Genomic DNA, 56094 nt, shown 5'->3' with positions numbered 1-56094 from the left:
GGGAGCCGACGAGGACGGGCGAGGGCATGCCGCGGCCGCGGCCCTTGGCCTGCAGGAGATCGCCGACGGCCTCGCGGCTGAAGGCGTCCGCACCGATGCCGTACACGGTGTCGGTGGGCAGCACGACCAGCTCACCGCGGCGCACCGCGGCGACGGCCTCGCGCAGGCCGGTCTTGCGGTCGGTCGCGTCGCTGCAGTCGTATCGCCGTGCCATCACATCTCCTTCGCGAAGCGCTTGCTGTGCGTGCTGTCAGTGCTGCTGTACGTCGTGGGTGCCGGTGCGCCGGTCACGCGGTCGCCCTGCGGGCCGTCGCGAACCGGGGGCGCTTGTTGAGGTCGGGGTGGTCGGCCGCGTCGGCCCAGCCCTTCTCCTCGGTGAAGATCCACGGGACCTGGCCGCCCTGGGTGTCGGCGTGCTCGATGACGACGACGCCGCCCGGGCGCAGCAGCCGGTGGGCGGTGCGCTCGATGCCGCGGATGGCGTCGAGGCCGTCCTCGCCGGAGAAGAGGGCGAGCTGCGGGTCGTGGTCGCGGGCCTCGGGGGCGACGTACTCCCACTCGGTGAGCGGGATGTACGGGGGGTTGCTGATGACGAGGTCGACCTGGCCGTCGAGCTCGGGCAGCGCGGTGAGGGCGTCGCCGTGGTGCAGGGTGACGCGGGAGCCCTCGGTGTTCTTGGCGGCCCAGCCGTGCGCCGTCTCGTCGAGCTCGACGGCGTGCACGCGCGAGCGCGGCACCTCCTGGGCGAGGGCGAGGGCGATGGCGCCGGAGCCGGTGCACAGGTCGACGATCAGGGGCTCGACGACGTCCATGGCGCGGACGGCGTCTATGGCCCAGCCGACGACCGATTCGGTCTCGGGGCGGGGGACGAAGACGCCGGGGCCGACCTGGAGCTCCAGGTAGCGGAAGAAGGCGCGGCCGGTGATGTGCTGGAGGGGCTCCCGGGCCTCGCGGCGGGCGACGGCCTCCCAGTAGCGGGCGTCGAAGTCGGCGTCGGCGACCTGGTGCAGTTCACCCCGCTTGACGCCGTGCACGAAGGCGGCGAGCTCCTCCGCGTCGAAGCGCGGAGAAGGTACGCCGGCGTCGGCCAGCCGCTGAGTGGCTTGCGCCACTTCGGCGAGCAGCAGATTCACAGTGGTCCTCTCGCGTCTTCGTTCGTCGTCCCCGGCCGCCGGCCCGGCCCTGCGTCAGGGCCGTTCCGGCGGTCGCGGACGTGCTTCTCGGTCTGCGGTCAGCCCGCGGCGGCGAGCTTGGCGGCGGAGTCGGCGTCGACGCACGCCTGGATCACCGGGTCCAGCTCGCCGTCGAGCACCTGGTCCAAGTTGTACGCCTTGAAGCCGACCCGGTGGTCCGAGATGCGGTTTTCCGGGAAGTTGTACGTACGGATCTTCTCGGAGCGGTCGACCGTGCGGACCTGGCTGCGGCGCGCGTCGGCGGCCTCGGCCTCGGCCTTCTCCTGGGCCGCGGCGAGCAGCCGCGAGCGCAGGATGCGCAGGGCCTGCTCCTTGTTCTGGAGCTGGCTCTTCTCGTTCTGGCAGGAGGCGACGACGCCGGTCGGCAGGTGGGTGATGCGGACCGCGGAGTCCGTGGTGTTCACGGACTGGCCGCCGGGGCCGGAGGAGCGGTAGACGTCGATGCGCAGGTCGTTCATGTTGATCTCGACGTCGACCTCCTCGGCCTCGGGCGTGACGAGCACGCCGGCGGCGGAGGTGTGGATGCGGCCCTGCGACTCGGTGGCCGGCACGCGCTGGACGCGGTGCACGCCGCCCTCGTACTTCAGCCGGGCCCACACGCCCTGGCCGGGCTCGGTGGCGCCCTGGCCGCCCTTGGTCTTCACCGCGACCTGGACGTCCTTGTAGCCGCCGAGCTCGGACTCGGTGGTGTCGATGATCTCGGTCTTCCAGCCGACGCGCTCGGCGTAGCGCAGGTACATCCGCAGGAGGTCACCGGCGAACAGGGCGGACTCGTCGCCGCCCGCACCGGCCTTGATCTCCAGGATGACGTCCTTGTCGTCGCTCGGGTCGCGCGGGACGAGGAGCAGGCGGAGCTTCTCGGTGAGCTCCTCGCGCTGCTTCTCCAGGTCCTTGACCTCGGCGGCGAAGTCGGGGTCGTCGGCGGCGAACTCGCGAGCGGTCTCGATGTCGTCCCCGGCCTGCTTCCAGGAGCGGTAGGTCCCGACGATCGGCGTCAGCTCGGCGTAGCGCTTGTTGAGCTTGCGGGCGTTGGCCTGGTCCGCGTGCACGGCGGGGTCGGCGAGCCGCTTCTCGAGGTCGGCGTGCTCGCCGAGCAGTTCCTCGACTGCCTCGAACATGGGGTTTCCCTAGCTGCTGGAAGTGACGGGCCTGCTGGACGACAAAGCGCCGGTCCGGTCGCCCTCGCATACGTGAGGGCGACCGAGGACCGGCGCCTGCGGGTCGCTACTTCTTGGCAGCGGCGGCCTTGCCGAAGCGGGCCTCGAAGCGGGCCACGCGGCCACCGGTGTCGAGGATCTTCTGCTTGCCCGTGTAGAACGGGTGGCACTCGGAGCACACGTCGGCACGGATGGTGCCGTCGGCGACGGTGCTACGCGTGGTGAACGAGGCGCCACAGGTGCAGCTGACCTGGGTCTCGACGTACTCCGGGTGGATGTCGCGCTTCAAGGGGTTCTCCTAGGTTCGGGAGGGCTCCGGGTCGTAGAGGCGGGATTGCCTTACGTGAACCGGGGCCGACGGACCAGTCTGCCAGTACTGGCCGCATCCCCCAAAACGGGAGGTCGCGGCCGGTTATTCCCCGGGGTCTCCGGTCCTGGTCAGAGCCGGTCGTACGGGGCGGCCGGGATCATTTGACCACGTCGTCGGCGTCGGTCTTGGTGCCCGCACCGTCCTTGAGCGCATCCTCCGGGATGGGCTGGTCGGCGCGGAGCGCGTCCCAGATCTTGGTGCTCGCCTCGGTGATCGGGACGACCCGGTTGTGGTCGGCGGGGTCGTCGCCCACGGGCAGGGTCACCATGTGCATGTCGCCCGAGCCGATGCCCTTGAGGCCGTTGGCGAAGGAGTACAGCTTGTCGACGGAGGCCAGCTGGCGGTCGGTGGTGAGCGCCTTGGTGGCGGTGTCGGCGATCCCGTAGAGCTTGGTGGGGCTGGTGAACAGGCCGATCTGCTTGACCTGGTCCAGCAGGGCCTTGATGAAGGCCTGCTGGAGCTTGATCCGGCCGAGGTCGCTGCCGTCTCCGACGCCGTGCCGGGTGCGCACCAGGCCGAGGGACTGCTCGCCGTTGAGGGTGTGGGTGCCCGGCTCCAGGTTGAGGTGGCTCCACTTGTCCTTGATGGGCTTGGTCGTGGTGACCTCGACGCCGCCGAGCTTGTCGATCAGCTTCTGGAAGCCGGCGAAGTCGACCTCCAGGTAGTGATCCATCCGGATGTTGGTCATCGCCTCGACGGTCGCGACCGCGCAGGCCGCGCCGCCCACCGTGTACGCCTCGTTGAACTGGGCGCTCTTCACGGCCGGGCTGGTCTTGCCGCCGGAGGTGCGGCAGGCCGGGCGCGGGACGATGGTGTCCCGCGGGATGCTCACGACGCTGGCCTTCTTGTGACCCGCGTAGACGTGGACGATCATCGCGGTGTCGGAGCGGGAGCTGCCCTCGTCGCGGCCGTAGGCGCTGTTGGCGCCGGCCCGGGAGTCGGAGCCGAGGACGAGGATGTCCTGCGAGCCGTTGTCGATGTTCTCCGGCCGGTTCTTGCCCAGCGCGGCGTTGATGTCGACGCTGCTGAGGTTGCCGTTGAACTTGTAGTAGAGGATCCCTGCTCCGGCGCCGCCCGCGAGGACCACACCCGTGGCCGTCCAGGCGGCTATTCGCCAGCCCTTGCGGCGGGGAGCGGGCTTGCGGCGACGGCCGCGCTTCCCCCCGGCACGGCGGCGGTGCGAACCCGCTGACGCGCCCCTACTCTCCTCGGCCATGCGTTTCCTCAGTCCTTCGCTGTCACCCGGTGCTGACCCGGCTTGTCTCCCTGCGCTGATTGACGGGGAAGTCTGCGACAGGGTTGCACAGCGGTTTCTGAGGACTGTCTTAGAAACACTCCGGCCACGGGCTCGGCCGGCGATCTCTCCCACCCCTTGCCACCTGCGATTTCGGACGTTTGAGGGGCATTGATTCCGGCCATGCGGGAACCGTGCGGCTGTGGTACATGTCTCAGAATGTCACGAGAAGATCACGATGCGGGCGGCCGGGTCGGCCGCGGGCTCGGAGCGAGGCGGGGCGGGGCGGGGCGGGGCGGCGGAACGGCGGAGGCCCCCCGCCACCGAAGTGACGGGGGGCCTCCTGGAGCCACCGGGTGCGGATCAGTCGTTGCCGTTGCCCGCGGAGGGCGTGGTCTTCGCGATCTGCATCAGGAACTCGGCGTTCGACTTGGTCTGCTTCATCTTGTCGAGGAGCAGCTCGATCGCCTGCTGCGAGTCGAGGGCGTGCAGCACCCGGCGCAGCTTCCAGACGATCGCCAGCTCCTCGCCGCCCAGGAGGATCTCCTCCTTGCGCGTACCCGAGGGGTCCACGTCGACGGCCGGGAAGATGCGCTTGTCGGCGAGCTTCCGGTCGAGCTTGAGCTCCATGTTGCCGGTGCCCTTGAACTCCTCGAAGATCACCTCGTCCATGCGCGAGCCGGTCTCGACCAGCGCGGTGGCCAGGATGGTCAGCGAGCCGCCGTCCTCGATGTTGCGCGCGGCACCGAAGAACTTCTTCGGCGGGTAGAGCGCGGTCGAGTCGACACCACCGGACAGGATGCGGCCCGAGGCCGGGGCGGCCAGGTTGTAGGCGCGGCCCAGACGGGTGATCGAGTCCAGCAGGACGACCACGTCGTGACCCAGCTCCACCAGGCGCTTGGCGCGCTCGATGGCGAGCTCGGCGACGGTGGTGTGGTCCTCGGCCGGGCGGTCGAAGGTCGAGGAGATGACCTCGCCCTTGACCGACCGCTGCATGTCGGTGACCTCTTCCGGACGCTCGTCGACCAGGACGACCATCAGGTGGCACTCGGGGTTGTTGGTGGTGATCGCGTTGGCGATCGCCTGCATGATCATGGTCTTGCCGGTCTTCGGCGGGGCCACGATCAGACCGCGCTGGCCCTTGCCGATGGGGGCGACCAGATCGATGATCCGGGTCGTCAGCACGCCCGGGTCGGTCTCCAACCGCAGGCGGTCCTGCGGGTAGAGCGGGGTGAGCTTGTTGAACTCCGGGCGGCCGCGGCCGGATTCGGCCGACATGCCGTTGGCCGAGTCAAGGCGGACAAGGGCGTTGAACTTCTCGCGGCGCTCGCCGTCCTTCGGCTGCCGGACGGCGCCGGTGACGTGGTCGCCCTTGCGCAGGCCGTTCTTACGGACCTGGGCGAGGGAGACGTAAACGTCGTTCGGACCCGGGAGGTAGCCGGAGGTGCGGATGAACGCGTAGTTGTCGAGGATGTCCAGAATGCCCGCGACGGGGATCAGGACGTCGTCCTCGGAGACCTGCGGCTCGTTGCCGAAGCCCTCGTCGCGGCCACGGCGGCCACGGCGGTCGCGGTAGCGGCCGCGACGGCCGCGGCGGCCACCCGCCTCGTCGTCGTAGCCATCGTCCTGCGGGCCCGCCTGGGCGCCCTGAGGCGCGCCACGGCCGTCGCGCTGCTGGCGGTCGCCCTTCTGGGCGTCGTCGCGCTGGCCGCGCTCACGGCGGTCGCGCTGGCCGCGCTCGCCGCGGTCCCCACGCTCGCCGCGGTCGCCGCGCTCACGGCGGTCGCCCTTCTGGCCGCGCTCGGCGCGGTCCTGGCGGTCGCCCTTGGCCTTGCCCTCGGCGGAGTCCAGCGCGGCCTCGGCCTTGGCCTCGGTGCGCTCCTCGGCGCGGACGGCCTTCTCGGCCGGCTGGGCCTCGGCGGCGTCGGGGCTGCCGGCGGGCGCGGTGGCCCGGCGGCGGCGGCGCTCACCGGCCGGCTGCTCGTCGGCGGGGGCACCTCCCTGCTCGAGCGAAGCCGAGAGCTTGGGGGACGGCTGGCCCGGGATCTCGATCTGCTGCTGGGCAGCCTTCTCGGAGGGCTTGGCCTCGGCCTTCTCGGCCGCCTCACCCGTACGGGCCTTGGAGGTGGCGCGGCGCTTGGGCTTGGTCTCGGCGTCCGCGGTCTCGGCCTTGGCGGGCGCGGCGGAGCCGCCCGCCTGCCTCTCCTTGATGACCTCGATCAGCTGGCCTTTGCGCATGCGCGCGGTGCCCTTGATGCCGAGGCTCGAGGCGAGCTGCTGGAGCTCGGCCAGGACCATGGCGTCGAGGCCGGTGCCCGAACGGCGCCGCTTGGGGGCGGTGGCAGCACCGGTGGCAGGCGCGGCGGGAGCGTCCGTGGCGGGCGCGGAGGCATTGCCGGCGGCTCCGGCGTTCACGCCCATCAGATCGGTGGTGTCGCTCACGAAGGGGTCCTTCCCTGGAGCGGGCGTCGGCCTGTCTGGCTCGGCGACCGGTTGTGCTGTCCGGCTACGGTCTGGCGGTTTGCGGACCGGGCCGGGGCGGTGGTCCGCCGGTACGGCTGGTACGGCGGAAGAATCAGTTCATTGGTTCCGGCGTGAAGAATGAGGTGAAGACATGGAGTATCGGCTTCACTCATGTCACCCACGCCGATTCCGGAGCGTGCTCGAAGCTGCTCAGGCAGGCTGCTCAGGCAGTTTGGGAGGCTCCCGGAAGAAAAGCGGCCCCTGATCGGGACACAGAGCACCGAGCCGATGTGGCTTCGAGTGCAGACTTGAGGTTAACACTACCGGATCCCACAAACATTCCCCCTCTCCAAGACCGGCAACCGCTATTTTTCGCGGAGCCGGGTTTCGCCCGGATTTCCGCTGTCAGGCGAGCGGAAGCACGCTCGTCCCCCCGGCGTCGAGGGCCAGCCGGTTGGCCGCCCACCCCTCGCCCGCCAGTCGTGCGACCTTGTCGGCCGCACCGCTTTCGGCCAGCGCCAAGACCGTGGGTCCCGCGCCGGAGATGACCGCGGGGACGCCGTCCGCGCGCAGTCGGTTGACCAGGGCCACGCTCTCCGGCATCGCCGGGGCGCGGTACTCCTGGTGGAGCCGGTCCTCGGTGGCCGCCAGCAGCAGTCCGGGGCGCCTGGTGAGCGCCTCGACCAGCAGGGCGGCCCGGCCGGCGTTGGCCGCCGCGTCCACATGGGGGACGCTGCGCGGCAGGAGCCCGCGGGCGGTCTCGGTGAGCACCGGCCGGGACGGCACGAAGACCACCGGAACGATGGAATCCGCAGGGTCCATCCGAATGGCCCGCGCCACTCCGGCGTCCATCCACGCCAGGGTGAACCCGCCCATCAGGCACGCGGCGACGTTGTCGGGGTGTCCCTCGATCTCGGTGGCCAGCTCGAGCAGCGCCGCGTCGTCGAGCTTCTCGGCCCCGCCTATGGTCACGGCGCGGGCCGCGACTATCCCCGCGCAGATGGCCGCCGAGGAGGAGCCGAGGCCGCGCCCGTGCGGGATGCGGTTGGCACAGACGACCTCCAGGCCGCGCGGCTGGCCGCCGAGCAGGTCGAAGGCGGTGCGCAGGGCGCGGACGAGGAGATGGCTCTCGTCGCGCGGTAGGGTGTCGGCGCCCTCTCCGGCGATGTCGATGTGCAGCCCGGATTCGGCCACCCGGACCACGACGTCGTCGTAGAGCCCCAGCGCGAGGCCCAGGGCGTCGAAGCCGGGGCCGAGGTTTGCGCTGGTGGCAGGGGTGCGCACGCGGACAGCGGCGGCGCGGAACGCGGGACCGGCCATCGCTCGATGACTCTCCTTGGTCTGGCCTTGGTGGGGCGTGCAACGTCCGCAAGGGCCGCGACGGCGATGCCGTGGGTCACGGCAGCGGTCTGCGACGGGGCGGAGTGAGTACAGCCTATCGAAGGAAGGTTCTGCGGCGACATAGGGCGCACGGGAGGCGCACGATGCGTGTCGCCTGCGGCGGGCTCCGGGGAACTGCGCGCCGCCGGTTCGCCGCCGTACGGGCTGATTCAGCCTGTCCCGGCAAGAAATCAGCCCGTCCGGCGCTTGAGGACCGGGGTCCGGGGCGGAGCCCCGGGACGGTGCGGTCAGACGAGGCCCAGCCGCTGCGCGGCGACCCCGGCATCCACCGGAACGGTGATCGGCTGAGGCGCACCCGCAACCGCCCAGTCAGGGTCCTTGAGGCCGTTCCCGGTGACCGTGCAGACGATCCGCTGACCCGGGTCGACCAGGCCGAGCTCCGCCGCCTTCAGCAGCCCCGCCACGCTCGCGGCCGACGCCGGCTCGACGAAGACGCCCTCCTGCGAGGCCAACAGCCGGTAGGCGGCGAGGATCTGTCGGTCGGTCACCTCGTCGATGAGGCCGCCCGATTCGTCCCGCGCCTCCTCGGCGAACCGCCACGACGCGGGGTTGCCGATACGGATCGCGGTGGCGATGGTGTGCGGGTCCTTCACCGGCTCGCCGCGCACGATCGGCGCCGAACCGGAGGCCTGGAAGCCCCACATCCGGGGCGTGCGGGAGGCGATCCCGTCCGCGGCGTACTCCCGGTAACCGCGCCAGTAGGCGGTGATGTTGCCGGCGTTGCCGACGGGGAGGACGTGGATGTCGGGTGCGTCGCCGAGCGCGTCGACGATCTCGAACGCGGCGGTCTTCTGGCCTTCGATGCGCACCGGGTTGACCGAGTTGACCAGCGCCACCGGGTACTGCTCGGACAGGCCGCGGGCCAGCGTCAGGCAGTCGTCGAAGTTGCCGTCGACCTGGAGGATGCGGGCGCCGTGGACCAGGGCCTGGCCCATCTTGCCCAGCGCGATCTTGCCCTGCGGGACGAGGACGGCGCAGACCATGCCGGCCCGTACGGCGTAGGCAGCGGCCGAGGCGGAGGTGTTGCCGGTGGAGGCGCAGATGACGGCCTTCGCGCCCTCCTCCTTCGCCCGGGTGATGGCCATGGTCATGCCGCGGTCCTTGAAGGAACCGGTGGGGTTGGCGCCCTCGACCTTGAGGTGGACCTCACAGCCCGTGCGCTCGGAGAGCACCTGGGCGGGGACGAGCGGCGTGCCGCCCTCCCGGAGGGTCACCACCGGGGTCTCGGCGGTGACCGGCAGCCGGTCGCGGTACTCCTCGATGATGCCGCGCCACTGGTGGGTCTGGTTGCTCATTGCTTTCGTTACTCCCCTTCAACCCGCATGATGCTCGCGACACCGCGGACCGTGTCCAGCTTGCGCAGCGCTTCGACCGTCGCCGACAGGGCGGCGTCGGCGGCCCGGTGGGTGACCACGACGAGGGAGGCCTCGCCGTCCTTGCCCTGCTGGCGGACCGTGTCGATGGACACGCCGTGCTCGGCGAAGACGGTGGCCACCTGGGCCAGCACGCCGGGCTTGTCGGCCACGTCGAGGCTGATGTGGTAGCGCGTGACCACCTCGCCCATCGTGCTCACCGGCAACCGCGTGTAGGCGGACTCGCCGGGCCCGGTGGTGCCGGCGACCTTGTTCCGGCAGACGGCGACGAGGTCGCCGAGGACCGCGGAGGCGGTCGGCGAGCCGCCGGCGCCGGGGCCGTAGAACATCAGCTGCCCGGCCGCGTCGGCCTCGATGAAGACCGCGTTGTACGCCTCGCGCACGGAGGCCAGCGGATGGGTCAGCGGGATCATCGCCGGGTGGACGCGAGCGGTCACCGACCGGCCGTCGGCGGCCCGCTCGCAGATGGCCAGCAGCTTGATGGTGCAGCCCATCTGCTTTGCGGAAGCGAAGTCCGCGGCCGTGACCTCCGTCATGCCCTCGCGATAGACGTCGTCGAGCCGGACGCGGGTGTGGAAGGCGATCCCGGCGAGGATCGCGGCCTTCGCGGCGGCGTCGAAGCCCTCGACGTCGGCGGTCGGGTCCGCCTCCGCGTACCCCAGGGCGGTGGCCTCGTCCAGCGCCTCGGAGTAGCCCGCGCCGCTGGAGTCCATCTTGTCGAGGATGAAGTTGGTGGTGCCGTTGACGATGCCGAGCACCCGGTTGACCTTGTCGCCCGCGAGCGACTCGCGCAGCGGCCGGACCAGCGGAATGGCGCCGGCCACGGCGGCCTCGTAGTAGAGGTCCACGCCGTGCTGCTCGGCGGCGGCGTGCAGGGCGGCGCCGTCCTGGGCGAGCAGGGCCTTGTTCGCCGAGACGACGCTCGCGCCGTGCTCGAAGGCGGTGGTGATCAGCGTGCGGGCCGGCTCGATGCCGCCGATGACCTCGACGACCACGTCGATGTCGTCGCGTTTGACGAGCGCGGTGGCATCGGTGGTGACGAGCTCCTCGGGCACCCCGGCGCGGACGCGGCCGGGCCGGCGGACGGCGATGCCCGCGAGCTCGACGGGCGCGCCGATGCGCGCCGTGAGGTCGTCAGCGTGCGTCGTCATGATGCGCGCCACTTCAGAGCCGACCACTCCACAGCCCAGCAGCGCCACTTTCAGCGGACGCGTACGCATCATCCGACCCCTGCTTTTCATCGATACCGTCTCGTACATCTTGGGTTGTGCACCAGTCTCACTCACTGGACGGAGGTTTCCCTCCGCTGTCCAGTATCCGAGACCTTTGTTTCCGTCAGTGTTGCGTCGGTATTGCGCCACCGCGGTTTTGTGGTGCTTGGTTATTGCTTACTTCAGCCGACGTCGAGACGGAGAAGGTCTTCTTCCGTCTCGCGCCGGACGATCACACGGGCCGCGCCGTCGGCCACCGCCACGACCGGCGGCCGCAGCGCGTGGTTGTAGTTGCTGGCCATCGAGCGGCAGTAGGCGCCGGTGGCCGGCACCGCGAGCAGGTCGCCCGGGGCCAGGTCGGCGGGGAGGAAGGCGTCGCGGACGACGATGTCGCCGGATTCGCAGTGCTTGCCGACGACGCGCGAAAGCATCGGGGCCGCCGACGACGTCCGGGACACCAGCGCGACGCTGTACTCGGCGTCGTAGAGCGCGGTGCGGATGTTGTCCGACATGCCGCCGTCGACGCTGACGTACGTGCGCAGGCCCGGCAGCTCCTTGACCGTGCCCACCTCGTAGAGCGTGAGGGCCGTGGGGCCGACGATGGCGCGCCCCGGCTCGACCGAGATGCGCGGCACGGCGAGCCCGGCGGCCGCGCACTCGCGGGTGACGATCTCGCGCAGGGCCGTGGCGATCTCCCGCGGCTCGCGCGGGTCGTCGTCGGAGGTGTAGGCGATGCCGAGGCCGCCGCCGAGGTCGATCTCGGGGAGCTCGACGCCGTGCTCGTCGCGGATCTGGGCGAGCAGCCCGACGACCCGGTGGGCCGCGACCTCGAAGCCGGAGGTGTCGAAGATCTGCGAGCCGATGTGGGAGTGGATGCCGATGAGTTCGAGCCCGTCGAGCTTGAGCGCGCGCCGCACCCCCTCGGCGGCCTGGCCGCCGGCCAGCGCGAGCCCGAACTTCTGGTCCTCGTGGGCGGTGGCGATGAACTCGTGGGTGTGCGCCTCGACGCCGACCGTGATCCGGATCTGGACGCGCTGCCGCTTGCCGAGCCGCTCGGCGATGTGCGCGACGCGCACGATCTCCTGGAAGGAGTCGAGGACGATCCGCCCGACGCCGGCCTCGACGGCGCGGGTGATCTCCTCAGTGCTCTTGTTGTTGCCGTGGAGGGCGATGCGCTCGGCGGGCATGCCGGCGGCGAGGGCCGTGGCGAGCTCGCCGGCGGAGCAGACGTCGAGGTTGAGCCCCTCCTCGTGCAGCCAGCGCACGACGGCGCGCGACAGGAACGCCTTGCCCGCGTAGAAGACGTCCGCGTCGGGGCCGAAGGCGTCGCGCCAGGCGCGGCAGCGCTCGCGGAAGTCGGTCTCGTCGAGGAAGTAGGCGGGGGTGCCGAACTCCTCGGCGAGGCGGGTGACGGGGATGCCGCCGACGGTCACGACGCCGTGCTCGTCGCGCGCGACGGTGCGGGACCACACCTTCGGGTCGAGGGCGTTGAGGTCGGCGGGCGGCGGGGCGTAGTGCCCTTCGGGCAGCACGTCGGCGTAGCGGGGCCCGGCGGGGTGGGCGGAACGGCTCATGGTCTCTGATCCCCTCAGAGGTGTGCGGGTGCGGTGATGCCGAGCTGGTGGAGGCCGTCGGCCAGCACGTTGCCCGTGGCCTCGGCGAGGGCCAGGCGGGCGCGGTGGACGGCCGAGGGTTTCTCGTCACCGCGGGGCAGGACGGAGCACTCCGTCTGCCACGTCAGGAAGGCGCCGGCGGTGCGGTCGAGGTGCCGGGCCAGGCGCTCGGGGTCACGGGCGGCCGTGACGCGGGGGTGGTCGGCGAGGGCGGCGAGGAGCGGGGCCGCGCCCTCGTGCCCGCTGTCGGCCGGCTCGGAGCGGAAGCCCAGGTCACGGGCGTTGCGCACGAGCGCGCGGGCACGGGCGTGTGCGTAGCGCACCCGGAAGAGGGGGTTGCTGTCGCGCTGGACGAGGAGCCCGGCACGGCCTGCGCCGGCGGGCCACAGGAGGCTCCAGCGGGCGGCGTCGGAGCCGAGGCGGGCGAGGAGGGAGGGAAGCTCGTGGCCGGGATCGGGCAGGGGCAGCGGCTCGGCGGCGGGCGGAGGATTCAGCGCCTCCCGTACGAGCTGAACATACGAGACCCCGTCCAGGGTGATGTTGAGAAAGCCGGGCCCGGCGATCTCGACCCGGGCGATCCCCGGCTCCGCGGCCAGCCGCTTCCGCAGCACTTCGGCGACCTCGCGGGCGGGGCGGCCGGTCTCCTGGGCCACGCGCAGGGCGACGTTGGTGGCGAAGTCCCCGCAGCCGGGGCGGGGCGGGACCCGCACGGTGACCCGCGTGGGCGCGGCGGCGGGCAGCTCGTCGGCCTCGACGGCGCACTGCACGGTGTGCAGCACGGTGCGGGAGAGATCGGCCGGGGTCACGGGGCCAAGCCTAGGGGAGAGGGGTGGGGCCGGGGCGAATGGGTTTCGCCCACCGGGACGGCGCTACTCCCCCCGGCTGAGGGACTCCACCCCGCAGACGGGCTGCACGGACGGGATCCCTCCCGTGTCCCCGGGGGCCGAGGCCCCCGGCAACCCCTCGCTCCTCTCCCCCTTGTGGCGCCGCATGAGCCTGCGGACCAGCCGGACCATCTCGGCCGGCTCGAACGGCTTCGCCAGGAACGCGTCGACCCCGGCGGAACGGCCGCCCTCGACCTCCAGCTGGGTGCACGCGCTGATGATCGCGATCGGTATGTCGCACGTCCGGGCGTCGGAGCGCAGCCGGGCAGCGGTGTTCAGCCCGTCCAGCCGGGGCATGACGACATCCAGCGTCACCACATCAGGACGCACGCGGTGCACGATCTCCAGACATTCGGCACCATCGGCCGCGGTCACGACCTCGAAGCCTTCGAGCTCGAGGTTGACCCTGATCAGCTGCCGGATGACCTTGTTGTCGTCGACGACAAGGACCCGGCCGGACAAGCCAGGCACACCCCGAGAGTAAGCGCGCCCCCCACGCTGCGTCCGGGTTTTCCCCACTTCCACCCCGTGCGGGCGAGCACCCCCCGCCCACCCCGCCCCAGCCCCGCCGAACGACGTTGCGGATCACCCTCCGGAAGCTGGTAATGTTCTACCCGTCACCGCACGAGCGGCCGACACGCCCCCGTAGCTCAGGGGATAGAGCAACGGCCTCCGGAGCCGTGTGCGCAGGTTCGAATCCTGCCGGGGGCACTCGCCGACAGTCAGCAGAAATCATGCGCTGGCCAGGGCGGATGCCGACTTGAAAGAGCGGGAGTCAGTCTCACTGACTCCCGCTCTTTTTTGCTGCCGCTCAGCGTTCGAGACACACCTCCGACACACGCGTCAGGCTGTGTCGTCACCCTCCTCCTCCAGCGCTTTCGCAATCTTCGCGTTGGCCGCTTCCTCGTGGCCGTCGATGCAGCCGTGGTACCGGCGGTGGATCACCTCCGGGGAGTTGCCGACCCTGCGGGCCACTTCGGCGATCGGGACGCCGGCGTTCAGCCACCGCGTGATGCACGCGTGCCGCAGGTCGTACGGGCGCCCGGCCAACGGTGACTCGACGCGGTCCGGCGGCAGCGCGTACTCCCGCGCTTCCTCCCACACCCGCCAGTACGTGGACGAGCCGACCACTCCCCCGCGCTCGTTGCCGAAGACGCGCCCTTCTTTGGCGGTCCCGAACTGCTTCAGATGCACCTGGAGGATCGCGACCAGGACGGGCGGGATAGGGACCGGCCGGTCGGTAGACGCCTCACGAGCCTTGAGGCCGCGGCGGTCGTGCCGCTCCCCCGAATCGGTCCACTGCTTGCCGGAGACAGGGCGCGTCTCCCGCAGCGTGAGAGTGCCCCAGCCTGTTTCCGGTAAGTGGCAGTCCGGCAGTCGCAGTCCGACCGCTTCGGCGGGCCGCAGCCCGGCGTAGTACAGGACCGCGTAGAAAGCCACCAGGCGACGTCCGCGGCTGCGGTCCCATGACCCGACGTAGGAGACGGCGGTGAGCAATTGCCGCCCCTGTACGGCGTTCACGAGGACTCGCGGGTCCACCACGTCACTGGTGCCCATCTGCTTCCTGCGAGCCTTCTGTAGCGGGTTTTCCGGGAGTTCTTCCGTGACCACGGCATGTTCGAGAGCTACGTTCAGAGCGCGGCGCCGGCGCTTATGCGTCTCTCGTGCCGCCGGCTGACCGTCCAGCCGGTAGCCGAGGCGGTACAGCACGTCCTCGAATACTTCGGCGTCCATCAGGTCGGTGACGGGACGGTCCGCTGTCGTGAGCCAGTCGTACGCGGGCTTCAGCTCTTCCGGCGGATCCTGTCCCGCGTTCGCGGGCACGATGCCCCACTGAAACGCCCGCCGGAGGTACTTGTCCCCGGGGAGGCCATCTTCCCGGTTCACCATGGCCAGCGTTACGGCTGCGAGGCCGTCAGCCATGCCCTCACGGGTCTTGGCCGCGCTCGTACGCCACCGTCCGGCCATGTACTTCCGGCAGAACTCGAACCATCGCAACGACGGCTTGGATTCAATGCTCTCGGCCGCATCCACTGCCGCACGTACCTCGGACTCAGGCAGGCCGGATGTGATCTCGAACGCCTCTCCCCGGCGCATGGCCTGCCGCAGTTCTGCCCGACGGCTGTCGGCGAGTGCGGACGTGGTGAACGTGCCGCCGTGCACCTGGCCGCCGACCACCCAGCGCAAACGATAGGGGCGGGACTTCCGGCCGGTCTTGGTGACCTTCCACAGCTTGATGTCTAAGGAGTACCCCGGGCGGGCCGACCCCCGAGCGCCTCCGGCCGGAACGCCCTTCTCCTCGCTCACGCGGCGTCCTCCCGCTCCGCGAGCCAGCGGTCGTACTCGGACCGCCGAATCCGGACGTCCCCGTTCGGCAGCTTGATCGCCCGAGGGGCCTTTCCGAGCCGGCGCCATCGGTAGAAGGTCGACGGTGCGACCTTGAGGTCGCCGATGACCTCCTTCACGGTCAGCTTCTCGTCCCCTGCTCGGGGCCTCGTGCCGCCTTCCTCTCGCCCTTTGCAGGGTCCGGGCGACGGGGGGTTGTCGCTGTGGTGCATGCTGGTGGCACCTCCTGATTCCTGTGTGGATGGGAGGCCGGGGCAGCGGGCGTCCTTGCCGGGTAGACCGCTGCCCCGGGCGAAGTCAGAGGAGCCGGTCCTGGCTCCACTTGAGGTACTCCTGGCGCACGTACACGAGGCAGTCGTCGGCGGTCACGATCTCGGCGCCCCTGAGGCACAGACCGTTGTGCGTGGCGTCGTAGTCGAGCAGCCGTCGCGCAGCCGCGACGGCGGCTTCGGCGGTCGGCGCGGCGACATCAGGGGCGAACCTGACCGCCTCGTCGAGCGCCATGCGGTCGAAGACAGCCGCCTTACGGAGCCAGAACTCCCGCTCATCGTCGGACGGGCGGGGGATGCTGTGCCTGATCACCCAGCCGATCTCCGAAGTGATCCCCGGGGCGGCCACGTAGGCGTACGTGGGATCGGTGGCGTGCGCGCCGGTAGTCACTGCTCCTCCTCGGGGCCGTGGTCCGTGGGGGAGGTGAGGAGCAGGTGGTGAAGGGCCGTCTCGGCCTGCTCGCCGTACGCGTAGGCGGCGTCCGCCAGGCCGGTCAACGAGCCGTGGCTCAGTTCCCCGGAGTGGTCGAGCCTGCGGGCCGCGACGATGGAGCGGAGGACGGCCAGGCGCCTCTGGCCATCCCAGGTGCCGAGGTCTCCGCGGAAGTCGGGCAGCGGGTCGCCCGGCACGATGTAGTGGTCGGTCTGGTCGCGCTGGAGCTCCACGTACCGCGGCCGGTACCCCTTGATGACCGCGAGCAGCGCTGCTGCCGTGCCGTAGGCGTAGGTGAGGGCGAGGTTCTCGTACAGGTCGGTGGTCATGCGCTGGTAGGCGCGGGACAGGCCGCGGACCTGGCTCAGGGCGATGTCGCAGGGGCTGATCTTGTACTCCCCGCGGATGTTCACGTCGCCGATCACCAGCCGCAGGCGGGCCGGCTCGATCTGCCACGAGGCGACCTGGGCCGCCCGGTGCGCGAGCCGCATCTCCCGGGCCGCGGCCCCAAGCGCGAACACGCTCGCCGTTAAGCTGTCGAACCACGCGATGGTGGTGGTGTTGGACATGTGCGTCCTCTCCACTGCCGGAATTGCCGAGCCGGACTGTCCGGCCCTCTGCGCGGCCCCACCTCCACAGGAGTTGGACCCGCACAGGGAGCCGTCAGTCGAGGGCCGGCGCCGCCGCGCTCTCCACCGTGTGGAGTAAGAGCGAGCGCAGGTCGGTGCCGATGACCGCTTCAAGGCGGTGTTCGATGGCTTGCCACGAGGCGGGGTCGATGGCCATGAGCGCGGCGATAGCGGCCGGCCCTTTGCCCTCTTCGATGGCCGTGAGCGCATCACGCAGCTCTCCGGAGGCCATGAGTGAAATCTTGTTCATGGGAGGGGCTCCTTCACCTGATTACTTGTCGAGGGCGGGAATGGCGTGGGCGATGGCGCCCATGACCTGATCAATCGGCGCGGCGATGCCGGTGCGGCTGAGGTAGTAGCCGAAGAGGATCGCGACCGTGGCGCCGCCGATGCCGACGGCCTTTGAGCGGAGGAGCATGGCCAGGAGGAGGCCGAACAGCACGAGTGCGGAGATGGAGAAGGACATCACGGGGCTCCTCGGAGAAGTCAGCGTCGGGCTTTGCCGGTGCCGTCGCGGTAGAGCTCGGCGACGGAGTTGTAGAGGCGTCGGCCGACGCGCAGGCGCAGGCCCTGCCCCTCGCAGCGGCGGCATTCGCGGCCGCGCTTGAGCCGGCCGCTGCGAGTCCGGCGGATCTTCGCTCCCCATCCCCCGCATTTGCGGCACGCGCCGAACGGGCTGAGGGCGCAGATGACGGCGTAGCAGAGCGTGAGGAATATGAGGCCGGGCATAGCGTCGAGCAGGGAACTCATCAGAACCCTCTCCGGGCGGGAATTCGGGGGACCGTCGGCGAACGCCGCTAGGTGCTAGTGCGCAGGTCAGGTGGGCGATGTACTGCTAGCGGGGGTGCTAGACCTAGCGGCCGTCCTGCTAGGCCTAGCGGCGGCGTCGGCTAGGCCGCGGCGCCCGTGCTGTCACGTTCCGCGATCGCCCTCAGGACGTCGGCGCGTTTGATTCCGCGGCGGTTGGCGCCCGTGCCGTCTTCCGTGGTGCCCCACACCTGCGCGGTGCGGATGCCGTACGGCTTCAGAGCTGCGGTGAGCTGTTCCGCGGTCCACGTGCGGTACGCGGAGGGCCGGAGTTCCGCGAGGGAGGCGACGATCGCCTCGTTCCAGAGCTTTTCCTTGCCGGCGGGCAGCGCCGTGAGGAGGTCCGAGAGCAGGTCGTAGGACGGGCCGGCCTCCGCCTCGGGCCGCTCCCCCAGCGCGTAACCGTCCAGGGTGCCGAGGCGCTCGCGCGTCTTCCGGGCCCGCAGGGCGATGACTTCCGCCTCCACGGCATTGACCTCGGCCGCCCGGACGATCTGTGCGTCCGCGCCTTCGCCGAGGAAATAGCAGATGCCCTTGTCTTCCCAGGCAAACATCGTTGCGCGCACGCCCCGCTTATAGGCGCCGGTGCCGAGAACCATGTTGTTCTCGACGTGGCTCATGACCTTGAGGCACCAGCGGGCCGACGCGTTTGCGGAAATGCCCTTCGGCAGACTGATTTCGTCCGGCCGCTGAGTGGCCAGCAGCAGCACGATTCCCGTGGCCGGGCCGAGCTTGACGAGGTCTGTGCAGATCTCCTCAAGTTCCTTGCCGTGCTTGGGGTGCTCGAACCACTTCTGGCACTCGTCCACCCCGACCACGATCGGGTGCAGGCCGAGGGCTCGCTTCGAAGCGAGCTCCGTCGTCACCTTCGACTCGGGGCAGATATCCCGGGGCAGACCGCGGATGACGTCGGTACGACGACGCAACTCGGCCTGGAGCTCACGCAGAGAGGTCAGCCCGTAGAGGATGTCCTCGTCACGATTGCCCGCCCGGTGCCGAAACCCGATGGCGTCGCCGACAGGGTCGAGATCACCAGTCCCCTTCAGGTCGTAGCTGTGCACCTCAGCACGCGGGTCGAGCGCGGCGATGAGCAGCAGCAGACGCAGAAGATAAGTCTTGCCCATCCTCGGAATGGCGCCGATCACGCCCGCCAGGTACATGAGGGTGATCTCCACCCAGCGCCCCCGCTGATCAGTTCCCCACGCGACGGGCTTGAAGAGATTCACCGTGCCCGACTTGGCAAGGGGCCATGCCGGCTGCGGGGTCTGGGACATGTCCTGATCACCGACCCACAACCTCAGGCGACCGGTGTGTTCGTTCCGAACGGCCTCGGGCCAGACCGTTCCCAGCGGCCGCCGGAGACCGGAGGCCAGCCTCTCCCGGCGGTCCATGATGTCCGTGACGGTCACGCCATGAGGGAGATCGCCCTCGGCGAGCCAACCAGGGCCGTCGCGGGTGATGGGGGCGGTGAAGGCGAACCCGTCCCCGCCCTTCGACTGGGCCTGATTGATGCCCTGAATGCCGAGGGAGCCGAGAGCACGGAGAACGATGTCACTGGTGAGCCTCGTCGCCCTCGGGACCTCCACCGCTCGGTGGATCACCGGCGCATCAGCCGGCTGCCCCAGCCATCCCAGGGCCATCGTCAGAGCGAAGCCGCACAGCGACAGCAACCACTGCGGTGCCATGACGTAGAGCGTGAGCGCCGTGGCGGTCCCCGCGATCGCGGCCACGAGGGCGACTGCCGCCCGCCAGCGGACACGGCGATCCCTCTGGCGCGAGAGCTGTAGGTATTTGGCGATGTCGTCGGTCGCCGCCGCGTACTGCCGGAACGGCTCGCCTTCGACATCGGCGACCCATCGCAGCCGGCCGCCGACGAACCGCGCAGCGCCGCGCGGGGCCTGTAAGGCAAGACGGACGGTGTACCAGGGCGTCCGTACCGCGTGGTACGCGGAGACGTGCCAGGCGTACGAGACCACGCCCTTGCCGGCGGCCAGGAACTCCTGACGCGACTTCGCCCATGCCGGGATGACCGGGCGACGCTTGGCGCCCTGCGCCCGGCCCGCCAAGCCGGGGCCCGACGGTCCCCCCGGGCAGTCGACGGCAACGGCCTCGTCGCCCGAGATGGCGGAGTCGGGAGGGTCGCCAGGGCGGTTCTGCTCTAACGCAGGGCTCTCCGTCAGTTGGTCGTTCACGTGACCCCTCCAAATCCTGGGCGGGACGGGAGAACGGGAGCGATGCGTTCAGACGCGAAAGCGCCGCGGTCCGGTGAGGCGCGCCCAGCACTGGTACGCGATCGCCACGACCTTGAACCCGCCCAGTCCGGCGAAGAAGGTCAGCAGCCAGTCCGCACCGATGCCCTCGGCCGATCGGCAGCTGATGTACGACACGAGGAACGCGAAACCCAGAAAGACCAGGGCCACGACGCTGCGGCCGGCCGAGACCGGCGGGACGTAGCGCCCCACGACGACCAGGGCGGACGGTTCAACGAAACTGAGCCCCCCGTTCGGGAGCCGTAAGACGACGAGCTTGCCTTCTCCGTGGTCCGCGATCCCGGCCACGGTGCCGAGGGTGATGTCCTCGTGGCTGCGGGCGATGTCACCGACGGTGAGCTGCATGTGATCCACCTCTGAGGTTGAGAACAGTGCAGGCAGCAGGGAACGGGCGCGTCCTTCGTGAGCGTGCTGGACGCTGACGACCCCTCAAGTCCTCTAGTCCTACTGAGGACTAGAGGAGCTCAGATGGGGACTATGACGCGGCTCTCACTAACTCGTCAAGTCCTCTTCAGGAGCCGTATGCTGATCCCCGTCGATACGACAGGCGGGTGAGCACCGATGGCGAAGGTGTACGAGCGGATTGCGGACGGCTTGCGAGAAGCCATCCGCGCAGGTCAGCTGAGCGCCGGAGACCGCCTCCCCTCTGAGACGGCACTCGCGGAGGAGTACGGGCGCAGCCTCCCCACGATCCGCGAAGCACTGCGGCTTCTGCGCGACGAGGGACTGATCGAGAAGCAGCACGGTCGCGGGAACTTCGTCCGTCAGCCCCGGGCGACCGTCCTCCGAACGAACGTCAGGCACCAGTGGGAGAAGGACCGCGTCCGGCAGCCCGAGGAGCAGCGGGCGCAGACCGGCGCGACCGAACATGACACCGGCCTGACGCTGAACGATCTCGTCTTCCAGGCGTTCTACCGCGAGATCAAGGCAGGCAAGGATCTCGCACAAGCCTTCGAGGTTCCGGAAGGCGAAGTGCTCCTGCAACGCACCTACCGGACGCGCTATGCGGCGGAGCGTGCCCCGTTCGCGCTGGTCACCTCCTACCTCGTCCGCGACATGGTCGCGTCGAACCCGGACCTCTTGGACGAGTCCAACGAACCGTGGCCCGGCGGCACTCAGAACCAGCTCTTCACGATCGGCATCGAGCTCGACCGCATCGAGGAACACGTCACCGCCCGGCCGCCCACGCCGGAAGAGGCGGAGGAGCTGGAACTTCCGCCCGGCACCGCCGTGATTCTGCTGCGCAAGACCTCGTACGACACCAACGACCGCGTTGTGGAGCTCTCCGACATCACGTTGCCCGGCGACCGTACGGAGATGCTCTTCACCACTCCCCTGGAAAGGTGGTGAGTGCCGTGCGCCGGCGCATCATCATCGTCACCGCTGTGCACGGACCGTCCGCCCACCACCTCCACGACGCCTACAAGTCTCTGTGCGCCCAGGAGCTCCCCGAGGGATGGGAGTGGCACTGGCTAATCCAGGAAGACGGGCAGACGGACGATGTCGCCCCCCACGTCCCCGACGATGAGCGCGTGACCTTCCGGCAGGGACGGCGCGGCGGCCCTGGTGTCGCCCGGACCATGGCCCTGGCGCACGCCGACGGCGAGTACGTCAAGATCCTGGACGCCGACGACCAGCTCCCGCCCGGCGCCCTGGCCCGCGACATCGCCGTCCTTGATCGTGACCCCAGCATCGGCTGGACGACGTCACGTGTCCTGGACCTGATGCCCGACGGGACCACGGTCGGGTTCGACCAGGACCCGGACGAGGGGCCGATAGAGCTGGGCGCCGTACTTGCGCACTGGCAGGCACACGGCTTCCGGGCACAGGTCCATCCCGCGACCCTCTGCGTCCGCCGTGATCTACTCATCGCGCTCGGCGGCTGGATGGCGCTTCCGGCGTCGGAGGACACCGGGCTTCTGCTCGCCCTGGATGCCGTCAGCCGTGGGTACTTCACCCGCGAAGTGGGGCTCCTCTACCGAAAGTGGCCTGGTCAGGCGACCGGGCAGGAAGCCCACACCAACGCCGCGGAGCGCGACGCGCGCATGGCCGTCGTCCAGGCCCGGGCGCAGGCGCTCGCGTACAACCGCTGGCTCTACCCGGCTACGAGCTGACCGGCACTTCGTAGACGATGACGCCGAGGGAGGCGGGCACCACGATGTCCGCCGTCTCGACGGCTCGCCCGTCGTCGCTGTAGTACGTCCGCTGGATGCGGGTGACGAGCGCTCCCCGCTGCACGCCGAGGAGGGTCGCCTCCTCGGCGGTCGCGTGTCCGGGCTCGGGCTGCTCCACCGCACGTGCGACCGTAATGCCGATCTCCGCCATGCGGGCGACCACACCCCTGCCTGCGTACGGACCGCCCTCCGGCAGCACGACCAGTGTGTTGCCCGTGATGTCGTACGGCTCCCAACTGGTCGAGAGCTGAACCGGCTTGCCGTCGGACAGGAACTCGTAGACGGTCCGGACACACAGGTCCCCCTCGGCGATGCCGAGGCGAATCGCGATGTCCGCCGGCGCGGGAACCTTGGCCTCCGTGCTGCTCTCCCACGTGCCGTGCTTGCCGAGGGCGGACATGTCCGCAGCGAAGGGCGATCCTCCCCGCTGCTCGCGGCTCTCTGAGCGAACCATGCGCAGGCGTGCGCGCGGCTCGGCAACGTACGTCCCCGACCCTGCGCGGCCCTCCAAGACGCCTTGCGAGATGAGGAGTTCTTGCGCTCGGCGGATGACGTTCTCGCCCACGCCGCCGCACTCCTGCGCAAGCTGCGTACGCGACGGCAGCCGGTCGCCCGGCGCCCACTCCTGGTCCGCGATGCGCTGTCTCAGCAGGTCAGCGACGCGGAGATAAGGCGGCTGCTCACGCATGTGGAAAATCTAGTCCACTAGCCCTATTCTAGTTAACTAGCTTCACGTACTGTGATCCCGTGGCGACGGAGGAACACCTTGTGGCCGCACGCAGCAACCGCGCCGACCACATGGCGGCACGCCTTTCAGCTGCTGGTTTCACTCCGCGCGTGAGGCATCGGAAAGGCCGCGTCTGCGTCGAGACGGAAGTTCCGGATCCGATCTCGGCCGAGGCGTGGCGAGAGCTCTTAGAGGTGCTGGGGACGGCCGACTCGTTCGGGCTGGTCACCAGCGGAAGCGGCCGCATCGCTTGGGCCGCCGTCAGCAAGGACACCCCCGCGACAGCGGGCGCTGCCCGGGGGCACGGCCATCAGCTATGAGGAGCTGATCAGCGTGATTGACCTTATCCGCCGGGCCCTTGACTGGGCTAGGCGACCATTCGTTCCCGTCAACGAGCCGGAGCGCCGCGGTGCGCCGGCCCCCGAGCGCCGGCCCGCCGAGAGGCCGCCTATGCCGGTCCCGCCCATGCGTCAGCCGCAGTGGTACGCAGAACTGCGCGACGTTGAGGAGACCTCTCTCGTCCGCCTGTACGTGGTGGGCGACGGCGAGCGCGCCCGCCGGCGGATGGAGCCTCGCTGGCGCCCACTCGTGGTTAGCCTGCCCTGGACCACGGCGGAGGTGCGCTGATGTACGAAGAAACCGCCACGTCCATGAGGACGCACCACCACGTGCGCATTCAGGTCACCGGGGAGACCGTCCAGCCCGGGGACGTCATCGTCTTCGGGGACTGCGGGTACACGGTGGTCGAGGTAGTGGACTTTTCCGGCAACAGGAAAGGCCTGCGCTTCCGCACAGGGGAAGCGCTGATCATGGAGCCGTCTGAGGAACTGTCCGCTGTGCGGGCCATCGAGAGGCGGTGAAACCCGCCGTGGCAGGCCGCTACCAGACAATCGCCGATGACCTCCGTCAGCTCATCGCTGCCGGAAACTGGCGGGTCGGCGAGCAGCTCCCGTCGGAGACGGAACTCGCCTCGCTGTACAGGGCCAGCCGCCCCACACTGAGGGGCGCCCTGGACCTGCTCCAGGCCGAAGGGCTGGTGGAGAAGTTCCACGGGCGAGGCAACTTCGTGCGGCGCCCCGGCGACCGCACCGTCTACGACAGTGCACGGCACACCTCGGACCGGCCGCCGGCACCCGGCTCAGCGTTGCGGGTCACTGTCGAGGTTCGCAGGGTAAAGGCATCCGGTGATGTGGCGTCGCTCCTGAAGATCCGCGCAGGCTCCCTGCTGACGGAGCAGGAATACGTCAGCATCGCCGGCACCTCGGTGCGGAGCGTGGCCCGCCTGTACGTGCCTCTCAAAGTGGCCAAGCTCGGACAGCCGGCGGGGGCTCTGTCGCCGTGGGGCGACAACGTCCGGGAGCTGCTTACCGCGGCCGGAGTGCATGTGGCATCCACGGTCGAGCGTGTCATCTCCCGGTTGCCGAGCGCTGAGGAGAGGGAGGTCTTCCGCAGCCCCGCGCCGGTCCTGGCAGTGGAACGGACGTCGATGGACGTCACCGGGCAGGTCGTAGAGGGGGCTCTTCTGAGCCTGCCGGGCGATCGCGCGGAGGCCGTCTTCACCACGCGTACGCGCGTCGAAGAACTGGAGGAAGCCGGATGACATCCACCGGGAGCGGAAGAACTCCCCGGGCAGAAGGCCTGCGACTCCTTCCATGGAGCTCACCGGACGACAAACCGTGCTTCCTCAGTCCGTCCAGCGGTCAAGGGAAGTTATCCCGATACGCCGACGCCGTAGAGGCAGCGCAGATGGATATCGGGGCCGATGTGCTGGCGGACGCGGAGAAGCTCCTCGCCAAGCCGGCGGCGTGCCGTCATGACCTCCGGCTCGCGCTTCATCAGACGGCCAAGTCGCTGGGCGACGTCCTGCGAGTGGCGGAGAGCAGGGGCGCACGGCTGCCTGTGCCAAATGAAGATGAGCAGCTGCTGGCGGATACGGAAGACGAGCCGCCCCGGCCGACGAGCTGACTCCCTTCCCGGCTAACGGTCCGGCCCCGAGGGGCCGGACCGTTTCGTGTTCAGGGCAGCGTGTCGGCATCCACACGGGAGAAGACGAGGTCGCACTCTTCCACGACTGGCCCGCTAAGGCGGGCGAGTGGAGCACCGGTGCAGCGAAGGGCGGCCGGGTAACTCTCCGGGGCGTAGTCGTTGGGTTGGCGGTAGGCGTGAAATCCGTGCTCGCGCATGGTGGCCAACAGTTCCTCTACGGAGTCCCCTAACCGAACCATCCGCTCGGGAGTCACCTCGACCGTGACCTCAGCATCGTGACGAAGCAGATCAAGCAAAGGAGCCATGCCGCGGACCACGCTCCCTTCCGCCCCCTCCACGTCGACTTTGATCACCCGCGCCCCAGCCACCTCGGAGGCGGTGAGTACCTCGGTGAGCGGGAGCGCCTGCGCCTCAAAACTGGACTCCACCGGCCCGTCGTACGGAACGATGCTGTTCGCCCCCAGGTTGCGAGAACTGGCGAGCATGAACCTCAAGGCCCCCCGGGCGTCAGACACAGCCGTATTGACCGCCCGCACGTTGCGACAGGCGTTACGCCGTGCGTTCGCCAGCACACTGCGGTGAAACGCGGGAGAAGCCTCAATCGCGACGACCCGCCCCGAGGGCCCGACCAAATGAGCCGCCAACAGACTGAAGTAACCGATGTTCGCGCCGACATCGACGAACGTGTCCCCGGGCCGAAGCCGCCGGCTCAACCAGCGAGTCATGTGGGGTTCCCACGTCCCGAACATGTAGATGTACCGCTGGATGAGATCTTGCGTGTCGACAGCGACATCCGCCCCGAACCGGGTCTGCACGATGCGCCTCCGGGGGCAGTCGCGCAGGTAGGGGTTGAGGTACTTTGCGGCCAGCCAGGACTTCCCCAGCGGACCGGGACCATGCCGCACGTACTGCCGACCGGCCGAGGCCAATAGCTCTGCGGTAAAACTGCTCATCCGACACCTACCCAACCGGGTCTGTCGTGCCCTCTGATGCCCCGTCTGTCTCAGTGTTGCACCTCTCGGTGCTGTAGATCAGATACCGGATGGCTCTCTTCCTCTGATCCAGAGACAAGCCCAGTATGGGTATGACGTTGCCGCGCAGGATCTTGTACACAACTTCGCCGGACAGCCCCGCCACGTGCTCCGCGGCACCTACTTCGTGTGGGACAACCTCGAGTCAACGTGCGAACAGTCCGTCTCGAACTTTGCGTTGTCGGCCCCCACCGCCTCAATAGTTCCGGGGCCGTACAGAGACAACACTGCACCTGCCTGGATCACCACTTGCTGGCAGCGTCCTACGGTCTCACAGTTAGCAGACTCGAGCCCGCGACTGCGCCACTTACACACTGCAGCAAGGTATAGGCCGCAAGACGGCAGTCCAGTGTCTATCTGGAGCCCAGATGCACCCCAAGAGATCCGAGCGCACACTAAAGATGAGGCGGTAGCTGAAGCAGCGAAAGAGGTTTCCCATGGACCTCAGATCCCGCAACCCGCTCTGGAAGGCCCGTTGGCGTGTTAGCTGCCTGACAAGAGTTAGCTGGATGGAGCATTCCGCAAAGGCGGCAGCCATCGAAAGAGGATGCAAATTCGATAGCATTACCGGGCAGTGCACACACGGCCCCGACACAATAAGACTCCTGTATCGCGAGGTGGCAAATAACGCAGAAGAATCGAAGTCGGCAGCCAATAAAGGAGGTCCCGCCTGGCGCTATCCCGGCTATGCAGACTTGGCCATCAGTCACATGCATCTAGCCGATACCACGTTGGCGCGCATCCTTCCTAGCCACCGCCTCCGAGGGGAACTACCAAGAATACGCAGCGTGGTCCATGACTATCTACCATCCGACGATCCGCGCCGAAAGTGGCTAGAAAGCAATACTGGACAACCGGCAGAAATGCGGATAGTGCATTTTGAACGAGATCGACTCATCTCAGCACTACGAGGGGCCTACGTGGCACACGGCCTCAACCGAGGCAGGATCCGAACCTTTAACAATATCCTGCTTGTCTCCGCGGCAATACTACTATTCTTGGCGACCTCCCTTGGAGTGGCCAGCCTATTCACCCCAATTGATCTCACTTGCGTCAATCAATCCTTGTGCCCTCTTGGCAATCATAGCAATAGCGGCGATGCACTTGTCGTAGAATTCCTTGGAGCGGTAGGGGCATCGGTGGCCTCAGTTGTCGCCCTCTCACGCATGCAACGAGTAGAGGACCCTTACGTCGTCCATGTCGCCCAGGCAGTATTGAAAATCCCCCTTGGAGCCCTGACAGCCGTACTCGGGCTACTCCTGCTATACTCCACACAATTCCCTCCAATTGCCACACGGTGGCAGATTTTGGCATACGCGGTAGCGTTCGGCTATTCCCAAGAATTGTTCACTCGACTGATCGACAGGAAGGGTGATGAGCTGCAGAGGGCAGCCACGCCTGTAGTGATGCGATCACCCTCCCCCGACGACTGATCTGAGCGCGCCTTCACACCCGGCCCGACATCAAAGCCAACCCAGGTTGCTTCGGAACGGGAACTGCCAACCTCTACGCGAGGAGCACCAGCAGCCTCAATCCGATCGCACGCGTTCCAACCTCACCCCGGTACCTCCCGCCAAGGAGCCGCGCCCACTGGGTAGGTTCTCGCCGAAGGGCGCCAGCTCGCCCTCCTCCTGCTAGTCCATACCGCGATGGCCAGCTGCGTCCGCAATGCGCCTGTTGGCACGTTCGCGGCCGGTAAGCCCTCCGCAAGCCGACACATGCCAGGTGACCACGGGTGAAGAACCGCCTCAGCGGCCTAGCTAAGCCGTGCGCAGCCTGGCCGCCACCTGACAGTCTTCGAGGTCCGTCAGATACCCCCTACAGACGCTTCGATCCCTCACGGCACAAGGCCCGCGATCGCCCGGCTACCGCCGTAGTGAAGCAGCGAAGTGCACCAACCGCAGCGGTCATACGTGTCCGCGGGCCCTCGCCCTCGTTCTACGAATCAGTGCTGGAGACCTCAACCCGACCAAGAGGCCACAGCGCGTGGGAACGAAGACAGCACCTGGGGGGGGACGGTGGCAACACCCGCCTCACGCCACGGCGCTCATCGAAGCAAGGGGGGGTAACGCCATGATCGAAGCCAGTGGCCAAGGTGGTCAGGTCCAGTTCGACGGTCAATACATCACCATCACCCGCAAGGGGTTCCTCGCACGGGCGACCGTCGGCAAGGGTGAGAAACGCCTGCATATCTCACAGATCGCTGCTGTCCAGTGGAAGCCCGCCGGCCCACTCGTGAACGGCTTTATCCAGTTCACTCTCCCGGGGGGCAACGAGCGACGATCGGCCTTCGGCGGGCAGACCGCGAGTGCTGCACAGGATGAGAACTCGGTGGTCTTCACGAAGAAGCAACAGCCAGAGTTCGAGAAGATTCGGGCAGCCCTCGACCAGGCGATCGCTGCACAGCATGGGCAACGGACACCACCTGCACCCACGGCACCCGTCTCATTGGCGGACGAGTTGACCAAGCTGGCCGCACTGCGGGACCAGGGCATTTTGAGCTCGGCTGAGTTCGAACAGCAGAAGGCACGACTGCTGGATCAGTGACACCCCTTCACTTTCATTAGTCTGGCGAGCGACGAACAGTGAGCGGGATTGCGGGCCACCTTGGACCAGTCGAGGCCGCTCGCTAGCCGTCGACACCAGCAGCGTCAGGAGCATGCTCTGCCTTGATGACAGCACAGGGCCCCATCACGGACACCTGTGCCGGAACAGCGCTCCAGCTCACTCAGTCGTGCTGCCACCAACTCCTAGAGAGCGTAGGCTTAGTTGAGGCAGTAATGCCCGCCGGCTTTGGCCGAGACCCTGCCTCTACGTACAGCGGGGTAGCTACGATCAGCCGATGCTCGAGCCTCTCCGGAGGGAAGTTACACAACACTCGGGCATGACCATGCAGGTACGCAGGCCCACCGTTAGCAAAACGCCAGAGCATGGCGTAGCACGAGCGTGCCGCAAACTCCTGGTCCCTTCGGCTGGTGGAGACCAAGCTGTCCGGCATCGAGGTGCCCCCCTGTGCTTCACGGTCGACCAGGTCGGCAGCGAGGTCGTGCAGCCAGTCGGATCCTGACCCCATACGCTTCGGCGCGCAGTCTCGATGCTCTAGTACATGTTGGACCGAACCACACAGGATGAGTTCTACACCCGAGCACTCTTCACGATCTCTCAATGAGCAGGAGGAATCCTCCAACGACGCATAGGTGTACACCCCCGCGATCAAGCAAGCCCCAGTCACGCAATCCGGGGCCATATCAGAAGGGCCCAGTAAACTCGATCCAGTCACGAGCCATCAAGGACTCACACGAGCCCGGAACGCGAGTGTGTGCCCAGCACTTCTCTCGGATGTGGGACACCACCTGCTCCAGACGGGCCCCGGGCGATACTTCGCACGCGGGCTCTTCCCCCACAGATACGCGGGCCCCGATACCAAGCACTGATGTCTCAGCCTCAGCCGCCCGCCGGGTGACAAACCCATTTTCTGGAACCCGGTAGAATTCGTCTAGCTTTGCCGTCGACAGGTAGAGCAACTCCCGCTCTCGCATCTGATCCCCCTGAGGCTCCGGACGCCCGACCTGCAGCAGGTGGGTATCACATATATTCAACAGACGCCGTCAGATTACTTCCTGCTGACCCTGCTGGGGTTGATCGAGTTGCTGCTCACGCATGCGTTGATCCGCACGCAACCTTTCTACCGTAGTAGCAAAATCCTTCAGCCTTGCACTCTCTTCGCCTTCGGCATAAGGCATGATGCCGAGCTCAAGCGCAGTCGCATGCTGCTCCATACTGTCGGCGGTCTGCTGAAGGTTGAACGCACGCTCGCGGGGCTTAAAATATCCAGCAGCGGCCGTGACTACACTCACAGTAAACCCAAGGCCAATTAGAGCACCTTTCCCCGGCTGCGGCGGGTCATACCAAGCTGTAACTCCAGTGATAGCCGCCGAACTGAAGAATAGCATCCATTGCATTAAGAGATGCACACGCCGGTAGTGCCGAGATTCTTTACGCAACCTGGCTATCTCGCCGGGAATCCTTTCCCTGTATGAGGCTTGCCTCTCAACAGTTGGAGGAGTGAGCCGCCTAGCCTCAAGAATCCTCTGCTCTTCAGCCAACTCAAGTTTAAGCTTAAGCCCCTTTAGCGGAGTTCCCGAATCTTCCCAAAACCCCCCTTCTAAAAATTCAGCCCCGAATTGCACAAGGGTCGCAGCGCACAGGAATACCGTAATTCCCATAAACGTACCGTTGATGGCAGCCGGTACGGCGACATTCAACCAAAATGTGATCTTCGCGCCGCGCCAGACGAGAATCGCGACCAGCACCGCAATTGGGGTCCCATAGAGGCCGGAGACTTGAAAACGCCTATTTTTGATACGCTGCTGGAGGTCAGCAATCTCTTTCCGGTACTCGATCAGAGCATCAGTGGTTGATGCATTTTGCGACTCCGTCACCGAATGTCCGTCCCTTTACCTATAAGCCCCAACGATGGAGTCGAGACCAACGGTCAGCGCCGCGCCAATCCAGCGGCTCTCCATGCCCCCTTGGCAGCATGATGTCGCACCAGAGTGATCTGAGGGGCTACATCGGGTCTTTCGTTATCGCGACGAGCTCAGCTAGCTGCGGCCCACGGCGGTGTACCGCTTCTCCCGACCCGACTCCAATCGGCGTTCCCCCCTTCAGGGGGGAACGCACGGCGGCAGGTGTGCGGCGCTGGAGGTCCCGGTCAGCCGCTCGTCAGCGGTAGGGGCGCATCGGCACCAAACAGCCGACGGAGGGGAGAAGCCGGTCGAGGGTCGTGGCCGTTTCCCGGCCTGTGGCGGCAAGGGCGAGGGCGTCGGCAAGTCATGCGGCTGAGGCCTGATGAGATCCCGCCCGGAGGTCAGAGCTCGAGGGAGCGTGTAGGTCAGATCCTCGATGAGCCCCTATGTCTGCCATGAGCGCGTCATCCTCTCCCAGGGCGCGACACAGTTCCGACACACTTCGTTCCGCCACGCTCCTCATGCCGCGCCCGCCGCAGGTCAGAGGCCAGTGAAGAGCGATCAGCACACGGCCTCCGGAGCCGTGTGCGCAGGTTCGAATCCTGCCGGGGGCACTTCTGCCGGATCAGCTGAATCAGTTCGCTGACCTGCATGAGTGCCGAGATTGAAGGCCTGGACCCAGTCACCACTGGATCCAGGCCTTTGTCGTTGTTCCGGAGCATGACCTCCTCAGCCCCTGGCTCAGCGCTGCTGACTCACGGGCTTTTGTTGTTGTGGGCATGATGTGGGGGCGGCCGGGGTAAGGTGCGGTCCCCTAGGGGCAGGAGTGATCCGGGTCGGCCGGGTCGTCCTGCCAAGTTTTCTCGCAACACGCCTACTTGACGGTTACTCAGGGAAGCGGGGCGGATGAGATTTCGGCGGGGGGCCGGGCAGGGGCTGGAGCTGCATCAGGCCCGGGACGATCTGCCGTTGCGGGTCGTGCTGGAGGACGCCGCCATGGGGCGGTGGGAGGGGCCCCGGGATCTGATCGGGGCCACCGGGGCGGACTGGGACCGGCGGATCTTCCGGTTGCAGGTGCTGGCGCGGGCCGGGGCGGGGTTGCGGTTCGCCGATACGTGGGCGCGGGCCGAGCCGGGGTCGGGGGACGCGCTGGCGCTGCTCGCGCACGTGCAGGCGGTGCGGTCGGTGATCAGCGGGGCCGGGGCGGGGCGGGCCGAGATGGAGCGCGCCTGGTCGACCTGTCTGGCGGCCGCCGAGGCCGTGCCGGGCGACCCCTCCCCCTGGGTGGTGATGCTCGCGCTGATCCGGGTCCACGCGCCGGGCCGGAACGTGCTGGAGCAGGTGTGGGGCGAAATCGTGCGGCGGGACCCGTACAACCGCGAGGCCCACCACGAGCTGCTCACCTATCTCTTCGCCCGCAACCACGGCTCCGGGGCGGAGATGTTCCACTGGGCGCAGGAGCGGGCCGACACCGCGCCCCGCGGGCTGCCGCTCGCCGTGCTGCCGCTGGTCGCGCTCGCCGAGTCGCACCGGCACCGGATGGAGACGGACGCGGCCAGCTACGGGCTGAGCGTCCACCCCTGGATCGACTGCCCGCACATCGACCCGGTGCTGGACGGCTGGTGGCGGCACCGCGGGACGCGGCGCCACGCCCAGTTCACCGACGACGCCAACTACCTCGCCCACGCCCTGGCCTTCGCGGGGCGGCACGCCGAGGCCCACGAGGTGTTCGAAGCCATCGGCCCGTACGCCTCCGAGGTGCCCTGGTCGTACTGCGGGGACGCCCAGGAGCTCTTCGTACGGCACCGCAAGTGGGCCCTCCGGGCTGTTCGGGAGGGGCGGGTTCCCCGGCACCGGGCTCCCAGGGGCTGATCCTTTCGGCACCGGGCCCGCCCACGTTCCAGCAACGCGCACATTCCCTGACCGTTCTTCACGAGAAAGAGAATCGCGTGCCACTCGATCTTCCCGGCGGGCCCGGCGGCCCGGGCGGCTCCGGCGTCTCCGACGAGGAGCGCCTGCGCCAGCTCGGCTACACCCAGGTCCTCGCCCGCCACATGTCCGGCTTCGCCAACTTCGCCGTCTCCTTCACGATCATCTCCGTGCTCTCCGGCTGCATGACGCTGTACGGCTTCGGCATGAAGACGGGCGGTCCGGCCATGCTCACCTGGGGCTGGATCGGCGTCGGGGCGATGTCGCTGTTCGTGGGGCTGGCGATGGCGGAGGTGTGCTCCTCGTACCCGACCTCGGCCGGCCTGTACTTCTGGGCGCACCGGATGGCGCCCGAGCGCTCGCGCGCGGCGTGGGCGTGGTTCACGGGCTGGTTCAACGTGCTCGGGCAGGTCGCGGCGACCGCCGGCATCGACTTCGGCGCGGCCTCCTTCCTCAACGCCTACCTCGACCTCCAGTTCGGCTTCGCGGCGACGCCCGGCCACACGATCGCGCTGTTCGGCGCGGTGCTCCTGCTGCACGCCGTCCTGAACACCTTCGGCGTGCGGCTGGTGGCGTTCCTGAACTCCGTGAGCGTGTGGTGGCACCTGCTGGGTGTCCTGGTCATCGTCGGCGTGCTGGCCCTCGTCCCGGGCCGGCACCAGTCGACGTCGTTCGTCTTCACGCACTTCGTCAACGACACCGGCTGGACCTCCGGCCTCTACGTGGGGCTGCTCTCGCTCCTCGTCGCGCAGTACACCTTCACCGGCTTCGACGCCTCCGCCCACATGACGGAGGAGACGAACGACGCGGCGGTCGCGGGGCCGCGCGGCATCGTCCGGTCGATCTGGGTGTCCTGGATCGCCGGCTTCGTCCTGCTGGCCGGCCTGACGTACGCGATCCAGGACTGGGACGGCACGGCCGGCACCGCCACCGGCGTCCCGCCCGCGCAGATCTTCCTGGACGCGCTCGGCCCGGCCGGCGGGAAGCTGCTCCTGCTCGTCGTGATCGCCGCGCAGCTGTTCTGCGGCATGGCGTCCGTGACCGCCAACTCGCGGATGATCTACGCGTTCTCGCGGGACGGCGCCCTGCCCTTCTCCCGCGTCTGGCACCGGATCAACCCACAGACGCGCACCCCCACCAACGCCGTCTGGCTGGCCGCCGCGGGCGCCTTCGTCCTGGGCCTGCCGTACCTCGTCAACTCCACGGCCTACGCCGCGGTGACCTCGATCGCCACCATCGGCCTGTACCTCGCCTACGCCGCGCCGACCCTGCTGCGGCTGCGCAAGGGCGACGCCTTCGAGCGCGGGCCCTGGCACCTGGGCCGCTGGTCGAAGCCGGTCGGCGTCGTGGCCATCGGCTGGGTCGCCGTGATCACCGTGCTGTTCATGCTGCCGCAGACGAGCCCCGTCACCGCCGACACGTTCAACTACGCCCCCGTCGCGGTCGCCGCCGTCCTGGGGTTCGCCGGTGTCTGGTGGCTCGCCTCGGCCCGCACGTGGTTCCTCCGGCCGGAACACCCGCGCAACGCCGCGCCCCTTCAGGATCCGGCCCGGGAGTCTCAGGCTTCCGATCTTTTTCGCTGGTAGGAGCAGGGAGCTGCCCGCCGGACCCGCTAGATCTTCGGGTAGCTGAACGCGTACCCCTGCTCCTTGAACCACGGCAGCAGCCTCTCCAGCGCCTCCACCGTCTGGCCGCGGTTGCCGCCACCGTCGTGGAAGAGCACCGTCGGGCCCTCCTTCATGCCCTTCTTCACCGTCTCGACGATGCGGTCGGCGCCGGGGTTCTGCCAGTCGTGGGTGTCGACGTTCCAGCCGAGGGGGCGCATGCCGTGCGACGCGGCGACCTCTCGGCTGTACGGGGTGAACGCACCGCCCGGCGCCCGGTAGTAGCGCACCCGGGCGCCCTCCCCCGCCGCCTCCTCGATCATCTTCTGGGCGTCGAGGACCTGTCCTTCCTGGTAGGGCTCGGCGCGCTTGTCCATGGCGGTGTTGTGGTCGACGGAGTGGTCGCACAGCCGGTGGCCGGCCGCGGTGACCTTCTTCACGAGGTCGGGGTACTCCCGGGCCCGCGACCCGATGATGCAGAACGTCGCTTTCGCGTCGTACTTCTTGAGCAGGGCGAGGACCTTCACCGTCCAGCTGGGATCGGGGCCGTCGTCGATGGTCAGGTTGACCGTTTTTCCCGGGTCCTCGCTCTCGTGCGTGATCTCGGCCGACACCCGGGCCGGCGGCTCCGCCGGGGCCGAGGGCGCCGCGCCGGGAGACCTCCCCTTGTCCCCTCCGGCGGAGCCGCCGGAACTGCCGCTGCTACCAGCGCTGTTGCTCGGCCCCGCACTCGCCCCCGGGCCCTCCGTGGCCATGGCCACGCATCCGGAGAGCGTGGCGTAGAGCGCCACGGCCGAAGCCGTCGCGATGACGAGACGTCGATTCCTCCGAGCGGCCGGTCGTGCCATGAGCGTCCCCTCCCTCGGTGTGCACCCGAAGACGTCCATACCGAAAGGAAGGTTCCCAAGAGGGCTCGAAGAAGGACATCAACCCTCAAGGACTGCAAGTTCCTTGCCAGGACTCACACTTCCGGCGTTCCGGCGTCCGCTCGGGCAGCCGTTCCGGCAGCATCTCCCGCACCGGCAGCATCTCCCGCACCGGCGGCCTCCCCCGCACCGGCGGCGATCACCTCCGCGACCTCGCCCTTCCGCGCGGCCTCCTCCGCCGCGAAGCGCTCCGCGTCGAGCTTCTCGGCGACCTCCTCGTCCTGCGCCATCAGCAGGTCCAGGCTCGCGTCGCCCAGCTCCAGCACGCCCATGTCGACGTACGCGCGCTGCAGCCGCTCGCCCCACAGCCCGATGTCCTTGACGCACGGCACGATGCGCGAGAACAGCAACTTCCGGAAGAGCCGCACGTATTCGGACTCTTCGCTCAGCTTTATCGCCTCGTCGTGGGGGATGCCGAAGTCGGTGAGCACCACCTCGCCCCGCAGCCGGTCGCGCATCAGATAGCAGCCCTCGATGACGAACTCCTCGCGCTCGCGCAGCTCGGCGCGCGACAGCTGCCGGTAGTAGTCGCGCAGCGCCATGCGGCCGAAGGCGACGTGCCGGGCCTCGTCCTGCATGACGTAGGCGAGGATCTGCTTGGGCAGCGGCTTGTCCGTGATGTCCCGCAGCATGCCGAAGGCGGCGAGGGCCAGGCCTTCGATGAGCACCTGCATACCGAGGTACGGCATGTCCCAGCGGGAGTCGCGCAGGGTGTCGCCCAGCAGCGACTGGAGACTGTCGTCGACGGGGTAGAGCAGGCCGATCTTCTCGTGGAGGAAGCGGCCGTAGAGCTCGGCGTGGCGGGCCTCGTCCATCGTCTGGGTGGCGGAGTAGAACTTGGCGTCCAGATCCGGCACGGACTCCACGATGCGGGCGGCGCAGACCATCGCGCCCTGCTCGCCGTGGAGGAACTGGCTGAACTGCCAGCCCGCGTACATGCGCCGCAGCTCGCCCTTGTCCTTGTCACCCAGCCGGCCCCAGTGCGGGGTGCCGAAGAGCGGGCTGGACTCGTCGGGCAGGCCGAGCGGGTCGTACGGATCGACGGGCAGGGACCAGTCGATGCGCTTGTCCGCATCCCACTGCTTGTCCTTGCCCTTCTGGTAGAGGGCCAGCAGCCTGTCGCGGCCCTCGTCGTATTCCCAGCTGAAGCGGGCCGCGCCCGCCGCCGGCACCGTCCAGCCCGGGTCGCCCGGGTCATGTGCGTAGAGGTTGCGCGTCGCCATCGGCGTCTCCCGTCCCCTGCCGGTACCACCGGTCCCATGGGCAGGCTCACACGCCGGTTACCGCCGGGTCAATGATCCCTCGCCAACTCACCCGAAAGGGCTCCGAAAGGACTCCCGAAAGGGTTCCCCAAAGGATTGACGTGCTTGCTGACAGGCAGTCTCATAAGGGTGTGACCCCAAGTAACCCTGTAGTCGGCCGGCTTCGGGACGCCCTCGGACCGCTCAAGGACCGCGAACAGGTCGCCCTCCGCCTGCTGGACTCCTCCTCCAGACACTCCTTCGACCCGGACACCGAACTCGACTGGGACGCGCCCCTGGTGGACGGCATGTGGTTCTGGCCGCCCGAGCTGCTCTCCCTCTACGGCACCCCCCTGTGGCGCACGATGTCCGAGGAGCAGCGCATCGAGCTCTCCCGGCACGAGGCGGCCTCGCTCGCCTCGCTCGGCATCTGGTTCGAGCTCATCCTGATGCAGCTGCTGGTCCGGCACGTCTACGACAAGCCCGCCACCAGCGCGCACGTCCGCTACGCCCTCACCGAGATCGCCGACGAGTGCCGGCACTCGAAGATGTTCGCCCGGCTGATCGAGCGCGGCGGCGCGCCCGCATACCCCGTGTCCCCCCTGCACCACAACCTCGCGCGCGTCCTCAAGACCGTGTCCACCACGCCCGGTTCGTTCGCCTGCACGCTGCTGGGCGAGGAGATCCTCGACTACATGCAGCGCCTCACCTTCCCCGACGAGCGGGTGCAGCCGCTGGTGCGCGGCGTGACCCGGATCCACGTGGTGGAGGAGGCGCGCCACGTCCGGTACGCCCGGGAGGAGCTGCGCCGCCAGATGGTGGGCTGCCCGCGCTGGGAGGCGTCCCTGACCCGGCTCAGCTGCGGCGAGGCGGCCCGGGTCTTCTCCGTCGCCTTCGTCAACCCGGCCGTCTACACGAACGTGGGCCTGGACCGGCGCGAGGCCGTCGCCCAGGTCCGGGCGAGCGGGCACCGGCGCGAGGTGATGCAGGCGGGCGCCGAGCGGCTCACCGGCTTCCTGGGCGACATCGGCGTGCTGCGGGGCGCGGGCCGCCGCCTGTGGCGCAGCTCCGGCCTGCTGGCCTGAAAGCTCCGGCCTGCCGGCCTCAAAGCTCCGGCCTGCCGGCCTGAAGCGGCCGGCCGCACGACCCGCGCCCCGGCCGGGCCCGGGCGGCATTCCCCGCCCTCCCCGTTACGCTGCCCTGCATGAACGGCAGCGGAACCGCCCCGGCAGCACCGACTCCGTCCGCCCGCCCCGCGTACCGCAGGCTCAGCGTCGAGGAACGCCGCACCCAGCTGATCGCCGCCGCCCTCGTCCTCTTCGCGCACCACGCGCCGGAGGACGTCTCCCTGGACGACGTGGCGGCGGCCGCCAAGGTGTCGAGGCCGCTCGTGTACCGCTACTTCCCCGGCGGCAAGCCCCAGCTGTACGAGACGGCGCTGCGCAGCGCCGCCGACGACCTGGAGCTGTGCTTCGCCGAGCCGCAGACCGGCCCCCTCACGGGCCGCCTGGCCGCCGCCCTGGACCGCTACCTGGCGTTCGTGGACGAGCACGACGCCGGGTTCAGCGCGCTGCTGCAAGGCGGCAGCGTCGCCGAGACCTCCCGTACGGGCGCGATCGTGGACGGGGTGCGGCGGGCGGCCGCCGCGCAGATCCTCAAGCACCTCCAGGTGCCGGAGCCGGGACTCCGGCTGCGCATGATGGTCCGGACGTGGATCACGGCCGTGGAGGCGGCGTCCCTGATCTGGCTGGACGAGGACAAGCAGCCGCCGGTGCACGAGCTGCGCGACTGGCTGGTCGACCATTTCGTGGCGCTCCTGACGGCCACGTCGGCGAGCGACCCGCAGACGGCCGAGGCGACCCGCGCCGCCCTGGCCCTGGAGTGCGCGGACGGGCCCGTGGGGCGCCTGGCCGGCCAGGTCCTTCCGGTGGTGTCGGAGGCGGCGCATCTGATCCCCTCGCCTACGTCCGCGGACGGGGCGCGCGTCTGACGGAGACTGGGGGCGTGAGAAGCGAAAATACGCCCTTCGAGGGCGGCCCCCTGGACGGGCGCGTACTGCCGGTACTGCTGGGGCACACCGGGCACCCGCCGAAGGTCTACGAGGTGCCGGTGCCGGACGAGCACGGCGGGAAGCCGACGGTCCTCGTCTACCACCGGGTCCAGGCGGGCACGACGCGCCGCCTGGGGCTGCACAAGGGCTGGAAGTACGTGTACGACCCGGAGGGCCGCCGGCCGGAGCGGGGCCTGAAGTGGCCGTGGACGAAGCCGCCGCGCCCCGGGGCGGACGCCTGAGCCGCAAGGACCCCGCAAGGGCGCCCCGCGGCGGCATCCGGGGCACACGGGTGCCCCGTGCCGCCGGCCGGGTGACGCCCTCGCAACCATGGGGTGAGCGGGTTAGGCGGATTCGCCCACAGCACTCCCATAAATAGGACCACACGTGGCACGATCCTCCCTGGGCAAAACGATCACGCCCCCACGGAGGTGAGCTCGTGTCAGGACGGTTCGTGCGTTCTGTCTGCACGGCGGCGCTGATGGCCGGCGCCACGTCGCTCGCACTGCCCCTGCCCCCGGCGGCGGCCGCCCCCGCGGCCCCGCCCGACCAGCCGTCCGCCCCCTCAGCCCCGTCCGTCCACACCCTGCTCACCCGGCTCCAGACGCTCTACCGCAAGGCCGAGGAGGCCACGGAGACGTTCAACGCGACCGAGGAGAAGCTCAAGAAGCAGCACCAGCGGGTGGACGCGCTCAACGAGGAGCTCGCCACGGCCCGCGTCGCCCTCACCGGCAGCCGGGACGCCGCCGGGCGGCTCGCCCGCGAGCAGTACCAGGGCACGAGCGGCACCCTCGCCCCGTACGTCTCCGTCCTCCTCAGCCCCGACCCGCAGCAGGCGCTCGACCGGGGCCATCAGATCCAGCGGGCCGCGGGCCAGCGGGCGGCCACGGTCGGCCGCCTCACCAAGGACGCGAAGCGCGCCTCCGACGTGGCCTTCACGGCGCGCGAGGCCCTCAACGAGCAGCAAGTGCTGGCCGCGAAGCAGAAGCAGCAGCGCGACAAGGTCAAGAAGAGCCTCGGCGAGGTGGAGAAGATGCTCGCCTCGCTGACCGGCAAGCAGCTCGCCGACATCCAGCGGCTGGAGCAGAAGAACATCGGCGAGGCCCAGCGCGCGCTGCTCTCCTCGGGCCGGCTGAGCGGCTCGACCAGGCCGTCCGCCGCGGGCCGCAAGGCCATCGCCTACGCCTTCGAGCAGTTCGGCAAGCCGTACGTGTGGGGTGCGGCCGGGCCGGACGCCTTCGACTGCTCGGGGCTCACCTCACAGGCCTGGGCCCACGCGGGCGACACCATCCCGCGCACGAGCCAGGAGCAGTGGCGGACCCTGCCGCGGGTGGCGCTCGACGAGCTGCGCCCGGGCGACCTGGTGGTCTACTTCGAGGACGCCACGCACGTGGCGCTCTACATCGGCAACGGCCTGGTGATGCAGGCACCGCGGCCCGGCGGCAGCGTGAAGGTCTCGCCGATCGCCGCCAATCCGCTGCTCGGGGCGGTCCGCCCGGACGCGGGCGAGGCGCCGCTGCGGAAGTACGAGCTGCCGCCGCTGCCGGAGGGCGCCTCGAACGGCTCGGACGCGGGGTACGGGTCGGCGACGGCACCGTCATAAGAGGTCAGCCGGAATCCTCCTCTTCGCCCAGCGCCGCCACGCACGCCGCCGCGTCCTGCGCGTCGTAGAAGTAGTCGGCGAAGTCCTCCGGGTCGTCGTAGCCGCCCGCGATGCGGTCGGCGAGCGACTGGTGGCGGCCCGCCGCTTCCAGGAGCTCCCGCACGTGCGCGGGCTGGCGCGGTGCGAGCATCGCGTTGGTCCAGGCGGTGGTGTGCCGGGCCGAGACCCAGTGGCCGGCGAACGCCGCCCGCATCCACGCCTCGTCGAAGGGCCGCTCGCCGTGCCGGACGATCGCGGCGAGGTAGGCGGCGGCGCACTTGGCGGCGGAGTTGGCGCCCTGGCCGGTGACGGGGTCGTCGGCGACGACCGCGTCGGCGACGCCGAGGACCAGCCCGCCGGAGGGCAGCCGGCCGACGGGGTCGCGCACGCCCGGGGTGTAGCGGCCGGCCAGCGTCGCCTGGGCGTCGGTGAGCTCGACGCGGGTCGCCCGGGCGTACTCCCAGGGCACGTAGTGCTCCATCAGCTCCAGGGTCCGTGCCAGGTGCTCGCCGGGGCCGGGCTGGTCCTGGAAGGCGTCCAGGGGCCCGTCCGGCACGGCCTCCCAGAACAGGACGTCGGCACGGCCGGAGACGGTGAGGGTGGGCAGCACGAACAGCTCCCCCGCGCCGGGCACGAGGTTGCAGCGCACCGCCTCGGTGTCCGGGTGCTCGGGGCGCGGGCCGAGCCCGTGCACGTAGGCGACGGCCAGGGCACGCTGCGGGACCGCGTACGGGGAGCCGGCGGGGTCGCGGTCGAAGAGCTCCGCGAGCTCGCCCTTGCCGGTGGCGACGAGCACCAGGTCGTAGTGGGCGGCGAGGGCGTCCAGGTCGGAGACCGCGGCGGCGTGGACGGCCAGGCGGCCGCCGCGCTCGGCGAAGGTGTCCAGCCAGCCGGACATCTTCAGCCGCTGGTCCACGGACTGGGCGCAGCCGCCGAGCCGGCCGAGCCAGTCGACGGCGCGCCGGTACGGGCCGCCGGCGGGCCCCGGCTCGGCGACGGAGACGCCGACGCCCTCGATGCGCGGGGCGGCGGCCGCCCAGAAGCCGAGGCCGAGCGCGTGCTCGTGGCCGAGGGCCGTGGGGAACATGCACTGGGTGGACATCACCCGGCCGGAACGTATCTCTTCGGACGTGCGGTTGGACATCAGCGTCACGTCGTAGCCGTGGAACTGGAGGCCGAGGGCCAGCTGGAGGCCGGACTGGCCGGCCCCGGCGATGAGGATCCGTCGCACGGGTCGCTCCTCACTCGGGCAGGGTGTCGAGCGCCCGGCCGACGAGGGCCAGCAGGGTGTCGACGACCGTGATCCGCTTCCGGGCGTCCATGGTCACCACCGGGACGGGCGGCGGCAGCGCGAGCGCCTCGCGCACGGCCTCGGGGGCGTGGTGGTCGGCGCCCTCGAAGTGGTTGACCGCCACGACGTAGGGCAGGCCGGCGGTCTCGAAGTAGTCGAGGGCGGGGAAGGACTCCGCGAGGCGCCGGGTGTCGGCCAGCACGACGGCGCCGATGGCGCCGCGCACGAGGTCGTCCCACATGAACCAGAATCGTTTCTGGCCGGGGGTGCCGAAGAGGTAGAGGACGAGGTCGGCGTCGAGGGTGAGCCGCCCGAAGTCCATGGCGACGGTGGTCGTCCGCTTGGCGGGGGTCGCGGTGGCGTCGTCGACGTCCTGCGCGGCGGCGGTCATCAGGGCCTCGGTGCGCAGCGGCGTGATCTCCGAGACGGATCCGACGAAGGTGGTCTTGCCGACGCCGAAGCCGCCCGCCACGACGATCTTCGTGGCGAGGGGGGCGCGGGTGCGGTCGCTCTGCCAGGGGCGCGGCGCGTCGTCGGCGGCGACGGCGCCGAGCGTGGCGGGCACGAGGGCGGCGGGCACGGCGGGCACGAGGGCGCCGGCCGGCGGCCTCGCGCCGGGCCCGGCTTCCCGGGGGAGGTCCTGGAGGCCGGGGTCAGAGTCTGTGCAGTCCACCGAGCACCCTTTCCAGCAGCGCGCGGTCGGGCCGGCCGGTGCCGTGGGCGGTGTCGAAGACGCGAACCCTGCCCTGCTCGGCCAGTTCGAGGAGGAGGACCCGTACGGCGCCGAGCGGCATGCGCAGCAGCGCGGCGATCTCGGCGACCGACCGCAGCCGGTGGCACAGGTCCACGATGGCGCGGCCCTCGGGCGGGATCCGCGGGTGGGGGCCGGCCGCCCCCGGGCCGCGGCCGGGGGCGGTGCCGTCCACGTCGAGGGCCGCCACGAAGGTCTCGACGAGCAGCAGCCGGCACCGGCGGGGGCGCCCGCCGGCGAGGGAGTACGGGCGGACGCGCGCCGGCTTGCCGCAGGCGGCGGGGGCGGTCATCCGACCGTCTCCACCGACTGCCGCAGCTCCCTGCGGAGTTCGGGCGTGAGGACGTGTCCGGCCCGGCCGACGAAGAGGGCCATGTGGTAGGCGACGACGCTCATGTCGCAGTCGGGCTCGGCGTGGACGCCCAGCAGCGAGCCGTCGCTGATGGTCATCACGAACAGGCTGCCCTCGTCCATGGCGACCATGGTCTGCTTGACGAAGCCGCCGTCCATGAGGCACGCGGCGCCGGTCGTCAGGCTGCCCAGCCCCGCCACGATGGTGGCGAGGTCGGCCGTGGAGCCGCGCGGCCCTTCCGGTCTCTCGCCGCGGTGCACCAGGCGCGGGTCGGAGGAGAGCAGGAGCAGGCCGTCGGAGGAGACGACGGCGACGGACCGCACGCCGGGCACCTCCTCGACGAGGTTGGTCAGCAGCCAGTGCAGATTGCGGGCTTCGTGGCTCAGCCCGTACGCGGCGGGGCCGGCGGGGGATACGGGGGTCGCCCCCCGGGGGAATGCAGTCAACCGCGTGCCTCCTCGGGGGTGCCGCCGTCGGCCGGCGGGCCCGCTTGGTTCCGTTGGGTGTCGCGTCCGGCGAGCTCGGCCCGGGCGTCGCGGCGCCCGTCGGCGGCGCCGCGCTGGAAGCCGGCGAGCTTGCGGCGCAGCGCTTCGGCGTCGACGCCCTGGCGCACGCGCTGGGGGGCGGGCCGCTGGGGGGCGGCTTTGGGGGTGCGCTTGGGCAGCGCGGTGCCGTTGGGCAGGGCGGCGCCGGGGGGCGTGCCGTCGGCGGGCGCTGACGGGCGGGCGTGGCGCCCCGTCGAAGGAGGGGCGGGCGGGGCCGGGGGCGCGGCCGCCTCCGTGAAGGCGGTGAGCTGCATCGTCGCGTCGGTCTCGGCGGGGCCCGGGACGGGCGCGGGCGGCGGGTCGGCCGGGTGGACGGGCGGCGGCACCTGGGCGTGGGCGGGGCGGGCCGCGTGGGCTCCGGGCGCCCGGTGCGTGTGCTGGGGGCGGCCGCGCAGCGTGTGGGAGTTGGCCTCGGCGATGGAGCCGGGGAGGTGGACCCGGGGGGCGGCCGCGGCGCCGGGGACGGGCGGGGTGCCGTCGAGGCCGGTGACGGCGGGCGGACCGGCGGGCAGCAGGCCCACGGGCAGGACGACGACGGCGGCGACCCCGCCGGTGGCCTGCTCGCGCAGCTGGACGCGGATGCCGTGCCGGGCGGCGAGCCGGGCGACGACGTACAGGCCGAGGCCGAGCGTCGACTGCCCCGTGCGCCCGGGGCGGCCCGCGGCTCCGGCGCGGCCGGTGTGGTCGGGGACGGCGGGCGGGGGCCCGGCGGGGGCGGGGTCGGCGAGCAGGGCGTTGGCCTCGGCGAGCCGCTCGGGTTCCATGCCGATGCCCTCGTCCTGGACGCAGAGGACGATCTCGCCGCCCTCCAGGTGCCATGCGGAGACCTGGACCTGGGCGTCGGGCGGGGAGAACGCCGTGGCGTTCTCCAGCAGTTCGGCGACGAGGTGGCTGACGTCCTCGGAGGCGAAGCCGGCGAGGCGGGCGTGCGGCGGCAGGGACTGGATGCGCACCCGCTGGTAGCGCTCGATCTCGCCGGAGGCCGCCCGCAGGACGTCGAGGAGCGGTACGGGCCCGGAGCGGCCGGTGCCGCTCTCGGCTCCGGCGAGCACCAGGAGGTTCTCGCTGTTGCGGCGCATCCGGGTGGCGAGGTGGTCGAGTTTGAAGAGGGTGTCGAGGCGCTCCGGGTCGGCCTCGTGGGCCTCCATGCCCTCGATGACGGCCAGTTGGCGCTCGACGAGGCCGAGGGTGCGCAGCGACAGGCCGACGAGGATGCCGAGCTCGCGGGCCTCGCCGCCGGGGTGCTCGGCGGGGAGGGCGGCGAGGCGCTCGGCGAGGCGCTGCTGTTCGGCGCGCAGGGAGTCGCGTTCGTCGGCGGCGTCCTGGCGGGCGGCGATGAGGCGGGTGCGCTCGCCTTCGAGGGCGGCGATGCGGCCCTGCTGGCGGCGGAACTTGCCCTGGAGGTGGTTGACGGCCCGGGCGGTCTCGGCGAATTCGTCGTCGCGGCCCTTGAAGGCGATGGGCTCCTCGGTGACCGGGTCGGCGCTCACGCGGCGGGTGCCGAGCCGTACGGAGGCGAGCGGGCGGGTGACCGAGCGGGCGGCCCAGATGCCGGTGAAGAGGGCGGTGAACAGGCACAGGGCGGCGGCCATGACCCGCCGCTCCAGCTCCGTCATGGCCTCGTGGCGCAGCGTCTCCAGGCGGGGCGCCTCGGCCTCGGCGAGGGCGTCCTCGACGCCCCGCATGCGCTGGAGGCGGGTGGTGAGGGCGGTGCGGACCGGCTCGGCGGGCTGGGCGGCGAGCTCGCCGGAGGACGGGGAGCGGGTGAGCTTGTCGAGGAGGCTCTGGGCCTCGGTGACTTCGGGGCCGGTGACGGCCTCGGCGTAGGCGTCGCGGGCGGCGGGGGGCGCGAGGCGGGTGAAGTCGGCCAGAGCGTCCTGCGTACGGGCGTCGGCGCGCTGGGCCGCCGCGGCCAGCTCGGGCTTGCGGCCCTGGGCGGCCAGGGCGCCCAGGAGCAGGCCGCGGCTCGCGGAGGCCGCTTCGGTGGCGCGGGCGAGGGGCGGCAGGGCGGCGGAGTCGCCGCGGGTGCGCCGGTCGAGGGTGTCGGCGAGGCCGCGCAGGGCCCGCACGGCGGGGGTGTAGGCGTTGTAGGCGGCGAGGGCGTCGCCCTTGCCGGAGTAGGCCTCGCGGCGGGTGTGGGGGAGGGCGTCGAGGAGCTCGCGCACGGACGCCGGGGCGCCGGGGCGGAACTCCGCGATCTGCCGGTCCACGGCGACCCGTTGGCGGTCGGAGAGGCCGGCGCCGGTGGAGTCGGCGCGGCCCCCCGCCACGTACTGGACCATGGCGTCGCGCTCGTCCGCCAGGGAGTGCGCGAGGGCGAGGGCCGAGGCGTCGGCGCTCGCCAGGGCGGCCAGGCGGCGCGCCTCGGCGAGGTCCCGCGCCGCCTCGCGGACGCCGAAGGTGCTCGCGCCGAGCACGGCGAGGGTGATGACCGCGACGGATACGGTCAGTCGGTTACGTACGCGGGCGGTGCGCTCCGGCACCGCCGTGGCCCGCGGCTTCCGTCCGCCGCCGCCCCCAAGCCGCTTCTTCCGCACCGGTGCTCACAATCTTCTCTCGTCCCACCCCTGGTACTGATTTGACCCTTTCAGCACCTCTGAGGGACGGGGGTGCCCATCGACCGCCCGGCCACTCGAAGGAGTGAACATCCCTTACTGATTGACAATCGGCCTGCTTCACTCATCGCACACGTGCCAGGTCAGCACGTCACCTGAAGCAACGCGGAGGACGGCGACAGGATGCGCACGTGCCACGGTGGAATTCCGGCATCCGGCACACTGGCCCCATGCGCATCGAACTCGCCACCCAGCCGGGGGATCTCCGACACCCGAACGAGGACTTCGCATCCGTCGCCCTGCCGGCCTCCGGTAAGGGCGGTGCGCTGGTGCTGCTCGACGGGGTCACGCCGCCGCCCTCCGGGGAGACCGGATGCGTGCACGGAGTGCCCTGGTTCACGGCGCGGTTGGGCGGAGCGCTGCTCGAACTGGCCGTCTCGGAGCGGGAGCTGAGCCTGACCCGCTGCCTGTCAGGCGCCATCTCCCGTACGGCGGAGGCCCATCGGGGCACGTGCGACCTCGGCCACCGGCGCACGCCGCAGGCCACGGTCGTCGCGGTGCGGTGGGACGACGTACGCGTGGAGTACCTGGTGCTGTCCGACTCCGCGCTCCTCGTCGAGTCCGCGAACGGCGCGGTGACGGCCGTCCTGGACGACCGCATCGAACGGCTGCGGGCCCTGGGGCCGGTGACGGACGCCGCGCGCAACGCGGAGGGCGGGTTCTTCACGGCGGCGGCGGACCCGGACGTCGCCGGGCGGGCGGTGACCGGTTCGCTCGCGCGGGCGGAGGTGCGGGCACTGGCCGCGCTCACGGACGGCGCGGGGCGGTGGGTGGAGGTGTTCCGGGAGGGGGACTGGCCGGACTGCCTGGCCGTCCTCGCGAAGGAGGGCCCCCAGGCGCTCATCGACCGCGTACGGGCCGCGGAGGAGGGCGTGCGGGGAGAGCGGCTCGGGAAGCGGCACGACGACGCGGCGGCCGTGTACGTGGAGCTCTAGCCGCCGCGCCGCCGCGCGGCCGGCCCTACTGCTCCGCGCTCGTGTTCAGCTGGTGGAGCAGGCGGGCCAGCTCCGCCACTTCGCCGCGGTCCCAGTCCGCCAGTTTGCGTACGTACTGCGCACGGCGGGCGTCGCGCACGCGCGTGAAGCGGGCGCGGCCCTCCTCCGTGATGCGCACGAGGGACGCCCGGCCGTCGGCCGGATCCGGCTCGCGGGTGACGAGGCCGAGCTCGGCCAGCGCGCGCAGCTGGCGGCTCATCGTGGCCTTGCCGACCCCGAAGTACGCCGCGAGGTCCGTGGCGCGCTGCGCTCCCGCGTCCTCCAGGCGGACGAGGAGGCCGTAGGCGGCGGCCTCCAGCTCGGGGTGCACCTCGCGCGCCATCTCACCGGACGACGCCCGGGCCCGGCGCAGGAAGACGGCCAGCTCGCGTTCCAGCGAGAGGTACGCCTGGTCCATACCTCTGCCCTGCGCGGCGCCCGGCCCGCCCTCCCCGGGGGGCGGGGTAGTCGTCTGGTGCACGTCAGGAACCTCTCCGGTTTTCCGGTTGTTGAAAGTTTTTCCCGTTCGCGGTCTTCACCGCAGCTCCGCCAGTATTTCGCAGGATTAGACCAACGGCAGCACCGCGTCCCCCTATGCCTGGCGCGTCCGCCGCCATAACGTCATTTATGACATGGCCATACCAATGTCTCCGCGCCGTCGGTGCGTCATTGGTACTCCCCCCACGGACCCTTCTGGAAGGCACGCCATGGTCACGTTCAGATGCAGATCCGGCCGCACGGGCCGCAGATCCCCCACGGATTTACGCGCCCTCTCCCCCCTGTCCGTCCTCTCCCTCCTCATAGCCTCCCTGCTGTCCGCCCTCTGCCTCCTCGCCCCGCCGGTCTCCGCGCACGGCGCGAAACGGCCCACCCATCCGGAGCGGGACTGGCTCGGCTCCACCCTGCGGGACCACGAGCACCCCGCCCCCGGCACCCCTCCCCCGCCCGGGTTCGTCTCCGTCGAGGGCGTCGACGTCTCCAGCCACAACGGCAGCGTCCCCTGGTCGTCCCTGTGGAACAGCGGCAACCGCTTCGCCTACGTCAAGGCGACCGAGGGCACCAGCTACACCAATCCCTCCTTCGCGCAGCAGTACAACGGCTCCTACGGCGTGGGCATGATCCGCGGCGCGTACCACTTCGCCCTGCCCGACAACTCCAGTGGCGCCGCGCAGGCCGCGTACTTCGCCTCGCACGGCGGCGGCTGGTCCCGGGACGGCAGGACGCTGCCCGGCGTCCTGGACATGGAGTACAACCCGTACGGGTCCACCTGCTACGGCATGAGCGCGAGCGCACTCGCCGGCTGGATCGCGGACTTCTTCGCCACGTACAAGGCCCGCACGGGGCGCGACGCCGTGATCTACACGTCGACCAGCTGGTGGAAGCAGTGCACCGGCAACTACGGCGGCTTCGGCGCCGCCCACCCGCTGTGGGTGCCCCGCTACGGCTCCTCCGCGGGGGAACTGCCGGCGGGCTGGGACTACTACACCTTCTGGCAGTACACCGACACCGGCCCGACGGTCGGCGACCACAACCGCTTCAACGGCACGTACAGCCGCCTCCAGGCCCTCGCCAACGGGTGAGGTGACACCCCCGCACCACCCCCCACGCCCCCCACGCCCCCCACGCCCCCCACGCCCCCCACAAGGAAAGACACCGGGCCCCCGGCACATCGGCGCCGGGGGCCCGGTTCACTCGTCTCAGCGGTTCAGCCGCAGGTGCCCGCCGGGCGGGTGCGGGTGACCAGGTCGGTCGAGCCGGTGGTGGCGTCGATCCACACCACCTGCTTGCCGCCCGCCGCGGCCGGGGAGGACTGCTCGCCGCGGTTGCAGGAGACGCGCGCCCGGGCGGAGCCGTCGGCCGCGAACTGCCACAGCTTGGGCAGCGACTCGTTGAACCCCGTCGCGTCCGGCTGCGCGTCGGTGACCGTCACCGCGCTCTCGGAGGCGGTCAGCTCGGAGGCGCGGAGCGCGCCGGCGCCCTTCTCCGGGCTGAGGTCGGTGACGCCCGTGCCGTCGGGCTTGGCGCGCCGCACGGCCACCTGGCCCTTGTCGTCCGCCGTCTCGTCCACGAGCCAGAAGACGCCGGTCTCGTTGATGCCGGTCTGGCCGATGTTCTCGGGCTTGCCGAGCTGCCCCATCGCCGTCTTCTTGCCGGTCTTGAGGTCCAGCACCTCGGTGCCCAGACGGTAGTCGTCGCCCTCGGGGAAGAGCGTGGCGTACGCGATCCTGCCGCCGTTCAGCGACGGGAGGGCCGTCGAGACCTCGGCGCGGCCGCCGTCCACCCAGGTGGGCTGCTTGTCGCCGGTGCGGACGTAGCCGACGTGGCGCCCGCCGAGGAGGTCGGCCGTGTCGAAGACGACGGTGCCGCCCTCGACGCGCACGTTGTACACCGAGCCCGAGGCCGTCCCGTACAGCTTCTTGACCGGGCCGCCCGCCAGCGGCCGGGAGAGGACGTCCGTGCCGGTGCTCCCGTAGGCGGCCCAGGCGACGGTCTTGCCGTCGGTGGCCGGGGAGACGTGGAAGCGGCCGTCGTTGGGGCTGATCAGCTTCGGGGAGCCGCTGCCGTCCACGCGGCCGGCCCACACGGAGTACGCCTCGTTGCCCTCTTCGTTCGACCGGGAGGCGGTCCACCAGCCGCCGCCTGCGCCCGCGCCCGTGGCGGTGGTGTTGAGCTTGGCGGAGAGCACGTCGGTGTCGACGCCGAGGGCCAGCTCCCAGCCCGGCACGACGCCGTGGGCGTTGAAGGAGCGCTGGACGGCGTTCAGGTCCTTGCCGGAGACGCCGAGCGCCTTCGCCGCGGCGATGACGGCGTCGCGGCCCTCGGTGAAGCCGTCGAGGGGCGTCATGTACTCCGCCAGCGCCTTGTAGACGATGCGGTCGGCGAGGGTGCGGCCCACGTCCTCGCGGATGTCCCACAGGGCGCCCGAGAAGATGGTGGAGTTGAGGTGCACGCCGCCGTTGTCGGTGCCGAAGCCGACGCCGAGGAAGCCCTTCGACGTGGTGCGGCCGTCGTTGAGGTCGCGGAAGGCGCACTGCCGCGGGGTCTTCGACCGGCACAGGTTCCCGCCGAGCAGGCCGGCGTCCGGGTCGTCCATGGCCATGCCCGCGGCGTCGACCGCGATGGCGTTGCCGAAGTAGTCGGCGAGGGCCTCGTTGAGGGCGCCGGACTGGCCCGCGTAGACCAGGTTGGCGGTGTGCTCGACGACGCCGTGGGTCATCTCGTGGCCGACGACGTCGAGGTCGGCGGAGAGCGTCTTGTAGTCCTCGTCGCCGCCGCCGTACACCATCTTGGTGCCGTCCCAGAAGGCGTTGACGTACGCGCCGCCGAACTCGGTCACGCCGACGAGGGAGTTGATGGTCATGCCGCGTCCGTCCAGGCTGTCGCGGCCGTGGACCTTCTTGTAGTAGTCGTAGACCTTGCCCGCGGCCCAGTGGGCGTCGACGGCCCCGGCCTCCGTGGCGTCCTTGCCGAAGGACGGCGTGGCCGAGCCGAACTCCTTGATGCCGTCGGGCCAGCGTCCCTCGACCTCGCTGACCTCCTTGCCGCGCGCGTCCCAGGTGGTGACCGGGTTCTTGCTGGAGTCCCACATCCGCGCGTAGTCGGACATGACGTACTCGTTGCGCGCGGTGTCCTTGACCAGGCCGAGCTCGACGGTCGTCCCGTCGTACTTGACGCCGGAGCCGTTGACGCCGGGACTGACCGGCCCCGCGGCGGCGCGGGCGGCGGCCTTGGAGGTGCCGGCGGCGGCCGCGCGGGCGCGCTCCTGCACGCCGTCCGCGCCGAACGTCTTGATACCGCTGTACTGCAACACCGGGTAGCCGGCCTTGGCGTCGACGTAGACCTCGCGCAGCACGGGGTGCCCGGTGACCGGATCGGTGCCGCGGACGGTGACGTGCTGGGTGAGGACGCCGGGGCCCTTGGGGACGACGACGAGGCCGCGCGCGGTGCCGGTCAGGGACCGGGCTGCGGGCGTCGCGCCCTCGGCGCGGGCGGCGTCGCCCTTGCCGAGCCGGTTGCCGGCGAGGTCGTGCAGGGTGGCGGCGACGGCCCGCTCGACGGCGAGCTTCTCGCTGACCTCGGCGCGGGTGTCCGCCTTCAGGCCGGTGAAGTACTTGCCGGAGGTTCCGGTGACGACGCGCTTGCCGTTCTTGTGTTCCATCCGGACGACGTACTGGCCGCCCAGGACGTCGACGCCCTGGTGCTTCTGCTGGAGCCGTACGGTCTCGGAGGCGCCCGCGCTCACGGTCTGCACGGGCTTGAGGTCCCGGGCCGGCTCGGCGATGCGGTAGCGGTTGCGCTTGCCGGCGAGGTGGCCGCGGGCGGCGTCGGCGGCGCTGCCGGAGGACGCGGCGGCCTCGCGGATGCCGTCGACCAGGGCCGGGGTGGAGGTGCCCTTGCCCGGGATCACCTCCGCCGGGCCGTCGTCGCCGCGGCCTCCCGCCGCGTGGGCGGGCACCGCGGTAGCAAGAAGCGCGGCGGCACCGATCAGTGCCGCCGCGCCCGGTATTCCGCTCTTGATGGTCCGTCTTCCTGCTCTTCGTGAACGTGCGTGGGTCATGCGCACAGTTCCCCCTCCGAACGTGACTGGTCGGTCAGCGGAGCTTGGTCGGGGACCATGCAAGCGGTGGGGTTCGCGTCCGTCAACGGAGCGAATGAGACAGGAGCTTCTCGCCGGGGTTCGCGTCCGTCACGCCGCCGCCGCGACCTCCGCCCCGGCCGGCCGCAGGGCCAGGGCGAGGACCTGGCGGACGTCCGAGACCGGGTGGACGTCGAGCTTCTCCAGGACCTCGGCCGGCACGTCGTCCAGGTCCGGCTCGTTGCGCTTCGGGATGATGACCGTCGTCACGCCCGCGCGGTGCGCCGCCAGCAGCTTCTGCTTGACGCCGCCGATGGGCAGGACGCGTCCCGTCAGGGACACCTCGCCCGTCATCGCGACGTCCGGCCGCACCGCCCGGCCCGACAGCAGCGAGGCGAGCGCCGTCGTCATCGTGATGCCCGCGCTCGGGCCGTCCTTCGGGACGGCGCCCGCCGGGACGTGCAGGTGGACGCCCCGGTCCTTGAAGTCGCCCACCGGCAGCTCCAGTTCCGCACCGTGCGAGCGGAGGAAGGACAGGGCGATCTGCGCCGACTCCTTCATCACGTCGCCCAGCTGGCCCGTCAGCGTCAGGCCCGCGCCGCCCGTCTCCGGGTCGGCCAGCGACGCCTCGACGAAGAGGACGTCGCCGCCCGCGCCCGTCACCGCGAGCCCGGTCGCGACGCCGGGCACGGCCGTGCGCCGCTCGGCCGGGTCCTGCGCGGACTCCGGGGTGTGGTGCGGCCGGCCGATCAGCGGGCGCAGCTGCTCCGCGCCGATGGTGAACGGCAGCTCCTGCTCGCCCAGTTCGTGCCGGGCCGCGACCTTGCGCAGCAGCCGGGCCACGGAGCGCTCCAGGTTCCGCACGCCCGCCTCGCGCGTGTACTCGCCGGCGAGGCGGCGCAGCGCGCCGTCCTCGATCACGACCTCGCCGGGTTCGAGGCCCGCCCGGTCGAGCTGCCGGGGCAGCAGGTGGTCGCGGGCGATGACGACCTTCTCGTCCTCGGTGTAGCCGTCGAGACGGACGAGCTCCATGCGGTCCAGGAGGGCTTCGGGGATGGCCTCCAGGACGTTGGCGGTCGCCAGGAACACGACGTCCGACAGGTCGAGTTCGACCTCCAGGTAGTGGTCCCGGAAGGTGTGGTTCTGCGCCGGGTCGAGGACCTCCAGGAGGGCCGCGGCGGGGTCGCCGCGGAAGTCGGAGCCGACCTTGTCGATCTCGTCGAGGAGCACGACCGGGTTCATCGAGCCGGCCTCCTTGACCGCCCGCACGATGCGGCCGGGCAGCGCGCCCACGTACGTGCGGCGGTGGCCGCGGATCTCGGCCTCGTCGCGGACGCCGCCGAGGGCGACGCGCACGAACTTGCGGCCCATGGCGCGGGCGACGCTCTGGCCGAGGCTCGTCTTTCCGGTGCCGGGCGGGCCGACGAGCGCGAGCACCGCGCCCCCGCGCCGCCCTCCGACCGCGCCCAGCCCCCGGTCGGCGCGCCGCTTGCGCACCGCCAGGTACTCGGTGATCCGCTCCTTGACGTCCTCCAGGCCCGCGTGGTCCGCGTCGAGGACGGACTTCGCGCCGGGGATGTCGTACGCGTCCTCCGTGTGCTCGTTCCAGGGCATCTCCAGGACGGTGTCCAGCCAGGTGCGGATCCAGCCGCCTTCGGGGCTCTGGTCGGAGGCCCGCTCCAGCTTGCCGACCTCCTTGAGGGCGGCTTCGCGGACCTTCTCGGGGAGGTCGGCGGCCTCGACGCGGGCGCGGTAGTCGCCGGACTCGTCCTCCGGGTCGCCGTTGAGCTCGGCGAGCTCCTTGCGGACGGCCTCCAGCTGGCGGCGCAGCAGGAACTCGCGCTGCTGCTTGTCGACGCCTTCCTGGACGTCCTTGGCGATGGACTCGGCGACGTCCTGCTCGGCGAGGTGCTCGCCGAGCCAGCCGACGGCGAGCTTGAGGCGGGCCACCGGGTCGGCGGTCTCCAGGAGTTCGACGCGCTGGGCGACGGTGAGGAAGGGCGAGTAGCCGGAGTTGTCGGCGAGCTGGCCGATGTCGTCGATCTGCTGGACGCGGTCGACGACCTGCCAGGCGCCGCGCCGGCGGAGCCAGCTGGTGGCGAGCGCCTTGTACTCCTTCGCGAGCTCGGCGACGGCGCCGGGGAGGGGGTCCGGGACGGTCTCCTCCACGGGGGTGCCCTCGACCCAGAGCGCGGCCCCGGGGCCGGTCGTCCCGGCGCCGATGCGCACGCGGCGGACGCCGCGGACGAGGGCGCCGGGGTCGCCGCTGCCGGAGAGCCGCCCCACCTGCTCGACACTGCCGAGGGTGCCGGCGCCCGCGTACGTCCCGTCGACGCGCGGCACGAGCAGGACCAGCGGCTTGCCACCGCTCCCCCGCGCGGCGGCCTGGGCGGCCTCGACCGCGGCGCGCACATCGGCGTCGGACAGGTCGAGCGGCACCACCATGCCGGGCAGCACGACCTCGTCGTCGAGCGGCAGCACGGGCAGGGTGAGCGGTGTGGACAGCGAAGCCATGATCTCCCCTTAGGCAGGCAAGTTGAGCTATGCCGACTCAATGCTTGCCGCTGCGCGAATGTTCCCCGCCCGGCGTTCGCTCTCAGCGATCAGCCGGGCGGAAGGGCGGAGCGGCGATCGCTCCTACGGCAAGCCGCACCCGCCCGCCCGGCAGGCCCTCGTGCCGCCGCGTCAGGCGGCCGCCGGGAACGAGCGCCGGTAGTCCGTCGGCGTCACGCCGAAGTGGAGCGTGAAGTGGCGGCGCAGGTTGGCGGCCGTGCCCAGGCCGCTCAGTTCGCTGACGCGCTCGACGGACAGGGCCGTCGACTCCAGGAGCGACTGGGCGCGGGCGAGGCGCTGGGTGAGGAGCCATTGCAGCGGGGTCGTGCCGGTGGCGGCGTGGAGGCGGCGGAAGAAGGTGCGCGGGCTCATGCCGGCGCGGGCGGCGAGGTCGTCGACGGACAGCGGGCGGCCGAGGTGCTCGCGGGCCCACTGGAGGACGGGGGCGAGGCTGTCGTCGTCGGCCTCGGGCACGGAGAGGTCCACGTACTGGGCCTGTCCGCCGGGCCGGTGGGCGGGCACCACGAGGCGGCGGGCGAGCTGGTTGGCGACGTGGGCGCCGAGATCGCGGCGGACGAGGTGGAGGCAGAGGTCGAGCCCCGCGGTGACGCCGGCGCTGGTGAGGACGTCGCCGTCGTCGACGTAGAGGACCGAGTCGTCCACGCGCACGCGCGGGTGGCGGCGCGCGAGGGCCTCGGTGTGCATCCAGTGGGCGGTGACGCGGCGGCCGTCGAGGAGGCCGGCGGCCGCGAGGGCGAAGGCCCCGGCGCACAGGGAGACCATGCGGGCCCCGGAGTCCGCGGCCCGGCGCAGGGCCTCCAGCAGCTCCGCCGGCAGTTCGCGCTCGCCCTCGACGCACGCCTCGGGCACCGACGGCACGATCACCGTGCCGGCGCCTTCCAGCCCTTCCAGGCCGTACGGGGTGCGCAGCGTGAGCCCGAAGGGCCCGGGCTGCGGTTCGCCGCCGCCCACGGAGCACACGCGCAGGTCGTACCAGGGGTCGGCGAGGTCGGGGTGCGGGATGCCGAAGACGGTGCAGACCACCCCCAGTTCGTACAGGTCCCACAGGGGGACGTCGTCGTCGATCACGGCCACGGCCACGGTTCCGGCGCTCATGATCGACAGGCTAGGCGAGGTGGCAGGAATTTTTCGGAGCGCGTCAGTCCTGCCACTGTCAGGCCGCGGTTGCCGGTGCGAGGCTGATCGCACTTGATCAACTTCCATGACACACCGGGGGAAACACCCATGAAGGCAACCGCGCCCCTCACCGCCGACGCCTGGGCGACGCTGGTCACCGACGCCGCCGACCACTGCTCGGCGGTCCTGGAGGCGGGTGCGGACCAGGACTGGTCGCGGCCCGCGGCCGGCCTGGAGTGGTCCGCGGCCGCGACGCTCGACCACCTCGCGCTCGGCCTCGTCGGCTACGCGGGCCTGCTCACGGCCCGGCCCACCGACCGTTACATCGCCCTGTTCGCCTCGCTCGACCCGAAGGCCCCGCTACCGGCCCGGCTGGAGGGCATCCGCATCGCGGCGGCGCTGCTGGCCGCCACCGTCCGCGGGGCGCGCGAGGGGGACCGCGCCTGGCACCCGTGGGGCCACTCCGACGCGCCCGGCTTCGCCGCCATGGGCGTGACGGAGCTCGTGCTCCACACGGACGACATCGCGCGCGGCCTCGGGCTGGACTCCACCGTTCCCGGCGAGCTCTGCACGCCCGTCCTCGCGCGCCTCTTCCCCGGCGCCCCGGCCGGCCACTCCCCCGCGGACACGCTGCTGTGGTGCACCGGCCGGGCCGCCCTGCCCGGCCTCCCGCGGCGCACGCAGTGGGCCTGGGACGGCACCGTCCGCGGCTGACGCGGCCGCCCGCCCCTTGTCGCGCAGCAGCCCCCAGCACGCCATGCCCGTCAGCAGGGCGATCGGGTGGCCCCAGCTCGCGAGGGGGTCGGCGAACTCGACCAGATCCTGGGCGCACATCAGGAAGGCGAGGCCGAGGACGGTCCGCTTCGCGCGCGGGCCCAGGAGCCCGGCGAGCGCGCCTATGCAGGCCATCACGCCGAAGCTGATGCCGTAGTCGAGGCGGTGCAGGGAGGCCTCGGGCAGCTGCCCGGCGGCGACGGCGCCCGCGACGGGCAGCTCGGTGGCGAGCGTGGCCAGGACGTGGCCGAGGAGGAAGACGCCGGCGGCGCGGGCCCCGCCGGTCCGCCGCTCCAGGGCGGAGACGACGAGGACGAAGAGGATCCCGTACAGCGAGTACAGGCCGCCGGCTATCCACAGGGCGCTGGCGAGCAGGACGACGAGGGGCTGTTCGGCCAGGTGCGCGGCGTCGGTGCTGGACTCGCGCAGGAGGTGGCTGACGGTGGCCTCGTCGCCGTAGTCCGTGTAGATCGCGGTGGCGAGCAGGACCAGCGCGTAGAAGAACGTGAACGGCGTGCCGAGAGGGGTGGGCAGGGCCCGCAGGAGCCGCCGGCCCTGCCGGAGGCTGCGACGGGGGCGCCGCGGGGGCATGCCGTCGGGGTCCACCACGTTCACTCGGCCAAGCCCCTTCCTCGCGGGGTCCGTACCGGCACCCGGCGGGGCGAAAAGCGCTCCCGCCCCCGCTCCCACCGAGATTAAGGTCCATCGAGGGCAGGGGAATCAAGCTCGGCCAGTGACTCCGGTCACCCCCGTCAACCTCACATCCGCCTGCCGCGTCCGCCGCGTACCGACCGACCCGGAGGCCACCTCGTGACCACCCTCCAGCGCGACCCGTACGACACGAACGCCCGCGACGAGAACGACCACGACGAGCCCGTCACCCTCGACCGCCGCGACGGCCCGTACGGAGAGGTCGTCCTGCGCCGCCGGGGCACGGGGGACCGCGCCGTCCACGAGATCATCGCGAACGGCTGCTTCCTGATGGACACCTCCGACGGGCGCTCGGAGCGCCTGCTCGTGGACGCGGCACTGGCCGCGCTCCCCGCGGACCGCGCGGAGCCGGCCGTCCTCATCGGCGGGCTGGGCGTCGGCTT

53 protein-coding genes, 2 tRNA genes and 1 pseudogene (2 of these 56 cut by a window edge) are annotated in these 56094 nt (G+C 70.7%); 19 read left to right on the top strand and 37 right to left on the bottom strand.

The features are described from left to right. The 12 genes from PS271_RS20255 to PS271_RS20200 all read right to left on the bottom strand — a co-directional run. Positions 1–214: the 5' portion of an L-threonylcarbamoyladenylate synthase gene (locus tag PS271_RS20255; protein ID WP_356277232.1), read on the bottom strand. It extends 434 nt beyond the left edge of the window; only the first 214 of its 648 coding nucleotides appear in the window; the start codon lies at positions 212–214; the stop codon falls past the left edge of the window. Positions 215–287: 73 nt separating this feature from the next. After that, positions 288–1133, bottom strand: coding sequence for a peptide chain release factor N(5)-glutamine methyltransferase (prmC, locus tag PS271_RS20250; protein ID WP_120753734.1), 846 nt, complete (start codon positions 1131–1133; stop codon positions 288–290). A gap of 98 nt (positions 1134–1231) precedes the next feature. Then, positions 1232–2311: a peptide chain release factor 1 gene (gene prfA, locus PS271_RS20245; RefSeq protein ID WP_356277228.1), complete on the bottom strand. Its 1080-nt coding sequence runs from the start codon at positions 2309–2311 to the stop codon at positions 1232–1234. A gap of 106 nt (positions 2312–2417) precedes the next feature. Next, a complete protein-coding gene (gene rpmE / locus PS271_RS20240) occupies positions 2418–2639 on the bottom strand; it encodes a 50S ribosomal protein L31 (protein ID WP_106679164.1) in 222 nt (73 codons plus the stop codon). 178 nt (positions 2640–2817) lie between these two features. After that, positions 2818–3936: an LCP family protein gene (locus PS271_RS20235; protein ID WP_398383535.1), complete on the bottom strand. Its 1119-nt coding sequence runs from the start codon at positions 3934–3936 to the stop codon at positions 2818–2820. A gap of 381 nt (positions 3937–4317) precedes the next feature. Next, positions 4318–6396 (bottom strand): transcription termination factor Rho, encoded by a 2079-nt coding sequence (gene rho, locus PS271_RS20230; RefSeq protein ID WP_398383533.1) that lies wholly within the window; start codon positions 6394–6396, stop codon positions 4318–4320. A gap of 426 nt (positions 6397–6822) precedes the next feature. Further along, on the bottom strand, positions 6823–7737 hold the full coding sequence (gene thrB / locus PS271_RS20225; protein ID WP_398383531.1) for a homoserine kinase: 915 nt from the start codon (positions 7735–7737) through the stop codon (positions 6823–6825). 308 nt (positions 7738–8045) lie between these two features. Beyond that, a complete protein-coding gene (gene thrC / locus PS271_RS20220) occupies positions 8046–9113 on the bottom strand; it encodes a threonine synthase (protein ID WP_398383530.1) in 1068 nt (355 codons plus the stop codon). An 8-nt stretch (positions 9114–9121) separates the two neighbouring features. After that, positions 9122–10414: a homoserine dehydrogenase gene (locus PS271_RS20215; RefSeq protein WP_398383528.1), complete on the bottom strand. Its 1293-nt coding sequence runs from the start codon at positions 10412–10414 to the stop codon at positions 9122–9124. Between the two features lie 170 nt (positions 10415–10584). Beyond that, the gene (gene lysA / locus PS271_RS20210; RefSeq protein WP_398383526.1) at positions 10585–11976 is read right to left on the bottom strand and encodes a diaminopimelate decarboxylase; all 1392 of its coding nucleotides are present in this window, start codon (positions 11974–11976) and stop codon (positions 10585–10587) included. Between the two features lie 14 nt (positions 11977–11990). Then, positions 11991–12821, bottom strand: a complete 831-nt coding sequence (gene nrtL / locus PS271_RS20205; RefSeq protein ID WP_398383524.1) for an ArgS-related anticodon-binding protein NrtL — start codon at positions 12819–12821, stop codon at positions 11991–11993. A gap of 63 nt (positions 12822–12884) precedes the next feature. Continuing rightward, positions 12885–13424 carry a response regulator gene (locus PS271_RS20200; protein WP_398383523.1) on the bottom strand — a complete coding sequence of 180 codons (540 nt, stop codon included), beginning with the start codon at positions 13422–13424 and terminating at the stop codon, positions 12885–12887. 114 nt (positions 13425–13538) lie between these two features. On the opposite strand from PS271_RS20200, the gene PS271_RS20195 reads away from it, so the two are divergent. Next, a tRNA-Arg gene (locus PS271_RS20195) sits at positions 13539–13610 on the top strand. 132 nt (positions 13611–13742) lie between these two features. Here the strand turns inward: PS271_RS20195 and PS271_RS20190 are convergent. The 9 genes from PS271_RS20190 to PS271_RS20150 all read right to left on the bottom strand — a co-directional run bounded on the left by PS271_RS20190 (position 13743) and on the right by PS271_RS20150 (position 19998). Then, positions 13743–15206, bottom strand: a complete 1464-nt coding sequence (locus tag PS271_RS20190) for a tyrosine-type recombinase/integrase (protein ID WP_398383521.1) — start codon at positions 15204–15206, stop codon at positions 13743–13745. Next, the gene (locus tag PS271_RS20185; RefSeq protein WP_398383520.1) at positions 15203–15364 is read right to left on the bottom strand and encodes a helix-turn-helix transcriptional regulator; all 162 of its coding nucleotides are present in this window, start codon (positions 15362–15364) and stop codon (positions 15203–15205) included. Before PS271_RS20185 ends, PS271_RS20190 begins: the two co-directional genes overlap by 4 nt. Before the next feature lie 178 nt (positions 15365–15542). After that, complete coding sequence (locus PS271_RS20180; RefSeq protein WP_398383518.1) at positions 15543–15905, bottom strand: hypothetical protein; 363 nt, start codon at positions 15903–15905, stop codon at positions 15543–15545. Next, positions 15902–16516 (bottom strand): hypothetical protein, encoded by a 615-nt coding sequence (locus tag PS271_RS20175; RefSeq protein WP_398383517.1) that lies wholly within the window; start codon positions 16514–16516, stop codon positions 15902–15904. The genes PS271_RS20180 and PS271_RS20175 overlap by 4 nt, the downstream gene beginning before the upstream one ends. Positions 16517–16610: 94 nt before the next feature. After that, complete coding sequence (locus tag PS271_RS20170) at positions 16611–16826, bottom strand: hypothetical protein (protein WP_398383515.1); 216 nt, start codon at positions 16824–16826, stop codon at positions 16611–16613. Between the two features lie 21 nt (positions 16827–16847). Further along, positions 16848–17042: a hypothetical protein gene (locus PS271_RS20165; RefSeq protein WP_398383513.1), complete on the bottom strand. Its 195-nt coding sequence runs from the start codon at positions 17040–17042 to the stop codon at positions 16848–16850. A 20-nt stretch (positions 17043–17062) separates the two neighbouring features. Then, complete coding sequence (locus tag PS271_RS20160; protein ID WP_398383511.1) at positions 17063–17305, bottom strand: hypothetical protein; 243 nt, start codon at positions 17303–17305, stop codon at positions 17063–17065. A 161-nt stretch (positions 17306–17466) separates the two neighbouring features. Further along, the gene (locus PS271_RS20155) at positions 17467–19575 is read right to left on the bottom strand and encodes a cell division protein FtsK (RefSeq protein ID WP_398383510.1); all 2109 of its coding nucleotides are present in this window, start codon (positions 19573–19575) and stop codon (positions 17467–17469) included. A 48-nt stretch (positions 19576–19623) separates the two neighbouring features. Continuing rightward, positions 19624–19998 carry a hypothetical protein gene (locus PS271_RS20150; RefSeq protein WP_398383508.1) on the bottom strand — a complete coding sequence of 125 codons (375 nt, stop codon included), beginning with the start codon at positions 19996–19998 and terminating at the stop codon, positions 19624–19626. A gap of 216 nt (positions 19999–20214) precedes the next feature. Here PS271_RS20150 and PS271_RS20145 point away from each other — a divergent pair, with 216 nt between their 5' ends. Continuing rightward, complete coding sequence (locus PS271_RS20145; protein WP_398383507.1) at positions 20215–21003, top strand: GntR family transcriptional regulator; 789 nt, start codon at positions 20215–20217, stop codon at positions 21001–21003. Between the two features lie 5 nt (positions 21004–21008). Further along, positions 21009–21767, top strand: coding sequence for a glycosyltransferase (locus PS271_RS20140; RefSeq protein ID WP_398383506.1), 759 nt, complete (start codon positions 21009–21011; stop codon positions 21765–21767). Here the strand turns inward: PS271_RS20140 and PS271_RS20135 are convergent. Further along, positions 21757–22515 (bottom strand): GntR family transcriptional regulator, encoded by a 759-nt coding sequence (locus PS271_RS20135; protein ID WP_398383505.1) that lies wholly within the window; start codon positions 22513–22515, stop codon positions 21757–21759. The two genes, PS271_RS20140 and PS271_RS20135, sit on opposite strands and share 11 nt — an antisense overlap. Positions 22516–22574: 59 nt before the next feature. Between PS271_RS20135 and PS271_RS20130 the strand changes: the two genes are divergently transcribed. From PS271_RS20130 to PS271_RS20115, 4 genes are all read left to right on the top strand, one after another. Continuing rightward, positions 22575–22874, top strand: coding sequence for a hypothetical protein (locus tag PS271_RS20130; protein WP_398383504.1), 300 nt, complete (start codon positions 22575–22577; stop codon positions 22872–22874). 306 nt (positions 22875–23180) lie between these two features. Next, complete coding sequence (locus PS271_RS20125; RefSeq protein WP_398383502.1) at positions 23181–23414, top strand: hypothetical protein; 234 nt, start codon at positions 23181–23183, stop codon at positions 23412–23414. An 8-nt stretch (positions 23415–23422) separates the two neighbouring features. Beyond that, on the top strand, positions 23423–24154 hold the full coding sequence (locus PS271_RS20120; protein ID WP_398383501.1) for a GntR family transcriptional regulator: 732 nt from the start codon (positions 23423–23425) through the stop codon (positions 24152–24154). A 146-nt stretch (positions 24155–24300) separates the two neighbouring features. Next, entirely contained in the window at positions 24301–24519 is a 219-nt protein-coding gene (locus PS271_RS20115) for a hypothetical protein (RefSeq protein WP_398383500.1), read from the top strand. Positions 24520–24569: 50 nt separating this feature from the next. Here the strand turns inward: PS271_RS20115 and PS271_RS20110 are convergent, their stop codons facing one another. Beyond that, positions 24570–25493 (bottom strand): FkbM family methyltransferase, encoded by a 924-nt coding sequence (locus PS271_RS20110; RefSeq protein WP_398383498.1) that lies wholly within the window; start codon positions 25491–25493, stop codon positions 24570–24572. Positions 25494–27644: 2151 nt separating this feature from the next. Here PS271_RS20110 and PS271_RS20105 point away from each other — a divergent pair. Next, positions 27645–28118 carry a DUF4429 domain-containing protein gene (locus PS271_RS20105; RefSeq protein WP_398383496.1) on the top strand — a complete coding sequence of 158 codons (474 nt, stop codon included), beginning with the start codon at positions 27645–27647 and terminating at the stop codon, positions 28116–28118. A gap of 181 nt (positions 28119–28299) precedes the next feature. On the opposite strand, the gene PS271_RS20100 is transcribed toward PS271_RS20105, so the two are convergent. Both PS271_RS20100 and PS271_RS20095 read right to left on the bottom strand, forming a co-directional pair. Continuing rightward, positions 28300–28818: an SAVMC3_10250 family protein gene (locus PS271_RS20100; protein WP_398386948.1), complete on the bottom strand. Its 519-nt coding sequence runs from the start codon at positions 28816–28818 to the stop codon at positions 28300–28302. Positions 28819–29179: 361 nt separating this feature from the next. Next, complete coding sequence (locus PS271_RS20095; protein ID WP_398383495.1) at positions 29180–30013, bottom strand: SLATT domain-containing protein; 834 nt, start codon at positions 30011–30013, stop codon at positions 29180–29182. A 555-nt stretch (positions 30014–30568) separates the two neighbouring features. Here PS271_RS20095 and PS271_RS20090 point away from each other — a divergent pair. From PS271_RS20090 to PS271_RS20080, 3 genes are all read left to right on the top strand, one after another. Beyond that, positions 30569–30654: transfer RNA gene (locus tag PS271_RS20090), tRNA-Arg, on the top strand. A gap of 292 nt (positions 30655–30946) precedes the next feature. After that, a complete protein-coding gene (locus tag PS271_RS20085; RefSeq protein ID WP_398383494.1) occupies positions 30947–31912 on the top strand; it encodes a hypothetical protein in 966 nt (321 codons plus the stop codon). A 77-nt stretch (positions 31913–31989) separates the two neighbouring features. Continuing rightward, a complete protein-coding gene (locus PS271_RS20080) occupies positions 31990–33555 on the top strand; it encodes an amino acid permease (protein WP_398383493.1) in 1566 nt (521 codons plus the stop codon). A gap of 26 nt (positions 33556–33581) precedes the next feature. Here PS271_RS20080 and PS271_RS20075 read toward each other — a convergent pair whose 3' ends face one another. Then, positions 33582–34421 carry a polysaccharide deacetylase family protein gene (locus PS271_RS20075; RefSeq protein ID WP_398383492.1) on the bottom strand — a complete coding sequence of 280 codons (840 nt, stop codon included), beginning with the start codon at positions 34419–34421 and terminating at the stop codon, positions 33582–33584. A 113-nt stretch (positions 34422–34534) separates the two neighbouring features. Continuing rightward, positions 34535–35722, bottom strand: a complete 1188-nt coding sequence (locus PS271_RS20070) for a ferritin-like domain-containing protein (protein ID WP_398383491.1) — start codon at positions 35720–35722, stop codon at positions 34535–34537. Positions 35723–35892: 170 nt separating this feature from the next. Here PS271_RS20070 and PS271_RS20065 point away from each other — a divergent pair, with 170 nt between their 5' ends. The 4 genes from PS271_RS20065 (at position 35893) to PS271_RS20050 (ending at position 39393) form a co-directional block, all read left to right on the top strand. Further along, positions 35893–36825: an AurF N-oxygenase family protein gene (locus PS271_RS20065; RefSeq protein WP_398383489.1), complete on the top strand. Its 933-nt coding sequence runs from the start codon at positions 35893–35895 to the stop codon at positions 36823–36825. Between the two features lie 119 nt (positions 36826–36944). Further along, positions 36945–37730: a TetR/AcrR family transcriptional regulator gene (locus tag PS271_RS20060; RefSeq protein WP_398383488.1), complete on the top strand. Its 786-nt coding sequence runs from the start codon at positions 36945–36947 to the stop codon at positions 37728–37730. Between the two features lie 14 nt (positions 37731–37744). Then, positions 37745–38032, top strand: a complete 288-nt coding sequence (locus PS271_RS20055; protein ID WP_398383487.1) for a DUF8847 domain-containing protein — start codon at positions 37745–37747, stop codon at positions 38030–38032. Between the two features lie 197 nt (positions 38033–38229). After that, positions 38230–39393 (top strand): C40 family peptidase, encoded by a 1164-nt coding sequence (locus PS271_RS20050; protein WP_398383486.1) that lies wholly within the window; start codon positions 38230–38232, stop codon positions 39391–39393. Between the two features lie 4 nt (positions 39394–39397). Here PS271_RS20050 and PS271_RS20045 read toward each other — a convergent pair whose 3' ends face one another. The 5 genes from PS271_RS20045 to PS271_RS20025 all read right to left on the bottom strand — a co-directional run bounded on the left by PS271_RS20045 (position 39398) and on the right by PS271_RS20025 (position 44854). Next, a complete protein-coding gene (locus PS271_RS20045; protein WP_398383485.1) occupies positions 39398–40663 on the bottom strand; it encodes a styrene monooxygenase/indole monooxygenase family protein in 1266 nt (421 codons plus the stop codon). A 10-nt stretch (positions 40664–40673) separates the two neighbouring features. Then, positions 40674–41288, bottom strand: coding sequence for a GTP-binding protein (locus PS271_RS20040; protein WP_398386946.1), 615 nt, complete (start codon positions 41286–41288; stop codon positions 40674–40676). Between the two features lie 88 nt (positions 41289–41376). After that, on the bottom strand, positions 41377–41766 hold the full coding sequence (locus PS271_RS20035) for a DUF742 domain-containing protein (RefSeq protein ID WP_398383484.1): 390 nt from the start codon (positions 41764–41766) through the stop codon (positions 41377–41379). Beyond that, on the bottom strand, positions 41763–42272 hold the full coding sequence (locus tag PS271_RS20030; RefSeq protein ID WP_398383483.1) for a roadblock/LC7 domain-containing protein: 510 nt from the start codon (positions 42270–42272) through the stop codon (positions 41763–41765). Before PS271_RS20030 ends, PS271_RS20035 begins: the two co-directional genes overlap by 4 nt. Continuing rightward, on the bottom strand, positions 42269–44854 hold the full coding sequence (locus PS271_RS20025; RefSeq protein ID WP_398383482.1) for a sensor histidine kinase: 2586 nt from the start codon (positions 44852–44854) through the stop codon (positions 42269–42271). Before PS271_RS20025 ends, PS271_RS20030 begins: the two co-directional genes overlap by 4 nt. 302 nt (positions 44855–45156) lie before the next feature. Between PS271_RS20025 and PS271_RS20020 the strand changes: the two genes are divergently transcribed. Continuing rightward, on the top strand, positions 45157–45921 hold the full coding sequence (locus PS271_RS20020; RefSeq protein WP_398383481.1) for a hypothetical protein: 765 nt from the start codon (positions 45157–45159) through the stop codon (positions 45919–45921). Between the two features lie 25 nt (positions 45922–45946). On the opposite strand, the gene PS271_RS20015 is transcribed toward PS271_RS20020, so the two are convergent. Beyond that, positions 45947–46378 carry a MarR family winged helix-turn-helix transcriptional regulator gene (locus PS271_RS20015; protein ID WP_106681145.1) on the bottom strand — a complete coding sequence of 144 codons (432 nt, stop codon included), beginning with the start codon at positions 46376–46378 and terminating at the stop codon, positions 45947–45949. A 289-nt stretch (positions 46379–46667) separates the two neighbouring features. On the opposite strand from PS271_RS20015, the gene PS271_RS20010 reads away from it, so the two are divergent. Continuing rightward, the gene (locus tag PS271_RS20010; RefSeq protein ID WP_398383479.1) at positions 46668–47540 is read left to right on the top strand and encodes a lysozyme; all 873 of its coding nucleotides are present in this window, start codon (positions 46668–46670) and stop codon (positions 47538–47540) included. A 125-nt stretch (positions 47541–47665) separates the two neighbouring features. Here the strand turns inward: PS271_RS20010 and PS271_RS20005 are convergent, their stop codons facing one another. The 3 genes from PS271_RS20005 to PS271_RS19995 form a co-directional block, all read right to left on the bottom strand. Further along, positions 47666–50518, bottom strand: a complete 2853-nt coding sequence (locus tag PS271_RS20005; RefSeq protein ID WP_398383477.1) for a M4 family metallopeptidase — start codon at positions 50516–50518, stop codon at positions 47666–47668. Positions 50519–50647: 129 nt separating this feature from the next. Next, positions 50648–53050 carry an endopeptidase La gene (gene lon, locus PS271_RS20000; protein ID WP_398383475.1) on the bottom strand — a complete coding sequence of 801 codons (2403 nt, stop codon included), beginning with the start codon at positions 53048–53050 and terminating at the stop codon, positions 50648–50650. A gap of 171 nt (positions 53051–53221) precedes the next feature. Next, positions 53222–54190 carry a helix-turn-helix domain-containing protein gene (locus PS271_RS19995; RefSeq protein WP_495656775.1) on the bottom strand — a complete coding sequence of 323 codons (969 nt, stop codon included), beginning with the start codon at positions 54188–54190 and terminating at the stop codon, positions 53222–53224. Positions 54191–54334: 144 nt separating this feature from the next. On the opposite strand from PS271_RS19995, the gene PS271_RS19990 reads away from it, so the two are divergent. Next, positions 54335–54940 (top strand): DinB family protein, encoded by a 606-nt coding sequence (locus PS271_RS19990; RefSeq protein WP_398383471.1) that lies wholly within the window; start codon positions 54335–54337, stop codon positions 54938–54940. A gap of 72 nt (positions 54941–55012) precedes the next feature. Here PS271_RS19990 and PS271_RS19985 read toward each other — a convergent pair. Beyond that, positions 55013–55591, bottom strand: a pseudogene (locus PS271_RS19985) (rhomboid-like protein); the annotation flags it as partial. Between the two features lie 219 nt (positions 55592–55810). Here PS271_RS19985 and PS271_RS19980 point away from each other — a divergent pair. Further along, on the top strand, positions 55811–56094 hold the beginning of the coding sequence (locus PS271_RS19980; protein WP_398383469.1) for a spermidine synthase family protein. 451 nt of this gene lie beyond the right edge of the window; only the first 284 of its 735 coding nucleotides appear in the window; its start codon is at positions 55811–55813; its stop codon lies off the right edge, out of view.

The sequence above is a fragment of the Streptomyces sp. SCA2-17 genome (assembly GCF_044336695.1).
The sequence above is the reverse complement of the archived record's forward strand: the minus strand, read 5'-3'. Positions and strand labels throughout refer to the sequence as shown.

Excerpts from the sequence above, each read along its gene's own strand:
- PS271_RS20060 (WP_398383488.1), top strand. The coding sequence starts at position 36,945 with ATGAACGGCAGCGGAACCGCCCCGGCAGCACCGACTCCGTCCGCCCGC.
- PS271_RS20035 (WP_398383484.1), bottom strand. The coding sequence starts at position 41,766 with ATGACCGCCCCCGCCGCCTGCGGCAAGCCGGCGCGCGTCCGCCCGTAC.
- PS271_RS20170 (WP_398383515.1), bottom strand. The coding sequence starts at position 16,826 with ATGAACAAGATTTCACTCATGGCCTCCGGAGAGCTGCGTGATGCGCTC.
- prfA (WP_356277228.1), bottom strand. The coding sequence starts at position 2,311 with ATGTTCGAGGCAGTCGAGGAACTGCTCGGCGAGCACGCCGACCTCGAG.
- PS271_RS20145 (WP_398383507.1), top strand. The coding sequence starts at position 20,215 with ATGGCGAAGGTGTACGAGCGGATTGCGGACGGCTTGCGAGAAGCCATC.
- PS271_RS20160 (WP_398383511.1), bottom strand. The coding sequence starts at position 17,305 with ATGCCCGGCCTCATATTCCTCACGCTCTGCTACGCCGTCATCTGCGCC.
- PS271_RS20070 (WP_398383491.1), bottom strand. The coding sequence starts at position 35,722 with ATGGCGACGCGCAACCTCTACGCACATGACCCGGGCGACCCGGGCTGG.
- PS271_RS20165 (WP_398383513.1), bottom strand. The coding sequence starts at position 17,042 with ATGTCCTTCTCCATCTCCGCACTCGTGCTGTTCGGCCTCCTCCTGGCC.
- PS271_RS20115 (WP_398383500.1), top strand. The coding sequence starts at position 24,301 with ATGGATATCGGGGCCGATGTGCTGGCGGACGCGGAGAAGCTCCTCGCC.
- lon (WP_398383475.1), bottom strand. The coding sequence starts at position 53,050 with ATGGCTTCGCTGTCCACACCGCTCACCCTGCCCGTGCTGCCGCTCGAC.
- PS271_RS20215 (WP_398383528.1), bottom strand. The coding sequence starts at position 10,414 with ATGATGCGTACGCGTCCGCTGAAAGTGGCGCTGCTGGGCTGTGGAGTG.
- PS271_RS20005 (WP_398383477.1), bottom strand. The coding sequence starts at position 50,518 with ATGACCCACGCACGTTCACGAAGAGCAGGAAGACGGACCATCAAGAGC.
- PS271_RS20150 (WP_398383508.1), bottom strand. The coding sequence starts at position 19,998 with ATGCAGCTCACCGTCGGTGACATCGCCCGCAGCCACGAGGACATCACC.
- PS271_RS20075 (WP_398383492.1), bottom strand. The coding sequence starts at position 34,421 with ATGGCACGACCGGCCGCTCGGAGGAATCGACGTCTCGTCATCGCGACG.
- PS271_RS20235 (WP_398383535.1), bottom strand. The coding sequence starts at position 3,936 with ATGGCCGAGGAGAGTAGGGGCGCGTCAGCGGGTTCGCACCGCCGCCGT.
- PS271_RS20100 (WP_398386948.1), bottom strand. The coding sequence starts at position 28,818 with ATGGCCCCGGATTGCGTGACTGGGGCTTGCTTGATCGCGGGGGTGTAC.
- PS271_RS20010 (WP_398383479.1), top strand. The coding sequence starts at position 46,668 with ATGGTCACGTTCAGATGCAGATCCGGCCGCACGGGCCGCAGATCCCCC.
- PS271_RS20020 (WP_398383481.1), top strand. The coding sequence starts at position 45,157 with ATGCGCATCGAACTCGCCACCCAGCCGGGGGATCTCCGACACCCGAAC.
- thrC (WP_398383530.1), bottom strand. The coding sequence starts at position 9,113 with ATGAGCAACCAGACCCACCAGTGGCGCGGCATCATCGAGGAGTACCGC.
- lysA (WP_398383526.1), bottom strand. The coding sequence starts at position 11,976 with ATGAGCCGTTCCGCCCACCCCGCCGGGCCCCGCTACGCCGACGTGCTG.
- PS271_RS20105 (WP_398383496.1), top strand. The coding sequence starts at position 27,645 with ATGATCGAAGCCAGTGGCCAAGGTGGTCAGGTCCAGTTCGACGGTCAA.
- PS271_RS20085 (WP_398383494.1), top strand. The coding sequence starts at position 30,947 with ATGAGATTTCGGCGGGGGGCCGGGCAGGGGCTGGAGCTGCATCAGGCC.
- PS271_RS20125 (WP_398383502.1), top strand. The coding sequence starts at position 23,181 with ATGTACGAAGAAACCGCCACGTCCATGAGGACGCACCACCACGTGCGC.
- PS271_RS20135 (WP_398383505.1), bottom strand. The coding sequence starts at position 22,515 with ATGCGTGAGCAGCCGCCTTATCTCCGCGTCGCTGACCTGCTGAGACAG.
- PS271_RS20110 (WP_398383498.1), bottom strand. The coding sequence starts at position 25,493 with ATGAGCAGTTTTACCGCAGAGCTATTGGCCTCGGCCGGTCGGCAGTAC.
- PS271_RS20015 (WP_106681145.1), bottom strand. The coding sequence starts at position 46,378 with ATGGACCAGGCGTACCTCTCGCTGGAACGCGAGCTGGCCGTCTTCCTG.
- PS271_RS20175 (WP_398383517.1), bottom strand. The coding sequence starts at position 16,516 with ATGTCCAACACCACCACCATCGCGTGGTTCGACAGCTTAACGGCGAGC.
- PS271_RS19990 (WP_398383471.1), top strand. The coding sequence starts at position 54,335 with ATGAAGGCAACCGCGCCCCTCACCGCCGACGCCTGGGCGACGCTGGTC.
- thrB (WP_398383531.1), bottom strand. The coding sequence starts at position 7,737 with ATGGCCGGTCCCGCGTTCCGCGCCGCCGCTGTCCGCGTGCGCACCCCT.